We start from the raw sequence: 56,657 nt of genomic DNA on the forward strand, positions 1-56,657 counted from the left end.
CCAATGTGGGCCTGCTGCAGAGCATCGCCAACGAGCGCACGCCGGTCTACCTGGACATGCTGGCCCATATGTCGCTGTGGGAAGGCGCCCACGCGGCGCGCGCCCGTGCCGTGCCGTTCATGCACAACGATGCGGAGCACGCCGAGCGCCAGATCCGTAAGGAGGGCCCCGGCATCATCGTGGTGGATTCCGTCTACAGCACCAATGGCAGCCTGTGCCCGCTGACCGATTTCGTGGAGGTTGCGGAGCGTACCGGCAGTGTGATTGTAGTTGATGAGTCACATTCTCTTGGTACGCATGGCCCCGGCGGCGCGGGCCTGGTGGCGCAGCTCGGACTGTCGAAGCGGGTCCACTTCCAGACAGCCAGCCTGGCCAAGGCATTTGGCGGCCGCGCGGGGCTGGTGACGTGCCCGTCGTCGTTCAAGGGGTATTTCGCTGCGGAATCGCGCCCGGCTATTTTCAGTTCGGGGCTGCTCAGCCATGAACTGGCCTGGTTCGACGCCGCAGCGGATTTCATCGTCGGGGCGAACGATCGCCGCAGGCAGTTGCACGCGGTGTCGGCTCAGGTACGCGAAGCGCTGTCCGGGCTGGGCTACAACGTCTCGGCAGGATCCGAGCAGATCATCGCGCTGGAGTCTGGCACCGAGGAGCAGACGCTGGTGCTGCGCAATGCCTTGCAGTCACGCGGGATCTTTGGCGCCGTGTTCTGCGCGCCGGCCACCGCGCGGGACCGCGCGCTGATGCGGCTGACCATGCATGCCCACCTCACCGCCGTGGAAATCGAGCGCCTGATCCAGGTCTGCGCGGAAATCCGCGATGAGGTGAACCTGGCCGGCTGGCGTTCCACGCAGCGCAAGCCGCGCACGCTGGTGGCGCGCCCGCCGATGGCCATGCAGGCCACGCTGCAAGCCAGCCTCGAAGCGCTGCACGGCGCGGCCTGATGCAGGCTCAGCTTGCCGCGCCGTCGCCCTCCGGGCGCGGCTTGGCAAGCGGGAACTCGAGGACGAACTCCGTGTACTCGTGTTCGACCGAGCTGCAATGGATGCGCCCGTCCCAGGCCTCGAGCGTCTCACGGCAAAAGGCCAGGCCGATGCCGGTGCCCTCATTGCGCGGGTAGGTGTGGAAACGCTTGAAGATGGACGGCAGCTCGCGCTCCGGCACGCCGGTGCCGGTATCCCGGAAGATCAGCCGGTTGCGCCGGGTGCCGCGCTCCAGCCGCAGCCGGATATCGCCGTGCCCTGCCCGCGCCAGCGCGTGCAGCGCGTTCTTGATCAGGTTGAACAACACCATGACCATCAGCTTCTGGTCCGCGTGAATCAGGAAATTCTCTTCCAGATCCACGCGCACCAGCTCCCGCTGGCTGGCTTCAAAGGGGTAGCGGGAGATCGCTTCCTCCACGGCCTGGCCGAGAAGGAAAACCTCGCTGGGCCCGTGCAGGGACTTGGCGCGCGCATTGACCAGCAGCACGTCGATGCCGTGGTTCATGCGGTCGACCTCCAGCTGGATCCGCGGCAACGCGTCCTTGAGCAGGCCAAAATGGGCCCGCGGCAGGTGCAGTGAGTTTTCCGGCGTCTCGTTTTCCTCATAGAAACGGATCAGCCCCGGCAGGTACCGGCCCATGCCGAGCGCCGTGGAGCCGATGCTGCGGATCGGCGTACGCAGCTCATGGGCCACCGTGCCCAGCGCAATCGCCATGCCGTCCAGCTTTTCCTGGATCAGGATGCGCTGGTCAATCTTCAGCACAGCGATGGTACAGATGGTGAAACCGATGATCGGCAGCTCCACCGGCCAGTTCACCGCCAGCATCGCGGCGGGTGGCGGCGTCACGTAGTTGTAGACCAGCCACGCCAGGGCGGTGCCCACCACCAGGGAGGTGGCGCCACCCAGCCAGCCGCTGAAGTTGAAGAGGATGATGACGGCGATCACGAGCGACTGGGACCACACCAGGTTGCCGTGATTCATCAAATACATGTAGACGAAGAAAAACGACAGGCTGTACGTCAGGGTCGCCAAAAAATGTGCAGGAAGCCATTTTTTGTCACGCAGGTCGCGCGAGACGATCAGCGGCAGGCACATGACCATGGCCACCAGCCGCAGGGCCAGGCTCTCGTAAGGCTGGGGAAACCAGAATTTCCAGATCAGGTAGAACGCCGGGTAGCCCGTAAAGGCGAGCCACCCCAGCAGGCGGATGCGCTTGACCTGGGCGGGCTGGCGGATATCGAGATGGACTTCCCTGGCAAGCACCCGGCGCAGGCGCATCGCGCTTTCACCGCAACTGCGTTGAATCTGGGCAAGCATGTTGAGAACCGGCTGAGGGCTGATGGTGGCAACGATGCGAAAGTGTAGCCGGATACACCGGTTCTTTTCTCGGTTTTGTGCGCTTTTCGTAGCTTGGGCCGGAATCCGCCGTTGGCTTGCCGCCCGGCGTCAATCCAGCAGGTGCCCCATGCGCTCGCGCTTGGTCTCCAGGTATTTTTCGTTCTCGGCGTTGGACGGCACGATATGACGCATCTGCTCGACCACCTTGATGCCTGCGGCTTCCAGCGCCTGCTTCTTCTTGGGATTGTTGCTCATCAGCCGGATCGACTTGACGCCCCATTGATGCAGCAGGTCGGCGGCAAAGGCGTAGTTGCGGCTATCGATTTCCTGGCCCAGCGCCAGGTTGGCGTCGACCGTGTCGAGCCCGCCGTCCTGCAGCGCATAGGCGCGGATCTTGTGGCCCAGGCCGATCCCGCGCCCTTCCTGGCCGCGCAGGTACAACAGGATGCCGCGGCCTTCCTCGGCGATCTTCTTCATGGCCAGGTCGAGCTGCTCGCCGCAGTCGCAACGGCACGAGCCAAACACGTCGCCGGTCAGGCATTCGGAATGCAGGCGGGTCAGCACTGCCTCGCCAGTGATGTCGCCAACGCTCAGCGCAAGGTGTTCGATGCCCGAAACGGCACCCTTGAAGGCGTGGGCGGTAAATTCGCCAAATCGGGTCGGCAAGCGGGCCGAGCCGATCAGCTGGATCTCTGTGTCGTTCATGTCAGTCGGAGTGTTGCGCCGGCCTTGGCGGCGCGGCATCGGGGCGCTTGATAGCGTCTAGTCCGCTACGGTAGCACGAGCGGGGCCGGATCGCTGGCGGGCAAGTGGCCGGGCGCCCGCCGGCGGCTCGTATTTGGCCTGAAAGTCGCGCTCAGACCGGCCGCCTTGGCGCCTCAGCCAAGCTCGATCGGCTGGCCGTGGGGCGTGCGCCGGGCCGCCGCGTCCCACGCGTCACGCCGGTCCAGCAGCGCGCTGGCGTCGACCAGGCCCTTGGCCGCGGCGAGCCGCTCCAGCGCGGTCAGCCAGAAGCGGTAGTAATGCTCGCCGTTGTCGGGATCCCCCCCGGCCTGGGCTTCGCGGATGACCTGCGACAGGGTGGCCGCCCATTCCGTCCAGGTAAAGGCGCCGCGCTCATGCAGGGCGAGCGCCAGCGCAAAGGCCTGTGCTTCCCACGGCTCACGGAACACCGGTCCGGTGCTGTCGCAAGGCAGTGCCGGCAGTGCTGCCCGCATGGCCAGCAGGCTTGCGGGCGAGGACGAAGTTGGCGCCGGATCAGCCATGGGCCACCTCCGCCGGGTCAAGGTAGGACTCCCAGCAATCCGCACAGACCGAGGCCGCGGTGGTGTCGGAGCCCCACAACTCGGTGGCGGCAAAGCGCACGGTGTAGAGCCACTGCGGCTGGTCGCCGGCCCCGGCGGCGCTGGCGTCCGGGAATACATGGGCGCCATGCACAGCCGCAATCTCGCCCTGCCGTCCACGGCAATAGCGTGGCAGCCGGGTGTGGCCGGCAGGATGCATCTGGCGGGTGCGTACCCGGTCGCCCACCTGGAAACGGGCTTCTCCCGGCGCGGGCCGGGCGCTGGGTGTGCCGCGCGCCAGGGCCGGGGCAACCTGATCCGCGCTCAGGATGCGCGCGAGGGGCAGCGGCGGCGCGGTGGATGCGCCGCTGGCGATCTCTTCCGCGTTGGCCATGCCGGTCTTGACCAGCATGGCCTTGAGGCCTTCGAACCAGATCTGGTAGTAGCTGCTGCCAAGGTACTGCGCCGGCGGCAGGCTTTCACGAGCCGCGCGCATGGTGTCGATATTCCACTTGCCGAGCGCACCCATGGCGAGCGTAAGCGCGAGCATGCGGCGCTCCCAGCCGGCGTGGAATACCGGCTCATCGGGTTCCGGGCGAACCGGGCCGAAACCCTGCATGCCGCCGAGGTCTTGGCCACCGTTCATTGCGGCTCCCCTGCCGTTGCCGGCGTGGTCACGTCCGGCAGCAGCCCCGTGCCGATCATCGCGTCACGGGTCACCAGCTCCGCCAGCGCTTGCTCGCTCCAGCTCTCGGTGCCGGCCGGGCGCATGGGTAGCACCAGGTAGCGCAGCTCGGCGGTGGAGTCCCACACCTGGATCTGCACCGCCTGCGGCAGCGTAAAGCCAAAATCGCGCAGCACGCCGCGTGGATCGATCACCGCCCGGGCACGGTACGGCGCGGACTTGTACCAGACCGGCGGCAGTCCCAGCACCGGCCAGGGATAGCAGGAGCACAGGGTGCAGACCACCATGTTGTGGGTGGCGGGCGTGTTCTCCAGCACGATCATGTGCTCGCCCTGGCGGCCGGTAAAGCCGAGCGAGGCGATGGCCGCGGTGGCGTCCGCCAGCAGCCACGCCTTGTAGGCGGGATCGGCCCAGGCCTTGGCGACCACGCGCGCCCCGTTGCGCGGGCCGATGTGTTGCTCGTAGGCTTCGATCAGGACATCCAGCGCGGCCGGGTCGACATAGCCCTTCTCCACCAGCAGCGATTCCAGCGCGCGCACGCGCAGGTCCATCTCGGAGAGCGTGCTGCCGCCGTGGCCGTGATCGTGATCGTGGTCATGGCCATGCGGGGGACTGGCTGGCGAATCGGGAGAGTCTTGGCGCATCGATGTCTGGGGAGATCGTTTCGGGATCGTTCTGGCACGGACACTGCTGAGCGCTCAGTATGGCCGCGCGCGCGGCGCCTGGCAATCCGGGCCGCCCGGCGCCTTCCTGTGGCAGGGTCCTGCACGTGGGCACGGCTTTTGCGCCATTTCCTCCATCCGGGCCACCAGGCGGCACGAGCCAGGCCCGCCGGCTCCTGGGCATCGCCCGCAAACCGTTGCCGGCCAAGGGGAAACGCAGCCTTCGGCATATCAAGGGGGAGAATCGTGGCGCAAACGCTACATGCAGAAAATACCGATCAGGGCCCTGACGCCCTAGTCGTTCTTACAAGCGTTCTTACAAACGAACCCGAGGCGCTATTGAATGACTGGGTAGCGCAGCAGCTTGCCCTGCCGGGCGGGCAGCGCCTGGCGCAAGCGGAGCTGCGCGACCAGTCCCAGCGCTTCCTGCACGGCCTGCGCGAAGCGCTGCGCGCCGGCGCCACTGCGGACCTGAGCAAGCCGGAATGGGAGCGCGTACGCGGCGTGCTGGCGGATATCTCGCGCCGCCGCGCCCGCGAAGGCTTCTCTCCGGCTGATACGGCCATGTTCGTGTTCTCGCTCAAGCAGCTGGCTTTCGTGCGCTTGCGCAAGCTGCTGGCCCAGGACCCGGTCCGGCTGGCGGACGAAACCTGGGCGACCAGCGCCCTGCTGGATCAGCTCGGCCTTTACACCACGACGCTATACCAGGCCAGCCGCGAAGAGGTCATCGCGCGGCAGCAAAGCGAACTGATGGAACTGTCGACGCCCGTGGTGCAGCTCTGGGACGACATCCTGGCGCTGCCGCTGATCGGCACGCTGGATAGCGCGCGGACCCAGACCGTGATGGAGAATCTGCTGCAGAAGATCGTCGATACCGGCGCCTCGATCGCCATCATCGACATCACCGGCGTGCCCACCGTGGACACGCTGGTCGCGCAGCACTTGCTGAAGACCGTGGCGGCGGCCCGGTTGATGGGCGCGGATTGCATCATCAGCGGCATTCGCCCGCAGATTGCGCAGACCATTGTCCACCTCGGCGTGGACCTGGCCGATGTCACCACCAAGGCCACCCTGGCGGATGCGTTCCGCGTCGCGCTCAAGCGTACCGGGGGCGCCGTTACCAGTGCCGCCCGGCGCTAGCCGCGCGCAACGGACGAACGGATATGGAGCGCATTCCAATTCTTCGCATGGGCAGCCTGCTGCTGGTGACGATCCAGGTCGACATGCACGACCGGCTGGCACTGACGCTGCAGGAGGACCTTTCCGAGCGCATTGTCAAGGACCGCGCCAAGGGCGTGCTGATCGACATCTCAGCACTGGACCTGGTGGATTCGTTCATCGGCCGCATGATTGGCAATACCGCCTCCATTGCGCGCGTGCTTGACGCCCAGACCGTGGTCGTCGGCATGCAGCCCGCCGTGGCGATCACCCTGGTGGAACTCGGGGTCCCGCTGGATGGGGTGCGCACCGCGCTGAACGTGGAGCGCGGCATGGCCCTGCTGCAGGCCGGCGCATGAACCCGCACGACGGCGTTTTCGCGGCCCAGAGGCCCTCGCTTCAGCAGGCTATGCCCGAGAGCCATGCGGCGGCGCAGAACATGCCGTTGCGCACGGGCGAGGACGTGGTGCGGCTGCGCAAGCTGGTGCGCGAAGCGGCGGTGGCACAGGGCATGTCCCTGGTCGACCAGACCAAGCTGGTCACCGCGGCGAGCGAGCTGGCGCGCAACATGGTGCTCTACGGCGGCGGCGGCACCGCGCAGGTCCTGCCGGTGACGGCGGGCGCGCGGCGCGGCGTGCAGTTGCGGTTCATCGATCAGGGGCCCGGTATTGCCGATGTGCAGGCGGCCCTGCAGGACGGTTTCACCACCGGCGGCGGCTTGGGCATTGGCCTAGGTGGCGCACGGCGGCTATCCGACGCTTTCGAGATCGATAGCGCGCCGGGCCGGGGAACGACGGTGACCATCGCCCGCTACGGCGTGTTCTGAATGCGGGAGAACATCATGCAGATTAGAGCCTCGATCCAGGAAGCCAGCCATGTCGCGCAGGCGCGCCGCACGGTCACCGAGCTGGCCATCCGCTGTGGCTTTGGCGAGGTGGCCACGGGCCGCCTGGCCATCGCCGTCTCCGAGGCAGCAACCAACATCCTGAAGCACGGCGGGGATGGCGAACTGCTGATCCGTGCCTTGCAGGAAGAAGTTGCCGGGCCGGCCGCGCCGCAGGTGGAGGTGATCGCCATCGACCGCGGCCCTGGCATGGCCGACCTCAGCGCCAGCCTGCGCGACGGCTTTTCCACGACCGGCACCGCCGGCAACGGGCTGGGGGCAATAAGCCGGCTCGCCACCGCCTTCGATATCTACAGCGCGCCCGGCAAAGGCACGGTCCTGCGCATGGCGCTCTCCCCCTCCGACCGGCCAGCGCCACCAGCCCTGCCGGCGATCTCGGTGGGATCAGTGTGCGTGCCCATTGCCGGCGAGACCGAGTGCGGCGATGGCTGGCACGTGAGTTCGGCGCACGAGCTATCCAGCCTCACGGTGGCCGATGGGCTCGGCCACGGCCCCGATGCCGCGCGCGCCGCCGAGGCCGCCAAGCGGGTTGCCGCCGCCCATGCCTTCGTGGCCCCCGCGGTGCTGATCGGGCACGCCCATGCGGCACTGCGGGCCACGCGCGGCGCGGCCATGGCGGTAGCCCGCATCGAGACGGCGCCGGGGCGGATCCGCTTTGCAGGCATCGGCAACATCGCCGCTTGCGTGGTCACGCCCGGGACGCTGGGCAGCACGGGGACACGGCGCCAGTTGATTTCGCACAACGGCATCGTCGGCTACGCCATGCGCAAGGTGACTGAAGTGGAGGCGCCGTGGCCGCCCGACACGCTGTTGATCCTGCACAGCGATGGCCTGGGCACGCACTGGGACCTGGACGACTATCCGGGTCTGAACGCGCGGCACCCGGCCATCATCGCGGCGGTGCTGTACCGGGATTTCGCGCGCGGGCGCGATGACGTCACCGTGATCGTGTGCCGCCGCAACAGCGAATGCCACGCGTGGACGGGCCCGTTGAGCGCCCCGGGCTCGGCTGCCGCTGCTGGCCAGGGAGCCTTGCCATGAAGCTCCCGCTGTTCCAGATCACCCTGCGCGCGGACACCGACGTGGTGGTGGCGCGCCAGGCCGCCCGCAACGCCGCGGCCGAGCTTGGCTTCTCCGCGATCGAGCAAACGGCCATCGCCACCACGGTGTCGGAACTTGCGCGCCTGCTGCTGGCGATGGACGAGCCCCGCACGCTGCGCGCGGAACTGGATCGCGGCGATTGCCGCAACGAGGCGGCGCGCGAGCTCGCCATCGTCGTCGATGCGGCGCCCTCCGCCATTTCAACGCTGGCACGCATGCTGCGGGGCGAGGCCCTGGCGGGCGACCCGCCGGGCCAGGCGCTGCTGCATGCCGTGGCGCTGGCCGACACCTGGTCGCTTGACCCCGAGGCAAGCCAGCAACCCCGTCTCGCCATTCGCCGGCATCTGCCGCCAGCCGCGGCGGAGCCTGCGCCAGCCGCGCTGGCCGCCATCTCCGGGCGCTGCCTGGAGCGCTCGCCTGATCTGCTTGCGAGCGAGCTGCGCGAGCAGAACCGCGAGCTGGCTGGCACGCTGCACGAACTGGCCGCCCGCCAGCGCGAGCTCGAGCTGCTGGCCAACGAGCTGGCGGACACCAACCGTGGTGTGGTGGCCCTGTACGCGGAGCTGGATGATCGGGCCGACCGCCTGCGCGTGGCGGACGAAACCAAGAGCCGCTTCCTCTCCAACGTGAGCCACGAACTGCGCACGCCGCTCAGCTCGATCCGCGCCTTGTCCACGTTGCTGCTCGACCAGACCGATGGCCCGCTCAATGCCGAGCAGGTGCATCAGGTGACGATGGTGCGCCATTCCGCCGAGGCGCTGAGCCAGCTGGTCGACGACCTGCTCGACCTGGCGAAGATCGCCTCGGGCAAGACCGAAGTGCACGTCACCGAATTCACGCTGGACAGTACCTTCAGCGCGCTGCGCGGCATGATGCGCCCGCTGCAGCACAGCGCCGAGGTGGAACTGGTGATCGGCGCCGTCGACCACGTCCCGTCACTGCGTACCGACGAGGGCAAGGTGGCGCAGATCCTGCGCAACTTTGTCTCCAACGCGCTCAAGTACACCGAGCGCGGCGAGGTGCGTGTGAGCGCCCTCTACCTCCCGGCCACCGACCAGCTGGTGCTCACGGTTGCGGACACCGGCATCGGCATTGCTCCCGAACACCTGCCGGTGATCTTCGAGGAGTTCGCGCAGATCGCGAACCCGCTGCAGCACCGGGCCAAGGGAACGGGCCTGGGCCTCCCGCTGTGCCGCCAGCTTGCCGAATTGCTGAACGGCGACATCCACGTCCAAAGCGAGGCTGGCAAGGGATCCACCTTCACGCTGACGATCCCCGCTCACTGCCCCGCATGCACACGCCACACAGCACCTTTCGATACGCCACTTCGCTGAGTTCGCCATGAACATCCTGCCCTCTCCCATCAACGCCAGGCGCCCGCTGATCCTCAACGTGGACGATAGCGACGGGGCTCGCTACGTCAAGGGCCGCATCCTGCAGCGCGCGGGCTTCTCCGTGCTGGAGGCCGCGAGCGGACAGGCCGCGCTGTCGCTGGTGCGCCAGCATGCCCCGGACCTGGTGCTGCTGGATGTGAAGCTGCCCGACATCAGTGGACTGGAAGTGTGCCGGCTGATCAAGAGCGATCCCGAGACCGCCAGCACGCTGGTGCTGCAGACTTCGGCCGCGCTGACCGAATCGCGCCACCGGGTTCAGGCCCTGGATGGCGGCGCCGACAGCTACCTGATCGAGCCCGTGGACGCGGAAGAACTGGTGTCGAGCATCAATGCCCTGCTGCGCATGCGCAAGGCCGAGGAGGCCTCCCGCAAGTCGTCGCAAGCGCTGCGCGAGAACGAGGAACTGTTCCGCCAGCTGGCCGAGAATCTCTCCGATGCGCTGTGGATCCTGGACCCCGCCGAGCGCCAGTTCCTGTTCATGAGCCCGTCGTTCGCCCAGCTCTGGGGGCGCCCGGTGGAAGACCTCAAGCACAACCCGCGCAACTGGCTCGCCAGCGTGCACGCCGAGGACCGCGAGCGCATGGAGGCTGCATTCGATGCCATGCTGCGCGACGGCCATATGGATGCGGAATTCCGGCTCGAGCGAGGCGACGGCGAAGTCAGCGAGGTCCGCGCGCGCGCATTCCCGGTCTCCAACACGGCCGGCGTGTTCTATCGCGTGGCCGGCATCTGCCAGGACATCACTCCGCAAAAGCGCGCCGAGCGCATGCTGCTGGACGAGGATCGCCGCAAGGACGATTTCCTCGCCATGCTGGCCCACGAACTGCGCAACCCGCTCGCACCGATGCGCAGCGCCGCCGACTTGCTGATGCGCTGCGCGCCAAGCCGCGAGGACACCTTCAAGGCGCGCGACATCATCGCCCGGCAGCTGCATCACCTGACCCGCCTGGTGGATGACTTGCTCGATATTTCGCGCTTCACCCAGGGCCGGATCGTGCTGCGCGACGACCTGGTCGAGCTGCGCACCGCGCTGAGCACCGCCGTGGAAGCCGTGCGTCCGTTGATCGATTCGCGCGGCCACTCGCTGCGGTTGAGCGTGCCCGAGGGGCCAATGCCAGTACGCGGCGACCTGGTGCGGCTGACGCAGATCTTCAGCAACCTGCTGCACAACGCGGCGCGCTATACCCAGCCGGACGGCCAGCTCGCGCTGGAAGTCACCAGCGACGGTACGCTGCTCACGGTCCGGGTGCGGGACAACGGCCCCGGCTTGTCGCCGCAGGCGCTGCAAGCCATCTTCGACCCAACCACCGCGCATTACGGCGACAAGCCCCGCGGCACCACCGGGCAGGAGGGCATGGGCATCGGGCTGTCGCTGGTGCAAAAGCTGGTCAAGCTGCATGGCGGCACTGTCCACGCGCAGAGCGCGGGCGCGGGCCTGGGCTGCACCTTTGTGGTGGAGCTGCCCGCGCAGCCGTGGCAGAGCTGGCAGCCCGAAGTGGGCAAGCTACGCTCCCCGCTCGGCACGCCGCGCACGGTGATGGTGGTAGACGACAACATCGATGCGCTGGAGGCCATGGCGCTCACGCTGGAGGCCATGGGACACACGGTGGTGACCGCCATCGACGGGCCGGCCGCGATCGTGCGCGCGGTCAAGGCGCAGCCCGATGTGATCTTGCTGGATATCGGGATGCCGGCAATGGATGGCTTCGAGATTGCGCAACGGCTGCGTGCCATCCCCGAGTTGCAGCATGTGCGCCTGGTGGCATTGACGGGTTATAGCCAGCCAGCCGACCGGCAGCGGACCAACGAAGCCGGTTTTGACCAACATCTGGTGAAGCCGGTGGACCTGGAGGTGTTGTCGCGGATGCTGGAAGAACTTGGGGAGCCGGCTGCCCCCCGATCTTGATTTTTCGGAGATGGAGCATGCAGATGCACTTTCATATCACGCCCGAGCCTGATCAAAACCCGCCACCGCCGGAGGTTCCTCCCCCGGAAGTGCCTGATCCCGATCCGCCCGTGCCCGTGAGCGATCCGCCGCCAGGCGACAGGCCCCCGCCGCCGCAGCGGGCGTGAGGCTTCGAAGCTAAACTGAAAACGGCATTTCGCGGGCGCCATGCACTTTATGCTGCAACCGGTAAAAACTACGTGCTCAATGGGTTTCGTACGGCGTGGCATGCAGCGGAAAACTCACTGTAATGCACACCGATCCGCTATCGGTCGAACACCCCTGCCCTTCGGCCTCGATGTGCGCCCCATGCGTTTCCACCAGCCGCCTGGCGAGCAGCAGCGCAGTGCCTTGGCGTGGCGCCGAGTTGCCGCCCTGGGCCTTGCGCCGGCGGAAGAAATCGGAGAGCACGGCAATGCGCTCTTCCCTGCGTGCGCCGGTGGGCGCCCGGCTCTCGGTAATGCGCAGCCGGATCCGCCCCGCCTCGAACTTGAGGTGCGTCTCCACGGTATCGGCACTGCGCGCATGGTGAATGCAGTGCACCAGCAAGTTGCGCAGCAGCGGATCCAGGCGGCGCGTGTCTGCATCGATCAGCAGGCCGTCGCCAGGCTGATCCGCAGCGCTGTCCACGCCCGCTGCGGCCAGTATGACGCCGCGCGCTTCGGCCACCGGGCGTACCTCGTCCGTCGCCTTCTGCAATGCGGCCAGCAGGTCTACGCGCTCCCACTGCGGCGAGCTGTCGTCGGCCAGCAGCGCCACCGCCTCCTCCATGTGTTCGATCAGCGCCAGTTGCTGCTGCATGCCGGTGCGGATGCCGCTAAGCGCCCGCTGCGCGGAGGCGGGAGGCGTGTCGAGCGTGTGGTCCAGCACGTAGGCCCAGCTCTGCACCCCGTTAAGCGCGGAGCGCAGGTCATGCGCCACCTGGCTGATCAACGTGGCGACCTCGGCGCCGCTCTGGATCGGCTCGCTGGGTTCAACGGTCGCGGGACGATCCGATGCATCGGGCCCTTCTGAAGGATGGTGTTGCTGCGACATGGATACCTTTTGGGGCTGCATGCTCGCCCGGTTGTCATGCAATAACCATACCGCGCACGCCAATGGATGGCATCCGTGTAGCGCGAAACCGTAATCCGGGCACGCACCCGGCCAACTTTTGGTATCCGATCCAGCGGCGACGTGCCAGGAACGCTGGCGGCACGCGGCACAAGCTAGTTCGGCGCCGTGGTGCTGCCCGGCGGCGTGCTCGTGCCGTTGGCGCGCAGCGACTCGGGCAATTCACCCCTTGAGGCGTATTCTTCCAGGCGGTTATACAAGGTCTTGAGGCTGATGCCGAGTATCTCGGCGGCGTGCTTCTTCACACCGGAGCACTGCTCCAGCGTGGCGAAGATCAACTGGCGGTCGGCCTCGGCCAGCGACATCCCCACTGGCACCGAGACCATGGCGGTGGCGGCCGTATTGGTCGCTGCCACCTGCAGCGGCACGTGCGCATCGGCAATGAGATCCTGGTCGGCCATGATATAGGCGCGCTGCACAAAGTTGCGCAGCTCGCGCACATTACCGGGCCATGCATGCAGCAGCAGGCTATCGAGCAGCGCCGGGGCAAAGCGGCGTTGCGTGCCATGCTCGCCGTTCATCTGCTCCAGCAGCGTGTTAGCGATCTGCACCACGTCGTCGGCGCGCGCGCGCAGCGGCGGCAGCTCGATCGGGAACACGTTGAGCCGGTGATAGAGGTCGGCACGCAGCTTGCCCTCGGCTACCGCCTCTTCCGGATTGCGGTTGGTGGCGGCCACCACACGCACATCGGCATGCAGCTCGCGGTTGGTGCCAACGCGCATGAAGGCGCCGGACTCCAGCACGCGCAGCAGCTTGACCTGCAACTCGACCGGCATCTCGGTGATTTCGTCGAGAAAGAGCGTGCCGCCGTCAGCGCGCTCGAAGTAGCCTTTGTGCTGGCGCTCCGCACCCGTAAAGCTGCCGCGCTCGTGGCCGAACATCTCGGACTCGATCAGCGTGGAGGAAATCGCGCCGCAGTTCACGGCCAGGAAGGGCTGACGCCGGCGCGCCGAGAGTTCGTGCAAGGTCTGCGCGGCCAGCTCCTTGCCGGTGCCGCTCTCGCCCACCAGCAGCACCGTGGCCTCGGTGGGCGCGACCTTACTGAGCTGGTCATAGACCACCTGCATCGCTTCGGAGCTGCCAAGCAGGCGGCCAAAGCGGCCATAGCGGCGCAGTTCGTCGCGCAGGGAATGGATTTCCGCCTTGAGGTCGCCGGTGGTGGCAATGCGCTTCAGGACGGTGCGCAGGCGTGTCACGTTGATCGGCTTGACCAGGTAATCGGTGGCGCCCCGGCGCAGGGCGTCCACGGCGGATTCCACGCTGGCGTAGCCAGTCATCAGGATCACTTCGACGCCGGCGGTGCCGACCTCGTTGAACAGGTCCATGCCGCTGCCGTCGGGCAGCTTCAGGTCGGCCAGCACAACGTCCGGCACCTGCCAGCCGATCTGCAGGCAGGCTTCGCGCAAGTCGCCTGCGGTGGCGGACGTGAAGCCCTCGGCCGCCACGATCTCGGACAGTGCGGCACAAGTATTTTCATCGTCGTCGACGATCAGGATGTGGGGCATCGTTCTCCGTATCGGCACCGTATCACCCGGCTGCCACGGCAAGCACGGTCCTGGCCTTATGTCAGAACATAGGGCGGTAGTGCGTCCTGGCGCCAAGGTTAATCCGGGGATACAACCAATTTTATGCGGGCGCCAGCCGCAGCGGTACCAGTGTCTGTCTGACAACGCCACGCGCCGGCACGCATTGGCGCAGGAACCGTTCAAAACAGTGGCCTCAAGCCAAAGCACGCGCTAGGATTAGCTCAACTGCCCCCAGATTGCCCCACCGCCGACGCACCTCCCGCCGACCCGGCCATAGGCGATCACGCCCCCATGCCGCACTCGATGACAAGCCTCAACCCGCCCGCCGCCTCCCTTCCCGCCTCGCCGGCATGCGGCGCGCCGCGGCGCGCCGTACAGGGTCCCTCGGCCTTGCTATGGCAAAGCGCTTCGCCCGTCATGCAGCAGTTGCTCGCGCAGATCGACCGCGTGGCCGCCACGGAAGTCACGATGCTGGCGGTGGGAGAAAGCGGCACCGGCAAGGAGCTGGTAGCCCGCGCCGTGCACGACCGCGGCGCGCGCCGGGCCGGCCCGTTCGTCGCGGTCAATTGCGGGGCGATATCCCCCACGCTGATCGAGTCGGAGTTGTTCGGCCACGAGAAAGGCGGTTTCACGGGCGCCGTGCAGCAGAAGGCCGGGTATTTCGAGCAAGCCCGGGGCGGCACGCTGTTTCTGGATGAAGTCACGGAAATGGCGCCCGACATGCAGATCAAGCTGCTGCGCGTGCTGGAGACGCGCACCTTCCACCGCGTGGGCGGCGACACGCAGATCGTGTGCGACGTGCGCATCCTCGCCGCGACCAACCGCGACCCTGTCGACGCGGTGCGCACTGGCCAGTTGCGCGAGGACCTGCTTTACCGCCTTGCGGTCTTCCCGTTGCACATTCCGCCGCTGCGCGAGCGTGGCGAGGATATCGCGCAGCTGGCCAGGCACTTCCTGGCGGAATTCAACGCCATGGAGGGCGCCGACAAGGTGTTCTCCGGCACGGCGCTGGAACGGCTGCGGCACTACGGCTGGCCCGGCAATGTGCGCGAACTGAAGAACACCATCTATCGCGCCTTTATCTTGGCCGACCGCGTCATCGACATCGTCAACCCCAATATCGCCACCCAACCGCCACGGCCGGCCACGCTGGACGGCTTCGTCAACGTGCGCATCGGCACCTCGCTGGCCGACGCCCAGCGCGAGATCATCCTGGCCACGCTGGCGCGCTTTGGCGGCGACAAGCGGCAGGCTGCGCACTCGCTTGGCATCAGCCTGAAGACGCTCTACAACCGGCTGGATGCCTATCGCACGAGCTGAGCCGCGCCATTCGCCCACTGGAGGCGCGCTCACCGCGTCCCAGTGCGCCCCTCGGACAATCGATCCCCTCTAAAGAGGGGCAGCACCACGATCGCGAACTGCGCAGACTTGTATGCAAAGTCTGTCAGCACGTTGACCGCCTGGCGTCGTGGCTGGCCATGTTTCAATTTGACTTTGCGTTGCTACCAGCGAGGCAGCATGGTGCCTGGACCGATTTTCCCGCCCCTGCCCCCCTCCCCTTTAAGACCATTGACGGCGATGAAGGAAAAACAAGAATACTGCCCGCTTTGCGGCACCCAGGCCGCAGCCCGTGCCCGTCGAGGCAGCTACGGGCAATGGGTGCGGTACGACTGCGACAACCCTCAGTGTGGCCCGGTGGAGATCAGCACCAAGGCCCGCCGCAGCCTGCGCGAGCCCGCCCGGCAGGCCGAGCTCCGCGCCCTGGCCCGCTCCAGCCGCGAACACGGCAAGGTGCCACGCGTCGGCTTTGACGGGCCGCGCGGCGAATTCTACGTCGAGTTCGACTAGGCCCGCCTCCCCGGGCCGGGCGCTGCCGGCGCGCATCCAATCCCCGCTGCGCACCGTACATGTAGGCATCAGGACCCCAGCGCGCGGCTTGCCCGCGCCCGCCTACAAGTGACTACGCATCCCTTCAAAGCTGACCTTGAGCATGTGCTCGACGATCGCGTCGGTGCCCAGCTTGCTGTACAGCTGCAGGTACTCCACGGCCGGATCGCAAGTGCGCGCGTAATAGCTGAACAGGATCACCTCGTCGGGCAGCGACGGGTCGAGCTCGCCCGCCGCCTTGGCCTCGGCCACGAGCTGTTCCAGTTGCCGGTTGAGCTTGAGCACGCGCGTGACGTAGCGCAGGTTGCGCGTGAGCATTTCGCGCACATGCGGGCTGGTGGATGGCAGGAACGGCAGCCCGCCGGTCAGGCGTACCCGCAGCGCCCACTCGAGCAAGGCGCGCAGGCGCGCCAGCCCCGTGAGATCGCCCGGGAGCTGCTCCAGGTACTCGAGCGCGCCGTCGATCAGCCGGATCAGCGCTTCGCCGACCAGGTCCTCCTTGGATTTGAAGTGCTTGTAGAGGCTGGGCTTGGAGATGCCAACCTCCAGCGCCACGTCGTCCATGGTCATCAGGTCGAAGCCCTTGCCAGCCAGGATGCGGGTCGCCGCATCGAGGATCGCGTCCTCACGCAGCTTGAAAGCCTGGTCCTTGAAACTCAGCCTGCCGAAAATACTCATTAGTAAATCTCGCTACTATGTAGTAATCTTTTTTCCAACACGGTACGAAACCATCTTAGCACCCATCCAGGCAAAGCGATGTCGAATTCAGGAAATCCCCAGCACTGCCGCCCTGCAACCGCTGCCAGTCAAGCTGCCACAAGGGCTGGCGCTATTGGCGAGCGCGCGCTCGCCAACCAGGAACCGGCATGAGCGGCGCGCCCGGAACCTATCCGCGCGGCCAGCGCATCGCCGTGGTCGGCGCAGGCATCTCCGGCCTGGCGAGCGCCTATCTGCTGTCGCGTCGGCACAACATCACATTGTTTGAAGCCGGTGACTACCTGGGGGGGCATACCAACACGGTCGAGGTCGAGCTGGAGGGCGCGCGCCATCCCGTGGACACCGGCTTCCTTGTGTTCAACGACCGCACCTATCCCAACCTGATCGCGCTGTTCGCCGAGCTTGGGGTCACGGCCTACCCCACCGATATGTCGTTCTCGGTATCGCTGGACCAGGGCCGGCTGGAATGGGCCGGCAGCAACCTCAACACCGTGTTCGCGCAGCGCCGCAACCTCTTTTCGCCCAGCTTCCTGTCGATGCTGCGCGATATCGTGCGCTTCAACGGTGCCGCCGAGCGCAACCTGGCGCTGGCCATCCGGAGCGGCTGCTCGGTGGACCAATTGCTGCTCGACGGCGGCTATGGCCAGCCGTTTCGCCACAACTACCTGCTGCCGATGGCGGCGGCGATCTGGTCCAGCGCGACCGCCGATATCCTGCGTTTCCCTGCCGCCACCTTCCTGCGCTTCTGCCTCAACCACGCCTTGCTGCAGGTCAACAACCGGCCGCAGTGGAAAACGGTGCAGGGCGGCGGGCGCGATTATGTACAGCGGATCGCCGCGCAACTGGCGCAGCGCGATGCCGCCATCCGGATATCGACGCCCGTGCGCAGCATCCGCAGGCATGAGCGCGGCGTTGACCTGCTGACCGAAGATGGCCCCGAGCACTTCGACGCGGTGGTGCTGGCCACCCATGCGCCCACCACGCTGCGCATGCTGGCGGACGCGGATCCCGGCGAGCGCCATACGCTTGGCGCGGTGCAGTACCAGCCGAACCTGGCGATCCTGCATACCGATCCGGCCCTGCTGCCGCGCCGGCGCAAGGTGTGGTCAGCCTGGAACTACCTGGGCGGTGCCGTTGGCACCCACGATGCGGGCCCGGGCACGCACGATCATGCCGGCCACACCCGCCCGGTCTGCGTGAGCTACCTGTGCAACCAGCTCCAGCCATTGCCCTTCAAGACCCCGGTGGTGGTGACGCTCAACCCCGTCACCGCGCCAGCGCCCGGCACGGAACTGGGCCGCTACCACTACCAGCATCCGGTCTTTGACCTGGCCGCCGTGGCGGCGCAGTCCGCGCTGCCCGCGTTGCAGGGCCGGCGCCGCACCTGGTTTGCCGGGGCCTGGACGGGCTACGGCTTCCATGAGGACGGGCTCAAGTCCGCGCTGCGCGTGGCCGCCGATTTCGATGTGCTCCCAGACTGGGCCAGGCTATGAGCGGCATGGAAGACCACCTCGCCAGCAGCCCCGCCGACGCGCCGCCCGCGTGGTTGCTACTTGGCCGCGTGATGCATGAACGCCTGCGCCCCGCACGCCACCGCTTTGTGTATCCGGTGTTCTACCTGCGCTGCAATCTCGACCGCCTGCCTGCCTTGCGCCACTGGTGGTTCGGCATCGACCGCTGGGCGCCGCTGTCGCTTGCCACGCGCGACTACGGCCCGCGCGATGGCAGCGACCTGGCCGCGTGGATGCGCAAGCTGCTGGCCGAGGCCAACCTGCCGGCTGACGGCGAGATCTGGCTGCAGACGTTCCCGCGCGTGTTCGGCTATGCCTTCAACCCGGTGAGCTTCTGGCATTGCCATGACCGCGCCGGCCAGTTGCGCGCGGTGCTGGCCGAGGTCAACAACACCTTCGGCGCCAGCCACCGTTACTTGCTGTGCGCGCCCGACCGCTGCGCAATCGGCCCCGACACCGTGCTGAGCTGCCACAAGGCGCTGCATGTGTCGCCGTTCTGCGTGGTCGAGGGCAGCTATGCGTTTCGCCTGCGCGATACCGGCGGCACCAGCTTTGCCGGCATTGACTACTACGACGCCACGGGCCTCGTGATCCGTACCGCGATCGGCGGGCGCCGCCTGCCGTTTTCGCGCGCCAATGTGCTGGGTGCGCTGGCGAGGCAGCCCTGGCTCACGGTGTCGGTGATGGCGCGCATCCACTGGCAGGCACTGCGCCTGTGGCTGAAGAAAGTGCCGTTCCGCGGCAAAGACCCAGGCCCCGGTGCGGATCCCCCCGGCCCGACCAGTTTCCCCAACCCCTCCGCCAACCTGTCGCAGTTCGAGGAAAACAAGCCATGACGCCATCTCGCGCGCTAACCCTGCCGCCCGACGGTGCCCCTGCGTCAGCCCGTCTTTTCTTAACCCTGCTCGCGCGCATCCGCGTTGGCCACCTGTTGCTGGTCGCGCCCTCGGGTGAGCAGTGCCTGTTTGGCGATCCGCATGCCGGACCCGGCGCGCGCCTGGAACTGCGCGACTGGCGTGCCTGTGCCGAGATCCTGCGCGCCGGGGACATCGGCTTTGCCGAAGCCTACCGCGCAGGCTGGCTGGATACGCCGGACCTCACCGCGCTGCTGCGCCTGGCCATCCGCAATGAGTCCGCGCTGCCGCAGACCGTGGTCGGCAGCTGGCTTGCGCGGCTGTGGTATGGCCTGCGCCACCGGCTGCGCCCCAACAGCCGTACCGGCAGCCGCCGCAATATCCACGCGCACTACGACCTGGGCAACGCCTTCTACCAGCGCTGGCTGGACCCGACCTGGACTTATTCGGCCGCGCTGTTCCAGGGCGAGCGGGCCCGGCCGCTGGAAGCGGCGCAGGACGCCAAGTACCAGCATATCGTCGACACGCTCGGCCTCAAGCCCGGCATGCGCGTGCTGGAGGTGGGCTGCGGCTGGGGCGGCTTTGCCATGCATGCGGCAAGGCAAGGGATCCACGTGCACGGCATCACCATCTCCGCCGCACAGCTTGAGGTAGCGCAGCAACGCGTGACCCAGGCCGGTCTGCAAGGGCTCGCCCGGCTGGAGCTGCGCGACTACCGGGATCTCGATGGCGAGTACGACGCCATTGTCTCCATCGAGATGTTCGAGGCCGTGGGCGAGCGCTATTGGCCCGGCTACTTCCAGATGCTGCACCAGCGCATGCGGCCCGGCGCGCGCGCGCTGGTGCAGTCGATCACCATCGAAGAGCCGCGCTTCAAGGCCTATCGCGCGAGCAGCGACTTTATCCGCGAGTACGTGTTCCCGGGCGGCATGCTGCCCAGCCCCGAGCGATTCCTGAGGGCTGGGTTGCGGGCCGGGCTGGAAAGCCGCGTCACGCTGGCGTTTGGCCCGGATTACGCCGAGACGCTGCGGCGCTGGCGCGCGGCCTTCGAGCAGGGGCTTGATGATGTCGCCGCGCAGGGCTTCGATGCGGTCTTCATCCGTACCTGGCGCCTGTACTTGTGCTACTGCGAAGCCGGATTCGACGAAGGCCGCACCGACGTCATGCAGTTCGTGCTTCAGCGGAATGCCTGAGATGCGCCGCGCTGCCGCCGCCCTCGCCATGGCCATCCTCTGTATCCCAGCGCTTGCCGCGACGGGCTGGCACGCAGACGTGCAGCCCGCCCGGCTATCGGGCGAAGGCGAATTTCGCGTGTTTGGATTTCGCCTCTATACCGCCCAGCTCTGGAGCGCACAGCTGCCGATCGCGCCGGATGCGCCCTTTGCGCTGCAACTCACCTACGACCGCAGCATCAAGCGCGAGCGCCTGGTCGAAACCAGCCTGGACGAGATGAAGCGCATCGGCAGCGCCGGCAACACGCCGCCCAGCCCGCAGATGCTCGATAGCTGGCGCGCCAGCATGGCACAGGCGTTTGTCGACGTGCGCCCGGGTGACACGCTCACTGGCGTGTTCATGCCAGGCAAGGGCGTGCGCTTCTACGCAGGTGATCGGCTGACCACCGAGATCGACGACCACGCCTTCGCGCAGGCGTTTTTCTCGATCTGGCTCGACCCCGCCACGCGCGCGCCGGCGTTGCGCCAGCGCCTGCTTGGGCTCGCACGATGACCGCGCCGCACCTCGGCAGCGCGACTGCCGCGACGCCCACCGCGCCCAATCCCGATCCGGCCCTCCCAGCGCCCGCCCCGGCATCCGCCATGGCTGCCTATGGCCTGCTCGGCATGCCGCTGGCCATGGCCGCCCTGCCGGTCTACGTGCAGGTGCCCGCCTACTACGCGAGCGAGCTCGGGCTGGCCTTGTCCGCGACCGGCACGGTGTTGTTCGCCGCGCGGCTGCTCGACACCGTGCAGGACCCATTCCTCGGCCGCTGGATCGACCACCTGGCGCAGCGCGGCAAGCTGGCGCCGGCGTTGTGGCTGGCGTGCCTGGTGCTCTCGGCCTCCTTTGCCATGCTGTGGCTGCCGCCCGTGCGCGGCGGGGCGCTGGCCGCCTGGCTGGCGCTCTCGCTGGTACTGGTCTACAGCGCGCACAGCGTGGTCAACATTGCTTACCTGGCCTGGGGCGCGCGCCTGTCTGGCGAGCCGGCCACGCTGACCCGCGCTGCGGCCTGGCGAGAGGCAGCGGGCCTGGCCGGGGTGATGCTGGCCAGCGTCCTGCCTACCTGGCTTCCGGGCGCATCGGGCTGGCCCGCCGCGCCGGCCATGGCGTGCTATGCCTTGGTGTTCGCCGCCTTGCTGCTGGGCGCGCTGGCGTTGCTGCTGCGGCACGCGCCGGCCTGGCGCCACCACAGCGCTGGCGTGCACGGTTGGCGCGCCACGCTCGCCAACCGTGCATTCCGGCGCCTGCTGCTGCCGTATTTCCTCAATGCGGTGTCGGTCTCGATACCGGCTACGCTGGCTCTGTTCTTCATCCAGGATCGGCTGGGCGCGCCACAGTGGTCCGGCGCGTTCCTCGCCACCTATTTCGCGGCGGGCGCTGCCGGCCTGCCGCTCTGGACCCGGCTTTCCGCGCGCATCGGCCTCGCGCGGGCGTGGCGGCTTGGCATGGCGCTGGCGGTGGCCGCCTTTGTCTGGGCGGCCGGCCTGGGCACAGGCGACACCGGCGCCTACCTGGCCGTGTGCGTGCTGGCGGGGCTTGCGCTTGGCGCCGACCTGGCGCTGCCGCCGGTGCTGCTGGCCTGCCTGATTCCCCCCGGCGAGCAACCCGCCGGCTACTACGGCATCTGGAGCCTGCTGGGCAAGCTGGCGCTCGCGTTGTCGGGCCTGGCGCTGCCATTGCTGGCCTGGTGCGGCTACCAGCCTGGCGCGGGCGGCACGGCGGCCGGCAGCCATGCCCTGGCGCTGGTCTACGGCGGCCTGCCCTGCCTGTTCAAGCTCGGCGCCATGCTGTGCCTGCGCACGGCCCAGACACCACAGATGGAGGACCCGACATGATTCGCCTTGCCCCGTCGCGCTGCGGCAAACACCTGCTGCTGTACGCCGCGCTATGGCTGGCTGCCTGCGCTGGCCCGGACGTTTCGCAGTACGCGCAGCAGCAGCCCGTGCTCGATGTGCCGGCTTTCTTTGGCGGCAAGACCGAGGCCTGGGGCATGTTCCAGAAACGCAGCGGCGAGGTGGTCAAGCGCTTCACGGTAGCCATCGAGGGCCGCCGGCAAGGCAGCGATTTCGTACTGGACGAGCACTTCACCTACAGCGACGGCAGCACCGAGCAGCGCACCTGGACGCTGACGCGCCAGCCCGACGGCACCTGGCGCGGCCGCGCCGGCGACGTGGTGGGCGACGCGATCGGGCACAGCGCTGGCAACACGCTGAACTGGCGCTACACGCTGCGGCTGCCAGTGGGAGACGCTACGTATGACGTGCAGTTCGACGACTGGATGTACCTGGTCGACGCGCACACCATGATCAATCGCGCCAGCGTCTCGAAATTCGGTTTCGAGGTTGGCCAGGTCACGGTGTTCTTCCGGCGCCCGCAATAGCCGCAATAGCCGCAATGACCGCAATGACCGCAATGACCGCAATGACCGAATCGCGGCTGCGGCGCAAATCAGAGAGGCAACCATGGCCTGGACGGCACTCAACCCCCGCTGGACGGATTGGCGCGAAAAGCGGGTCTGGCTGGTCGGCGCATCGAGCGGTATCGGCGCGGCGCTGGCGCGAGCCCTGCTTGCGCGCGGCGCCTGGGTAGCCCTGTCGGCGCGCCGGGCTGAAGCCCTCAAGGCGGTTGCCGGCGAGCATGCGACGGCGCTGCTGCTGCCGATGGATGCCACCGACCCCAACGCCTGGCGCCAGGCGCATGACGCGTTGCGCGAGGCCTGGGAAGGCGTGGACCTGGTGGTGTTTTGCGCGGCCGATTATCGTGCGTTGCGCCCCTGGGAGCTGGAAGCCGAGAGCGTGCGCCACACCATCGAGACCAACCTGAACAGCGTCTACTACGGGCTGCAGGCCACGCTCACCGACATGCTCGCGCGCGGTAGCGGCAGCCTGGCGCTGGTCGCCAGCGTGGCCGGCTACATGGGCCTGCCCAACGCCACCGTCTACGGGCCGACCAAGGCCGCGCTGATCAACCTGGCCGAACTGCTCTACGCCGAGCTGCATCCGCGCGGGCTGGGCGTCTACCTGGTCAACCCGGGATTCGTCAAGACACGCCTGACGGCCAACAACGCGTTCCCGATGCCTGCCCTGCTCACCCCCGAGGCCGCCGCCGAGGCCATCCTGCAGGGGCTGGCGCGCGGCCGCTTCGAGATCGATTTCCCGCGCCGCTTCACCCGCCTGCTCAAGCTCGCCAGCCTGTTACCCTACCGGCTGCGCCTTGCGGCTCTGCAAAAAGTGATGGACGCGCCGTGATGCCCCTGACCCGCCCGAACGCATTGACGGAGTTGACCGAATTGGCCGAGTTGACCGAATTGACAGAGTTGACAGAGTTGACAGAGTTGACAGAGTTGACCGCCCTGCTGCGATGGTACGAAACGCTCTCGCCCGCCTCGCTGGGCGACATCGCGCGCTTCTATGCCGACGATGCCCGCTTCAAGGATCCCTTCAACGATGTGCGCGGACGCGAGGCGATCCGCCGGATCTTTGCGCACATGTTCGTCGCCACGGACAACCCGCGCTTTGTGATCGGTGAGCAATTCCGGCAGCCGGGCCAGGCGTTTGTGCTGTGGGACTTCCACTTCACCCTGAAGGGCAAGCCCTACCAGGTGCACGGTAGTTCGCATTTTCGCTTTGACGACGATGGACGCGTGACACTCCATCGCGACTACTGGGACGCCGCGCAGGAGCTCTGGCAGCAACTGCCCTGGCTCGGGCCGCTGGTAGGCTGGCTGCGCCGCCGCTTCGCCACGCCGCTTCCCTAGCCGCGCCAGTGCGCTTCGGGCTGGCATTGCGCGTGATCCCCCGTTACATTCCAAGCAGTTTGTGACCGTGTGCGGCCATGCCCCGGGGAACATCCCGGCGGCAAGGGCGGTCATTACCCGCGTGCCGCGCCCAACCGAGGCGATCCCGGCCCGACAAGGAATGCCCAATGAACCTCACCGTCCACGACCTCCTGGCCTTGGCCTGCGCCAGTATCCTCACCGTGACCGTGGTCGCCATCCACTACGAAGCCCTGCGCCTGCTGTCCGGCATGAATCCGCGCCGCTGGACCGGCCGCGTCAACGTTGGCGTGCTGATCGTCTGCATCATCCTGGCCCATAGCCTTGAAGCCATGGTGTTTGCCGTCGGCTACTGGGTGGCGGGCCATGTGCTGGGCCTGGGCGGCCTTGCCAGCGCCCATCCCATCACGCCCATCGTCTACCTCTACTTCTCGCTTGAAACGTTCACCACGCAAAGCCTGGGCGACATCGCGCCGGTCGGCGCCACGCGCCTGCTCGCCAGCATCGAGCCGCTGGTGGGCCTGATCCTGATCGGCTGGTCGACATCCTTCACCTACATCATCATGCGCCGCGACTGGCCAACCGGCACCTCGAGGCAATCGGCGCAAGCGGATCTGTAGGCACGGCGCACGGCGCGCAGGGCCTGGCGCACGGCACATGGCTATAGGATCGGCGCAAATAGCGTGGCCACGTGCATCGCCACGCGGCGCAGCGTCGGCGCGGCGGTGTATTCGCTGCGCTCGATCTGGCAGGCCTGCGCGAAGTCCGCCTCCAGCATGTGCGTCACGCTGGCGGCAAAATCGCGGTCCGCGGTCATCACCATCAGCTCGAAATTGAGCCGGAACGAACGGTTATCGAGATTCGCGCTGCCAACCGCCGCGGCCTCATCGTCGATCAGGATGACCTTCTGGTGCAGGAAGCCCGGCTGGTAGCGATAGAGCTTCACGCCCGCGCAGACCGCCTGGTAGGCATACAGCGTGGAGGCGGCGAACACCACGAGATGGTCGGGGCGCGCCGGTAGCAGGATGCGTACGTCGACCCCGCGCAGCACCGCCAGCCGGAGTACGGCGAACACGGCCTCGTCCGGCACGAAGTACGGGCTGGTGATCCACACCCGCCAGCGCGCCGCCTGGATCGCCTCGACGAAGAACAGCGAGCAGGTCTCCTGCGCGTCGGCGGGGCCGGACGGCACCACCTGGCAGGTCATGCCCCCGGCAGGTGCTGCCGGCGGGGGCAGCAGCATCGGCACCTCCCGCGCGGCCCAGAACCAGTCTTCGGCAAACACCATCTGCAAGTCCAGCACGGCGCTGCCGCGGATCTCGATATGCGTGTCGCGCCAGGGCGCCAGCGGCGGCTTTTGCCCGAGGTACTCGTTGCCGACGTTGTGACCGCCCGTAAACGCGCATTCCCCATCCACCACCACCAGCTTGCGATGGTTGCGGAAATTGAGCTGAAAGCGGTTGACAAAGCCGCGCCGCGTGGCGAAGGCGCGCGCCTCCACCCCGGCAGCCAGCAGCACCTTGACGTATTGGCCGGGCAACGCATGCGAGCCGATGCTGTCGTAGAGGAAATACACCTTCACGCCCGCGGCGGCGCGTTCGCACAGCAGGCTCTGCAGGCGCCGCCCGAGCGCGTCGTCGTGGACGATGAAGAACTGCACGATCACCACCTGCCGCGCGGCGGCGATCGCCGCAAAGATGGCTTCGAACGTCGCCTCGCCGTTGACCAGCAGCCGCACCGCGTTATTGGCCAGGCAGGGCATGCCGGTCAGCCGGGGCAAGGCGCGCAGGTAAGGCTGGGCGGGCGAGTGCACCACGCTGGCGTCGCGCGCCTCGCGCTCGTGCGGCTCCATCTCATGCGTGACCTCGCGCAGCCGGTCGTTGTTGAAGCGCCGGGCATTCACGTAGCCGGCAAAACTGCTGCTGCCGAGGATCAGGTACGGGATCAGCGTGAAATACGGCATCATCACCAGCGAGCCGGCCCACGCAATGGCGCCGGGCGCGGTGCGCACTGTCATGACCGCATGCAAGGCCGCGACGACGCCAAGCAGATGGAACACCAGCACGATCGCCGCGACGAGGGAGGGGCTGAGCATGATCGTTAGATTTCGCCTTGGCGGAGCCGGACCACAATGGCTAGCATTCTGGCATAGCCGCGCCCCGGGGCAGGCAGAATTTCCTCGCAGGCGTTAAGCTTTCACGCCTTACCGCGTTACTGCCTGACCGCCAGCCACATCAAGGAAGACCGCAATGTCAGAGTTCAAGATGGAATACCGGCGCCTGGGCGCCAGCAACCTCAAGGTATCGGCCCTGTGCCTCGGCACCATGATGTTCGCCGACCAGACCGACGAAGCCGAGGCCGGCCGCATCGTCGACAGCGCTCGCGCGCACGGCGTCAACTTCATCGACACCGCGGACGTGTATAGCAAGGGCGGCTCCGAGCGCATGGTGGGCAAGCTGCTCGCCGCCGACCGCCATGACTGGATCTTGGCCAGCAAGCTCGGCAATCCGATGCAGGCTGCGCCCAACCATTCGCACTACTCGCGCGCCTGGATCCTGCGCGAAGTCGAGCAAAGCCTGGGCCGCCTTGGCACCGACTACCTCGACATCCTCTACCTGCACCGCGACTACCCCGGCGAAAACCTGGAAGAACCCGTGCGTGCCATGGGCGACCTGGTCCGTGCCGGCAAGATCCGCTACTGGGCCTTGTCCAATTTCCGCGGCTGGCGCATCGCCGAGGTCGCACGCTTGTGCGACCAGCTGGGTGTGCCGCGCCCGGTGGTTTGCCAGCCTTACTACAACCTGCTCAACCGCATGCCCGAGGTGGAAATCCTGCCGGCCTGCCAGCACTTCGGCCTTGGGGTGGTGCCCTACAGCCCGATCGCGCGCGGCGTGCTCACCGGCAAGTACCTGCCCGGCCAGCAGCCCCCGCAAGACTCACGCGCAGGCCGCGCCGACCGCCGCATGATGGAAACGGAATTCCGCGAGGAATCGCTGGTGATTGCCCAGACGCTGAAGGCGCATGCCGATGCGCGCGGCCTCAAGCTGGGCCAGTTCGCTACCGCCTGGGTATTGGCCAACCCGATCGTCAGCTCGGTGATTGCCGGGCCGCGCACGCTGGCACAGTTCGAGGATTACTTTGGCGCCGTCGGCGTGCCCATCTCCGCCGAAGAGGAGGCCCTGGTCGACCAGCTGGTGCGCCCCGGACATGCCTCCACGCATGGCTACAACGATCCGAACTATCCGCTGACCGGGCGTCCGGTTCCGGCAGCCTGATCGCGTTGCCCGCCAGGGTGGCCCGCCCGCAGGCGACCCTGCCCACAACCGGTTCGCCTGGCAACCTGCACGCACGGTTGCCGGGCCGCCGGCCCTGGCCAACGGCTCGCGCTCGGGCCGGTCCGCGTTTCGCGGACAGATCGCGGGTTTTGCCTCGCGATTATCATCATGTTGGCTTACAAAGCATGATCTGCATCCCGGGCTTCCCGGAATGTTCTTCAATGGGTTGCCTGGAGAGATAGTCATGCCGCAAGCCCCTGCGCTGATCGATACGCCCGCTAAAACCCGTTCCGGCCTCGCCGTCATGGGGCTGTCCGCACTGGGCGTGGTATTTGGCGACATCGGCACCAGCCCGCTCTACACCCTGAAAACCGTGCTCGCGCTCTCGGGGGGCAAACCGTCGGCACCGGTTATCCTGGGCCTCTTGAGCCTGCTGATCTGGACATTGATCATCATCACGACGGTAAAGTACGTGTCCTTCGCCATGCGCATCGATAACAACGGCGAAGGCGGCATTCTCGCCTTGATGTCGCTGTTGGGAATCAAGCAGAAGAAACGCCCGCTGGTGGTGGCCGCCGGGCTGTTCGGGGCGGCATTGATCTATGGCGACGGCGCGATCACACCCGCCATCTCCGTGCTCTCCGCGCTGGAGGGGCTGGAGATTGTCTTTCCCGAGGCCAAATCCATTATCCTGCCGGCCACGGTGGCCATACTGGTGGCGCTCTTTGCCATCCAGCCGATGGGAACGTCCCGCATCGGCAGGGCCTTCGGGCCGGTGATGGCATTATGGTTCTTTTGCATAGCCGTGCTCGGCATTCGCGGCATCCTGTTGCACCCGTCGATCCTGATTGCGCTCAATCCGATCTATGGCCTGGAATTCCTGTTCTCCAATGGCTATACCAGTTTCCTGGTGCTGGGCGGCATTTTCCTCTGCGTGACCGGCGCCGAGGCGCTGTATGCCGACATGGGCCATTTCGGCCCGCGCCCGATCCGCCTGGCATGGTCCGCCATCGTGTTCCCCAGCCTGCTGCTTAACTATGCCGGACAGGCCGCGCTGGTGTTGTCCGGGGCCGATTCAACGCACAACATCTTTTACCTGCTCTGCCCGCCGCCGCTGCTGGTGCCCTTGGTTATCCTGGCCGCCGTGGCGACGGTGATCGCCAGCCAGTCCATTATTACTGGCGCGTTTTCCATGACGCGCCAGGCGATCCTGCTGGGATGGCTGCCGCATCTGCAGATCAGGCAGACCTCCGAGGAGGGCTACGGGCAGATCTACGTTGGCACGGTCAACTGGCTGCTGATGGTGGTGACGGTCAGCCTTGCACTGTTCTTCAAGTCATCGGATCAACTGGCCTCCGCGTATGGCATCGCCGTTTCCCTCACCATGCTGATGACGTCCGTGCTGCTGTTTATCGCCATGCGCGATATCTGGGGCTGGAGCCTGTGGGCCAGCGCGGCCGTGTCCGGCGTCTTCCTGATCATCGACGGCGGGTTCTTCGTGGCCAATCTCGCCAAGGTACTGGATGGCGGGTATATCCCGTTGATGCTGGCGGCGGTTGTCTACAGCGTCATGTTGATCTGGCATCGGGGCACGGCCGCGATTTCGGCAGCCATCAACGAAGACATCCTGCCGATCGACGCGTTCCTGGGCGAGGTGCAGGCAAAGCACATTCCGCGCGTGCCCGGGACCGGGGTGTTCCTGACGCGAACGCTGGATGGCACGCCGCCGGTGATGCTGTGGCATGTCAAGCGCAACCACGCCTTGCAGCAGAAGATCCTTGCCGTGAGCATCGTGACGGAGACGGTGCCATGGATCAAGGATGCCGAGCGCCTGACGCTAACGCAACCGATGCCGGGTTTCTGGCGCGCCAACGCCCGCTACGGCTTTATGGAGCGGCCCGATATTCCCAAGCTGCTGCTACAGCCCCAGATGCTGCCCTGCGGGCTGGACCTGGGCACCATCACCTACTACATGGGCCTGGAGACCATCGTGCTGCGCGAGGGCGACAGCCGGATGCCGCGCTGGCAAGGCAAACTGTTCGCCTTGATGGTCAGGAACGGCATGCACGTTACCGATCTTTTCCGGCTGCCCAGCGATCAGGTGGTGGAGATTGGCCGCCGCGTCTCGATCTGACGATCAAGCGATCGTCAGATCAAGCTCCCCTGCCGGCCAACTCATTACAATACGCACCTTCCTTCGTGACCAACCTCTCTGCTTCTCAAGGATCGATTCGCTCCCGCCGCTCTGTTCACCCCGGCGGGAGACCCAACCAACGACATGCTGCCATTAAGAATCCTGGCCACAGGCAAAGCACTACCTGCCCGGCAGGTCACCTCCGCCGAGCTTGACAAGGTGCTCGGCAAAGCGGCCGGCTACGTCAGGAAAACCGCCGGCATCGACCACCGCTACCATGCTGACCCTGGCGAGACGCAATCCGCTCTGGCCGCCGCCGCGCTGCGCGATGCCATGGCGCGCGGCGGCATCGCCCCGGGTTCGGTCGGCCTGGTCATTTCTGCCGCCGGCGTGCAGGAGCAAGCCCTGCCCTGCACTGGCGCGCGGCTGCTAGAAGCCGCCGGCATCCCAGCCGGCACGCCGGCCTTCGACGTCAACGCCAGTTGCCTGAGCTTCCTGGCCGCCTTGCAGGTGGCGGCCAGCCTGTTGCACAGCGGCACCTACCGCCGCATCGCGGTGGTCGCATCCGACCTCGCCTCTCGCGGGCTGGACTGGAGCCAGCCAGAGGCCTCGCTCATCTTTGGCGACGGCGCGGCGGCGGCGGTGGTGGAGCGCGGCGATGGCAGCACCGGCATCGAGGCCTATCGCATGGAGACCTATCCCGCGGGCAAGGCCTTCTGCGAGATCCGCGCAGGCGGTACCCGCACCAGCCCGCGCATGGGCGCGCGCGAGTCCGACTTCCTGTTCCATATGGAAGGCAAGCGCGTATTCAAGCTGGCCTCCACGGTGATGGACGCCTTCCTGGCCGGCTTGCTCGACGCGGGCAAGCTGCGGCTCGATGAGATCGACGTGGTAGTGCCGCACCAGGCCAGCCACCTTGCCATGAAGCACATCGGGCGCCGCCTCGGCGTGCCGGCGGCGTCGGTGGTGGATATCTACCGTACGCACGGCAATCAGGTGGCCGCGTCCCTGCCCACGGCCTTGCACGAAGCGATGCACAGCGGCAGGGCCAGCGCCGGCTCGCGCGCGCTGCTGCTGGGCACGGCTGCCGGCCTTACCGTGGGTGCCATGGTGCTGCGATTGTGATCACGCTGGTAACCGGTGCAACCGGCGGCCTCGGCCGCAATGCCGTCGAGTACTTGTTGCAGCGTGGCCTGCCCGTGCGCGCCACCGGCCGCAACCCCGCGCAGGGCGAGGCGCTGCGCGCGCTTGGCGTGGACTTCGTGCCGGCGGACCTGGCCACGCTCGATGCTGCACAGGCACGCGCATTGCTGCGCGGCGTGAGCACCGTCTGGCACTGCGCCGCGCTGTCATCGCCGTGGGGCGCATCCGCCGATTTCCAAGCGGCCAACGTGGCCGCTACCGAGCGGCTCGCCGACGCGGCGATCGCAGCCGGCGTTGAGCGCTTCGTGCACGTCTCCACGCCGTCGCTGTACTTCGACTATCGGCACCATCTCGACATTCCCGAGAGCTACCGGCCAGCGCGCTACGCCAACCACTATGCCCGCACCAAGGCGCTGGCTGAGGCGGCGATACGGCTGCGCGCAGGCAACCAGGCCGCCACCGCCTTCGTCATGCTGCGCCCACGCGCCTTGTTCGGCCCGCACGACCGCGTGCTGATGCCGCGCGTGCTGGCGCTGATGGCGCAACGACGCGGCAAGCTGCCGTTGCCGCGCGCCGGCAAGGTGCTGATGGACCTGACCTTTACCCCCAACGTGGTTCACGCCATGCAGCTCGCCAGCACGAGCGCGCAGGTGGCGTCCGGCCATGCCTACAACATCACCAACCACGAACCGCGCCGCTTGTGCCAGGTGCTCGGCCAACTGCTCGGCGACGAACTGGGCCAGCCGCCGCGCCTGCGCCGCCTGCCCTATGCGCTGGCCGACGCCGTGGCGCGTGGCATGGAGGCCTGGTCGGCCCTGAGCCGGCGCGAGCCGGCCTTCACGCGCTACGGCATGGGCGTGCTGCACTACGATATGACGCTCGACAACACGCAGGCCATCGCGGCGCTGGGCTATCGGCCCGCCTATACGATGGATGAGGGAATTCGCCTGACGGCGCAATGGATGCGAGACCATGGCCAGCATCACCACCTTTGAGGCGGGCTTCTGCACGCACCGCGCCTGCATGGCGCTCAAGGGCGCGGGCCTGTCGGTCTGCCGCTTCCCGGCGCGGGCGTACCTGATCGAGGCAGGCGGCAGGCACTGGCTGTGGGATACGGGCTATGCCACGCACTTCCTCGATCACACACGCAGCGGGCTGTTCGCGCTGTACCGCATGGTCACGCCGGTGCATTTCGACAGCAGCGAGGCGGCGGCAAGCCAGCTGCGCGCGGCGGGCATCGGCGCGCGCGACCTCGCCGGCGTGATCCTGTCGCACTTCCACGGGGACCATATCGCGGGACTGCGGGATTTTCCCGGCATGCGCTTCTACTGCTCGGGCGCCGGGTGGCAAGCCACGCGGCTGCTGCGCGGCGTCGGCGCGCTGCGCCGGGGCTTCGTGCCAGGGCTGATGCCCGAGGATTTCGAGCAGCGCGTGGGCTTTATCGAAGCCTTTGCGCGCCAGCCGCTGCCCGTCGCGCTCACGCCGTTCCAGGAGGGCTATGCCTTGCCGGACAGTGACGGGGAAGTCTTCCTGGTAGCGCTGCCGGGCCACGCCGCCGGCCACCTGGGCGCCTTCGTGCAAACGAACGGCGGGTGGGTGCTGCTGGCGTCCGACGCGGCATGGTCGCCCACCAGCTACCGTGAGCTGATCGGCCCGTCGTCCATCGCCAACCTGATCATGGAAGACCCGCGCACCTACCAGGCCACGCTCAGGCAGTTGCACGCCTTGCATCGCAATGGCCAGGTGCAGATCCGCCTGACCCACGAAGGAGCCCTCTGATGCAGTTGCCGCGCATGCTCGGGGCCTACTGGCGCGCGCGCAGGCTGCGTTTTGCCAGCCGCGCCGAACTGGAGGCGCACCAGGCCCGCCAAATGGCGCGCTTCCGCCAGCGCGTGCTGGCGCGCAGCCCGTACTTCGCACCCCTGCTGTCCCTGCCGATGCAAGACTGGCCGCGCATGGACAAGGCGGTGATGATGGCCAATTTCGACCGCATCAACACGGCCGGGCTCCGCCTTGATGACGTCCTTGCTTGTGCCCGGCAGGCCGAGGCCTCGCGCGATTTCAGCCCGACGCTGCAAGGATTTAGCGTGGGGCTGTCCTCGGGCACCTCGGGCGGGCGTGGCGCGTTTGTGGTGAGCCGGCAGGAGCAGGCGCAATGGGCCGGCACGCTGCTGGCCAGGTTGCTGCCGCGCGGGCTGCTGGCGGGCGAGCGCGTGGCGCTGTTCCTCCGTGCCAACAGCAACCTGTACACGGTGGTGCGCAACCCCTGGCTCTCGTTCGCGTTCTTCGACCTGTTCACCCCGTTCGAGGATCATCTTGCGCGGCTGGAGCACTATGCGCCCACCATTGTCGTGGCGCCCGCGCAGGTGCTGCGCAGCCTTGCGCTGGCGCGCCAGGCCGGGCGCACGGCACTGCGCCCGGCGCGGGTCGTCTCGGTTGCCGAAGTACTGGAAGCACAGGACCGCGCCTTGCTGGCCAACGTGTTCGGCGAACCCGGCGAGGTCTACCAGGCCACCGAAGGCTTTCTCGGCGTCACCTGCGCGCATGGCACGCTGCACCTGAACGAGGAATTCGTCCACATCGAGCCGGAATGGCTGGACGAGAGCCAGGAGCGCTTCGTGCCCATCGTGACCGACTTCACCCGCACCACCCAGCCCATCGTGCGCTACCGGCTGGACGACGTGCTGGTGCGGCGCGCGGATGCGTGCCCGTGCGGCAGCCCTGCGCTGGCGCTGGCCCGCATCGAAGGCCGCTGCGACGACATGCTGGTGCTGCCGGGCCGCCTCGGCGAGCCGGTGCAGGTCTTTGCCGACGTGCTATCGCGCGCCTTGGCGCAGGCCCTGCCGCTCGCCGCCGACTACCGCCTGCGCCAGACAGGCGGGCGCACGCTCAGCCTGTATGCCGAAGGCGGCGACGCGGTGCACACGGCTTGCCGCGCGCGGCTGGAAACGGTGCTGGACGGGCTGGGCGTGGCTGTTGCGGATATCGCGTGGCACAACGATGCCGCGCCCCCGGCGGATTTCACCACCAAGCGCCGCCGCATTGTCCGGCTGCGCGAAGCCACGCAAGGCCCGTGACGCACCGCATGCAAAGCGCCGGGGCATGGTGGCGGTGCCGGCAGATGTTGCTGGGCTGGGGCAGCGTCGGCCTGGTCTACGGTAGCACCAGCCTGCTGCGAGGCGCACCGGCGCAGTTGCCCGAAAGCGCGCTGGACCGCCTGATCCCCTTCGATCCTGCCGGCATCTGGCTCTACCTGTCGTTCTTCGCCTTGATACCGGTCAGCTTTGCGCTGGCCCCGCCGCAACGGTTGCGCTGGCTGCGCACGGCGATGCAGTGCGCAGCGCTTGCCTGTGGCGCCGTCTTCCTGGCATGGCCTACCACGCTGGCCTATCCGAGCCTGCCGGGCGACGGGCTGAGCAGCACGGTGCTGGGCTGGCTGATCGCCGGCGACTCGCGGCAGAACTGCCTGCCCTCTTTGCATGGCGCGCTGACGCTGCTAAGCGTCTGGGCGTTGCTCGACCCGCGCCGCAAGCTGCGCAGCGCCTGCGCGATCGGCTGGGGGCTGGCGATCTGCTACTCGGTGGTGCAGACACGCCAGCATGTCTTGCTGGACCTGGCCGCCGGCCTGCTGGTGGGCCTGGCCGCGGGCACGGTGGCCACCTGGCTGGCGCGCCCCAAGGTGTCCGCGGTGACCGTTATCCAAGGACATTCGCAATGAACGCATTCGCGCTCCCCCTGATCGCCATGCTGCTATGCGTGGTGGCTGAGTTGCTGATCCGCAAGCATCGCCGGGGAGAGCCCATTCCCTGGCGTGAGGTGGTGTTCAACCTGGGGTCCGGGCACATCCTGATGTGGTTTTTCCGCGGTCTGGAGATCGCGGCCTTCGGGCTGGTGCTGCGGGTCGCCAACCTGCATTGGATAGACGCATGGCCGCTCGCCTGGCAATGGGTGTTCGGCTTTGTCGCGTGGGACTTCTGCTTCTACTGGATGCACCGGCTGCATCACAAGATACCCCTGCTGTGGGCGGTGCATGTGGTCCATCACCAGGGCGAGCACTTCAACCTGTCGCTAGGCATCCGCAACTCCTGGTACTCGTCGCTCACCAACCTGCCGTTCGTGATCGGACTGGCTGTGGCGGGCTTGCCGCTGGAGATCTTCGTGGTGGTCTCGTCGATCCACTACGCGGTGCAGTTCTACAATCACAACGGCCTGGTGGGCAGCTCCGGCATCCTGGATCGCTTCCTGGTCACGCCGGCGCATCACCGCGTGCACCATGGCACCGCGCCGTGCTACCTCGACCGGAATTTCGGCGGCACCTTCCTCTGGTGGGACAAGCTGTTCGGCACCTTCCAGCCAAGGCTGGCCGACGTGCCGCTGGATTATGGCGTGCCCGGGACACCGCGCTGCGACAACCCCTTGCTGGCAAGCAACCTGCCGTTGCTGCGCCTCATCGGCGGCACCAGCAAGCATCGTGCGCCGCGCGCTGGGTTCCATGTGCCGGACCTGCTCATCGGCCTCGGCGGGCTGCTGCTGTTCGGCATCGTGATCCACTACATTCACCACGATGGGCAGTGGCAAGGGCAGCGGCAAGCGCTGCTGTTCGGCCTGATCTTTGCCGCCACCATCGCCCTGGGCGCCATGAGCGACGGCCGGCGCCGGGGGGCGGCCGCCTGGGTCTTGCTGACGGGCTCGCTGGCGCTGGCCGGGCCGCTGCTGCAGCCCGCTCCCGACTGGCCGGGCGCGTGCCTGTACCTCGGGCTGCTGCTGCACGGTGCCGCCACCCTGCCGCGCTTGCTGCCGCGCACGCTGTCGCGCTGAATTTGTCTGCGTCCACCTTCGCTGGCGAGGCGTCACCCGCCATCCTGTTCAAAATTTAGGCAGTCCGATACATAACCGCCACCATTGGCCAAGCGCGGCACGTCAAGCTCGGTTATCCACACAAGCTGTGGATAACACGATCCGGCAATCGTGGACAAATTGTGTACGTGCGCCGCAACAATCGACTGTGGCCTGGTGCGATACCGGTCGCCTTGTGGATTGGCTCCCCGCCTGCTTTGGGAATCTTCTGCCCGTCCTTGCAGATTGTTCCGAATGATATCCCTCGCTCCGCGGACTATCCTGCCTGGGTCGCCTCGCGGGCAGGCCGGTGGCCGCCCGGCCCTGGCACATTGACAGCCTGACTGGCCCGGCAGCCGATGCGCGCGCCGGCCCGCGAACCGTACTAAATCCAGTTTGTTTGACAATGCCTATGAAGATCGCACTGCTAGCGGATCTGTCGCTTCAGGCCAAAGCCATTGCAGACGCCCTCGCTCGCGCCGGCGTGCATTGCCACACCTATCCCGCAAGCGGGGAGCTCTTCCGTGGCATGGACCAAGCCGGCTACGACGTCCTGCTGATCGACCACGAACTTGCCGACATGCCTGCCATGGAAGCCGTGCGCGCGGTGCGCGGCGCCTGGCGCAGCGAGGTACCGGTGATGGTGGTTTCCCACCAGCGCGACGAAGACTCGGTCGTCAATACCCTGCAGGCGGGCGCCGACGACTACATGATCCGCCCGCTGCGCGCGCGCGAGCTGGTGGCCCGGCTGCACGCGCTGCAGCGCCGCGCCGCCTCGCGCCGGCAAACGCCAAGCCCGGACCTGACCGTCGGGCCCTATTCACTGGACTGCCTGGCGCACGAGGCCGTGTTCCAGGGGCGCAGGCTCGCGCTGCCCCCCAAGGAGTTCGAGCTCGCAGCGTTGCTGTTTGGCAGCGTCGGCCGCGTCTTGTCCCATGCCCATATCGAACGCGCAATCTGGGGCTATTCGCTGCCACCGTTGTCCCGCGCCCTGGCGAGCCTGGTATCGCGCCTGCGCAGGGCGCTGGAGCTCCACCCTCGCAATGGGCTGGTAATCACGGTGGTCTATGGCAAAGGGTATCGCCTGGATGAGACCGGCGCGCGGCCGCCTCGGCCCGGCCCGTTCAGCACTGGCTGAGCACCGGGTGCGGCGCCGGCCTGCCGAGGTAGTAGCCCTGCCCGAAGGGCACGCCGAGATCGCGCAGCACCGCCAGCTCATCGGCGTCCTCGATCCCTTCGGCGATCACCTCGCCGTCCAGCGCCTTGACCAGGGCCAGCACCGTGCGCACGACTTCAAGCCGGCGCGAGCACGTGCCGATGCCACGCACCAGCGACTTGTCCAGCTTGGTGTAGTGTGGCGCGAGGTGGACCAGCCGGTCGAGATTGGCGTGGCCGGTGCCGAAATCGTCCAGCGCATACTGCATGCCCAGTTCGCGGAGCACAGCCATGGCCTGCCCGAAGCGTTCCGCGTCCTCGATGGGGGTCTGCTCGGTCACCTCGATCACGACCCGATCCGGCGCGATGCTGTTCGCCACCAGGGCCCGCATGGCACTCCCGCCGTCGGCTAGCAGGTAGCGCAGCGCCATCGCGCTGAAGTTGAGGAACAGCTTGCCGTGCAAGCCATTCGCCAGGCAAGTGGACAGCCCGGTGCGCGCCGCCCGCAGCTCCAGCTCGATGGTCTCGGCCTCGTCACGCGCCAGGCGGAACAAGGCATCCGGCATGGCCAGCGGCGAGCTGGCAGGCCCCCGGACCAGCGCCTCGTGGCCCAGCACCTCGCCGGTGCCAAACACCACGATCGGCTGGAAGACGGCGTGGAGCTGCGGCAAGCGTAGCCGCGGCACGGGTGCGCCAGCCAGGGGGGAGGCAATCTGCATGGACGGAGTGAACGTGACGTGGGAAGGCGCGGCGCCAGGCGCAAGAGGCTGGTGAGCCAATGTGACTCGCCCTCTATTTCATGTCAGCAATGTGTCACCCGGATGACAAAGCCGATTACCCCTGCGCAATGGCGGGATGTCATTCATGCGTCACAGGTTGCGGCGAGCATGCAAGCCATAACAAAGTCATGCCGTCACCCGCGGCAAGCTGGCGCTGCAAGCCGGCGCGCGAGATGGCGGTACCCCAGGGTCAGCATATGGGCCGCGTGGCCCATCGGAGTCTCAACCGTGTTGCAAGCCATCAACCTTCGCCTTCCACGCCGCGCCGGCCGGCGCATGCCCGCCTGGCTGGGCCGGCTTCCCCTCAGCGCGCGCATGTGCGTGGCATTTGCGCTGGTCTATGTGTTCGGCGCCGTGGTGGGGCTGACGGGCATTTTCAGCCTCGTCTCGGTCAAGCAGATGACAGATACGCTCTATCAACGCGATATGCAGGGCGCCATCGCGGCGGAGCGCGCGCAATCGGCGCTGGCCCGGCTGGGCCGCGCCCAGCTTGCCCTGACCATGGCGACCAGCAGCACCGAGCGCGATGGTGCAACCGCCGACATCGATAGCGCCCTCGCCCGCCTCGACCAGGCACTTGGCACCGTGCGCACTGCCGCACCCGCGCAGGCCACCGCGCTGCAAGCGGAACGCGACAGCGCCGCAGCCATGCTGCGTGACTATGTCACGTTGCTGCGCAAGCAGCCGCTCGATGCCCTGCAGTTCGACAGCGCCGTTTCGGTCGACGGCCATTTTCTTGGCGAGCAATTACAGAAGCTGGCCGATCTGGTAGAGGTCACGCGCAAGCAGCAGGAGCGGCAGGCCGCCGATACGGTCGCCACCGTGACGGCCAGCCAGTTGCGCGCCCAGGCCGTGATGATCGGCATGCTGGTGGCGAGCCTTGCAGCGGCGGCCGCGCTGGCCTGGTTTGCCTCGCGCCTGCTGCACTCGGAGCTGGGCGGCGAGCCGGCGGACGCGGCCAAGGTGGCCAGCCGCATCGCCTCGGGCGACCTGCAACAACCCGTGCGCGTGCGCCCTGGCGACGACCACAGCCTGATGAGCCTGTTGGCGCGCATGCGCGACCAGCTCGCCGGCGTGCTGGAAGGGATCCAGCTCTCCGCCGCCGAGATCGCCGCGGCCAGCGAAGGCATCGCCAGCGGCAACCACGATCTGTCGCGCCGCACCGCGCTGCAGGCGGCAGCGCTGGCCGCAGCCGCCGACAGCGTCGCCCGCCTCACCGCGCTGGTCGGCCAAGCCCACGCCCAGGCCACCGAATCCAGCGCCATGGCGCGCCAGGCACGCGAAGCCACCGACGCCGGCATGGCGGTGGTGAACGAGATGAGCGGCGCCATGGACACGGTGAACCAGCACTCGCGCAATATCGCGGAAATGGTCGAAGTGATCGAAAGTATTGCCTTCCAGACCAATATCCTCGCGCTCAACGCCGCCGTGGAAGCGGCCCGCGCCGGCGAGGCCGGGCGCGGCTTCGCCGTAGTGGCGCAGGAGGTGCGCGGGCTGGCGCAGCGCAGCGCCAACTCCGCGCGCGAGATTCGCACCACCATTGGCCAGGCCAGCTCTGAGATCGCCCGTGGGGCACGGCTTAGCGGGCAAGTGGTCAGCGCCATGAGCGGCATCGAGCAGGCGGTAGGCCAGAGCCACCAGTTGGCCGAGCGGCTGTGCGGGGTGGCCGATGAACAGGCGCGCGGCATCCGCTCGGTGGGCGAGGCGGTGGCCCAGCTCGACCAGACCAGCCGGCAGAACGCCGAGCTGGTCGAAGCCGTTACGGCGCAGGCGGCTAGCCTGGATGAGCAAGCGGCAGGGCTGTCGGCTGGGGTCGCGCGCTTCCGGTTCTGATGCTGAATGACCCATGTTCTGCAATGCAGAACATGGGTTCCACGGTGCAGTTGACGTGTAAGGCGATCGGTGGGAGTATTCCGCCATCGAAAAATCCGGCGGCCCACGCCGGACGCCTTATCTGGAGACTGTGATGAGTAGCACCCCCACGCCCGCCGCGCACGCGCCGGCTGCCGCCCCGTCCGCTTCGCCTGCCACTGCATTTTCCCGCCTGCACCAGACCATCGGCCCCTGGGTCCAGAGCCACCCCGAGCGCGTGGCCCTGATGGACGCCGAGCGGTCCCTGCGCTACGGCGAGCTGGACGGCGCCATTGCCGAAACCGCCCGCGCACTGGCTGGCGCCGGCGTGCGCGGCGGCGATCGCGTGGTGCTGGTGACCGAGAACAGCGTGGGCTGCGCGGTGCTGATCCTGGCGCTTAGCGCGCTGGACGCATGGGCCGTGCCGGTCAATGCCCGCCTGTCCGCCCGCGAGATCGACAACATCATCGAACACTCGGGCGCGCGCATCGCGCTCTACCTCGACAACGCCCATCCCGAAGCACGCGAGCACGGCCTGGCGCGCGGCGCGCAACCGGCCGAATGGCCGCATGCGGGCAAGCTGCTGCTGGGCGCGCTCAATGCAGCCGCCGTGGCTGAGCCGGTGGACGCAGCGGCACGCGACCAGGTAGCCGCGCTGATCTACACCACTGGCACCACCGGCGCCGCCAAGGCCGTGATGCTGACGCACGCCAACCTGATGTTCATCGGGCGCTCCAACCGCCTGCAGGCGCGCGTGCAGCCGGGCGACCGGGTCTACGGTGTGCTGCCGATCTCGCACGTCTACGGTCTCTCCGTGCTGTTGGTGGGTCCGCTCTCCAACGGCGCCACGGTGTTCTACGAACCGCGATTCCGCCCCGAGAAGCTGGCGCACGCGCTGGTCGCGGAGCGGCTCACCGTGCTGCATGGCGTGCCCGCCATGTATGCCAAGCTGATCGAATGGAGCCGCGCCCAGGCAACGCCGCTGCAAGCGCCCGCGCTGCGCATGGCGCAATCTGGCGGCGCGCCGCTCACCGCCACGCTCAAGGCGGCGTTTGAAGCGAGCTTCGGCATCATCCTGCACAACGGCTATGGCATGACCGAGACCTCGCCCACGGTCTGCCAGACCCGGGTGGAATCGCCGCGCACGGATTGCTCGGTGGGCCCGGTGGTGCCTGACGTGGAGATCCGCCTGGGCGAGCCCCTGCCCGATGGCAGCGGCGAGCTGCTGGTACGCGGCCCCAACGTGATGAAGGGCTACTACCGCCGAGCCGACCTGACCGCGCAGGTGATCGACGCCGACGGCTGGCTGCACACCGGCGACCTGGCGCGCATCGATGCCGACGGCGCCGTCTCCATCGTGGGGCGCTCCAAGGAAATCATCATCCATTCCGGTTTCAACGTGTACCCGGAGGAGGTCGAGCAATCGATCAACGCCTACCCGGCCGTGCTGCAGTCGGCGGTGGTGGGACGCGCGGTGGAAGGCAACGAGGAAGTGATCGCCTTTGTCGAAGTGCGCGAGGGCATGACGCTGGACCAGGCCGCGCTGCGCGCCTTCCTGCGTGAGCAGCTGTCGCCCTACAAGATGCCGGCGGAGGTCAGGATCGTGGCCCACCTGCCGGCCGCACCGTCCGGCAAGATACTCAAGGCCAAGCTGCGTGAGCTGCTGGCCAGTGCAGGCTGAGACGCAAGCTCAGCCCCAAGCCAGCCGAGGCCACCCATGTCCGAACCGCAGACCGAAGATCCGCCGCACGAAACGCAAGTGCCGCAGCACATGCAGCAGCACAAGGAAGACCGGCATTTCGTGACCGCGCTGGCGCGGGGCCTCGATGTGCTGGCGAGTTTCCGCAGCTTTGAGACGCGGCTGGGCAATGCCGAGCTGGCGCAGCGCTGCGGCCTGCCCAAATCCACGGTGTCGCGCCTCACCCATACGCTGACGGAGCTGGGCTACCTGCGGCTGGACCCGGAGCAGGCCAAGTACCAGCTCGGCAGCTCGGCGCTGGCCCTCGCGCCCGCGGCGCAGCATGGCGTGGATGTGCTGGCGGTGGTGCGGCCGTTCATGCAGGAGCTGGCCGACCTGTCCCAGGGCGTGACGTCGCTGATCGTGCGCGATCGGGCGCAGATGCTGATCTTTGAAAACTGCCAGTCGGAGTCATACCTGACGCTGCGGGTGGCGGTCGGCACGCGCATTTCCGGGCTGACCTCGGCCGCGGGGCGTGCCTACCTGCAAGCGTTGCCGGCCGTGGAACAACGGCAAGCACTGGCTGCCTTCCGGCAACAGGAAGGGGTGGACGCCCCCAATGCGCAGGCCATTGTGGAGCGCAGCCGCGCGGAGGTGGAGCGCCAGGGCTGCACCACGTCGTTTGGCGAATGGCTGCCGGACATCAACTCGATCGCCGCCGCGTTCCGGCCCGGCCCGGCGCTGCCGCCGATGACATTGTCGTGCAGCGGGCCTACCGCCATCGTGCCGGCCGCGCTACTGCTTGAGACGGTGCGCCCGCGCCTGCTCGAGAGCATTCGCGGCATCGAAGCGGCGCTGCGCGCGCAGGATCGCTAGGAGCGGTTGGCCGGGATTTGTAAAAAAAGAGTTGGGAAAGCAATCGGATATAAAAAAAGACCGCCTGCCCCAAGGTCGAGAGAGCACGGAGGTAACATGGGCAGGCGGGTGCAAAAGTTTGCCGCTGCTTACGCAGCGCCCAACATCGGAAGCAACGTGTTCAGGTCAACCTGTTACTTGGCGACTCGCTGTCGGTCGATGGCATGTCGAAGCCAGTACCGAACGTGTCGAGCACCTTGAACTTCGCGGTGTCCACATGTGGATCGGGCGTGCCAGTTCGCGTGCCGTCGCTGAACGGATCGAAGGGTCCCCACTTCGCCGCATTGCCTTTGGCGTCGAACTTGACGTGGAGCGCAGCGTCCACCCAAGAGCGTCTCTTTTCGCCCTTGCTTCGCGCGGGCGCAACCGTTGTGAAGCTCGAGGCCACCAGCACCGCGACGGCGAACCCACCAAAAATTACCGACTTGGTAATCATTTTTCGCTCCTTGAGGAAAATACCATCTGAATATTCTTGTAAGGCATCTCATAACGCCGCTCAAAACGTGTGGCGAAGTCCAAGCCCTACCCCAAGCATGGACGTCTCGCCTGCACCGAGGGCGTAGCTATTCCCTGTCCCCAGACTGTTGGCATAATTTACGGCGCTATTATCAAGATTGAGTCCCGCGTTCTTTGCGAAAGAAGTTACGACGTAGGCACTTGTACGCTTGGAGAATGAATAATTGGCGATTGCCGTTACTTGCCATGGATTTCCCATTTGCGATTCACCTACTCTTCGGTGAATCTTGTCGTACGCGTACTCCAAAGTGAAATCCACACTCGGTGTCAACTTGTAGTTTGCGCCGATCCAATAGAAATCGTCTCTCAGGATTTCACTTCCGGCCCCATCTTTATTCTTTCCCCAGCGGTACCCGGTCATTATCTTTGCGGGCCCCGCAGCATAGCTTCCGGCAATCGCGAGTTTTTTGAATCCTCCCGTCCCGTTCACCATGCTCGGATTGAATTCGTCAAAGGCGAGCGCTGCTCCAAAACTTCCGCCAAAATAATTCACTCCAACGCCATACGCGGAGTCTCTGCGAAATTGCCCCGGAACCTCGCCGGTTCCTGTGAGCGGGATTGTGCTTGGCGCGGTGGCGGGTAACGCGAGACCTGTTCCAAAGGACCAATGGGCACCGATAGTGAAGGGACCGAAAGCACCGCTATATTTCGCCGTGTTGTCTTCTCGATAGGCAGGCCCAAGAAGAAGTACGGTTGGCGAGTACTGCGTTGCGTAGATTGTTGGTGAGAAATTCGCAATGGAATCAAACAGCGATGTGTATTGACGCCCGAATGTGAATTTTCCAAGGGAGCTACTTTGCAATCCAACGAACGCCTGTCGACCAAAAAGTCGACCCTGCATCTGAGTACCGTTATCGAGACTCACGCCGCTTTCCAGGACAAAAATGGACTGCAGGCCTCCACCAATATCCTCTGTGCCGCGAATCCCCCAGCGCGATCCAGACAGACCACCAGAATCCATTCGATAGACGTTTTTTCCGGCCCCACTATTGAACCCATTGCTTACCAATGGCACCGTACCGACGTGATTTGCGTATTCCATGCTCATATCTGCAACGCCATACAGAATAACGTTAGACTGAGCCCAGGTCATGCCAGAAAATAGGCTCAAGGAGCCCAGAAGAATTGGATTTACCTTCATATTTTGTCTCCTCACCACGATTTTTATGACCTCTCGCACAGCAGCACACCTTGGGTGGAGGTCATGCACCCAATGTCTCGTCTAGAAGACGCTTTAATGCAAGTGGATTGGAATCAAGGGAAATGTGGCAGGAACATGCCCTTGCAATTCAATATGACTCGGGCACCAGTTTTCCGGCGGGCTGCGCGGTGGTCTCGTGCCGATCGCGCTGTGCATCGGCCGCGTTGCCTGGCCGAATCCTGAACCAGATCGAGTACATGGCCGGCAGGAACACCAGGGTCAAAATCGTCCCAGCAAATGTCCCGCCGATGAGCGTGTAAGCGAGTGCGCCCCAGAACACTGAATGGGTCAGCGGAATGAAGGCCAGGATGGCGGCCAACGCGGTGAGAATCACTGGCCGCGCACGCTGGACGGTGGCTTCTACAACGGCCCTGAACGGGTCCAACCCTTCGGCTTTGTTGTGCTGAATCTGCCCGATCAGGATCAGCGTGTTGCGCATCAAGATGCCCGACAACGCGATCAGGCCGACCAGCGCGTTGATGCCGAACGGCTGCCCGAACAGAATCAGCGTTGGCACCACACCAATCAAGCCGAGGGGGCTGGTCAGGAACACCATGACCATCGCCGGAATGGACCGCACCTGGAAGATGAGGATCAACAGTGTGACGGCCAGCATGATCGGGAACAGCGGCAGCATGGCCTTCGTCGCCTTGCCCGATTCTTCGATGGAGCCCGCTTGTTCAATGCGGTATCCGCTGGGCAGCTTCTCGATGATCGGCTGAAGCTGCTTGCTGATGGCTGTCGACACGTCGGGCGGCTGCAGGCCATCGGCAATATCGCCGCGCACCGTGATGGTCGGCACGCGGTCGCGCCGGCGGATGATGGGTTCCTCCATGCGCACATCGATCTCGCCCACTTGCGAGAGCGGAATGCGTTGCCCGTTGGCGCCGGCTAGCGTGAAGTCGCCAATCTTGGCCGGATCCAGTCGGATGTCGCCGGCCGAGCGCGCGGTCACCTGCACGGTGCGGATGTCCTCGCGCACCGCCGTCACCGGAATGCCATTGAGCAGGAACTGCAATTGTTGCGCGACGGCGCTGGAGGTCAGCCCAACGGCCTGCAAGCGGTCCTGCTGCAAGGTGAAGTGCAGCGTGGGTACGCGCATCCCCCAGTCAGTGTTGACCGTGCGCATCATCGGGCTGGCGTCCATCACCTGCCGAACATCGGCCGCGATGCGGCGCAACGTCTGCGCATCCGGGCCGGTCACGCGGTAAGCGACCGGAAACGGCGAATACGGACCGAACACGAGCTGCGTGACACGCACGCGCGCCTCGGGGGCGAGGCCGTCGGCAATCGCCTGGCGCAGGCGCCGCTTCAACGCGTCGCGCTCTTCCTGGCTATCGGTGCGGATCACGATCTTGGCGAACGACGGATCCGGTAGTTCCGGCCCCATCGCCAGATAAAAGCGCGGCGCACCCTGGCCAACGTAAGCCGTCACAATCCTGGCCTCCTTCTGTTTGGCGAGCCAAGCTTCCAGCTTTGCGGTGGCCGCGCTGGTCTGGTTGATCGATGTTCCATAGGGCATCTGCACCTCGACCAGCACTTCAGGCCGATCCGAAATTGGGAAGAACTGCTTCTTGACCACCGCCATACCGAGGATGGCCAAGGCAAAGAGCCCGACGACCGAACCCGCGACCAGCCATTTGCGCGCAATCACACGCCTGAGCAGCGCACGGAAGCGGTTGTAACGCAGGGTGTCGTAAATCGCATCGTGGCCGCCTTCGACCTTCTTGAAGTCGGGCAGCATCTTTACGCCTAGGTAAGGCGTGAACACCACTGCGACCACCCAGGACGTGATCAGCGCAATGCCCACGATCCAGAACATGTTGCTGGTGTATTCACCGGCGGTGGATCGCGCAAAGCCATTGGGCATGAAACCGACGGCGGTCACCAGCGTGCCCGATAGCATGGGCGCCGCAGTATGGCTCCACGCATAGGCCGAAGCGGCGATGCGGCTGTAGCCCTCCTCCATCTTCACTACCATCATTTCGATGGCGATGATGGCGTCATCCACCAGCAGGCCCAGCGCCAGAATCAAGGATCCGAGAGTGATGCGGTCGAAGTTCTTGCCAGTGGCGACCATCACCACGAAGACCACCGCCAGTGTCAACGGCACGGCCGCGGCCACCACCAGGCCCGCGCGCCAGCCCATGCTGACGAAGCTCACCAGCATGACCACCAGCAGCGCGGCGAAGAACTTGAGCATGAACTCATCGACGGCAGCGGCGATGTTGACTGCCTGGTCGGTCACCTTGGTCAAGCTCATGCCCAGCGGCATGTCAGCATTGATGGCGCCCACCTCCTTGTCGAGCGCCTTGCCCAGGTCCAGCCCGTTCCAGCCTTCGCGCATGACGATGCCCAGCAGCAAGGCAGGCTGGCCACCATTGCGCACCATGAACGTGGCAGGGTCCTCGTAGCCGCGCTTGACCGCGGCAATGTCCGACAGCTTCAACGTTCGGCCCTGCGATACAACCGGCGTATCCCGAATCTTCTGCAGCTCGTCGAACGCGCCGTCCAGACGGATGAATACCTGCGGCCCTTTCGTCTCTACCGAGCCGGCTGCCGTCAGGGCATTCTGGCTGTTGAGCGCGGCAAACACTTCTTGCGGACTCACGCCCAGCGTCGCCAGCCGGTCATGGGAGAACTCGACATAGATGCGCTCCGACTGCTCGCCGATGATGTTGACCTTCTTCACGCCGGGCACGTGCAGCAAGCGCTGACGCAGCGTCTCCGCATCTCGCGCGAGCACACGTTGCGGTTCGCCCTGCGCCTTGAGCGCAAACAACGCAAAGGTCACGTCCGCATACTCGTCGTTGACCATCGGCCCGATCACGCCGGGCGGGAGGTTGGCCACCTCGTCGCTGACCTTCTTGCGCGCTTGGTAAAACTCCTCCTGCACTTCCGACGGTGGCGTGCTGTCGAGCAGGGTCAACGTAGTGAACGCCAGGCCCGGCCGCGTGTACGTTTCCGTGCGGTCATACCAGCGCAGCTCCTGCATGCGCTTTTCGAGCTTCTCGGCCACCTGATCCTGCATTTCCTGCGCGGTGGCGCCGGGCCACGCGGTGATGATGGTCATCACCTTGACCGTAAACGCCGGGTCTTCCGCGCGGCCCAGCTTGAAGAAGGAAATGAGACCCGCCAGAGAGATCAGGCAGATAAGGAACAACGTGATGGCGCGCTCGCGCACGGCGAGCGCCGATAGATTGAAACGACCTTGGCTCACAGGCGCACCCCCGCGATGGCAGTGCTGGCACCTTGCCCTGCCACACGGACTTGCTGTCCTTCACGCAGCAGTTGTACACCAAGCGCGACGATCCGGTCCCCTTGCTTGACTTGGCCAGCAACCCGAGCGCTTTCGTCACCGAGGCGCACGATGGTGACGGATCGCCACGACACCTTCGCCGGATCACCCTGGATGACCCACACGCCCGGGCCCTTGCCGGCATCGAACACGGCACCAAGCGGCACCTGCAGATCGCCTTGCACGGTGGTAAGCCGATCGGGAATCTGGATCGTCACGGTAGCGCCCAGCGGCGCATTGGCCAGTTCCCCATCCAGCACATAGCGCGCTTCGAACGTGCGGGTAAGCCGATCGGCAGCATCCGACAGTTGCCGCAGCTTGGCAGGTACACCGGCGCTTTCCTTACCGAAAAGCGTGGCTTGTGCGACAGAGTCGATCGCCGGCCGCAACGTTTCCGGCAACTGGACCACCGCTTCACGGCGGCCAGCGTGGGCCAGCCGTACGACGGCTTGCCCTGCGTTGACGACCTGGCCGGGCTCGGCCAGCGTCTCCATGACCACGCCTTCACCATCGGCAACAAGCTCTGCGTAACGGCTGGCGTTACGCGCAACATCGGCCTGCGCTTGCGCTGCGCTCAGCTGGGCTTTGGCTGCGTCCGCCGCAGCCTTGGCTTGGTCATAGGCTGAGGCGGAAATGGCGCCAGTTCCGCGCAGATCGCGGTAGCGGGCTTCGTCTTCCGCCGTCTGGTGCGCGCGCGCTCGCGCGGCGCCCACGGCTTCTTGCTGTGCGTGCGCGGCGAGCTTCAGATCGACAGGGTCGATGCGCATGAGCGGTTGCCCGCGCTTGACGGTCTGCCCGGCATCCACAAGCCGCTCCAACACCTTGCCGGGCACGCGGAACCCGAGATCACTCTGCACCCGGGCAGCGACGACCCCCGTGAATGAACGCGACGCGGAAGCGACGGGCTGAACGAACGCGGCACGCACCAACGGTGCCTCGGTGCGCGGATCGGCAGGGGCCTTTTCGCCGCAAGCGCTCAAAGCGAGCGGCAACGCACCAATAACGATAGAGGTAACAAAGCAACGAGAAAGCATGAAAGCCCCATCGACAAGATGATCTGGGCTTTCATTCTGGTTCTTGTGACTATTTTAGTCAATGGTCACAATCAAAAAAATCTGCACGTCAGGGGGAAAGACTCCGAAGCACGAGGCTGGAGAGCAGCCCGGGCGCACTATCCGTGTAGTCAAAGCTGTACTGCAAAAGCAACGGATTCATGTACGGGCGCATAACCAGGTAGATGGCCGTCGTGGCCTCGTCCAACGGCGTCTTGCGCTCGAAGTCTCCGGTCTCCCGGCCCTCCTGCAGCACATCGCGCAACAACCTCTGGATGCGGTCCTCATAGGCGATTACCGCTTGCCAGCGTTCAGTCGCTGCCGAGGCCGCGATCTCGTACAGCTTGCGGTCGTGGGAAAACAACCGAAGGCTGGCCTCAGTCAAGGCTTTGAACATGCTCCGGAGCTTCTCCGGCGGGGAGTCGGCGTCGGCCAGGGCGGCATTCACGTCGGCCTCGATGTCGCGCAGGCAGTTGGCGCAGATCATCTCGCCAATGGCCTGCTTGGACTCGAAGAACTTGTAGATGTAGGCCTTGGAAAAACCGATGGCCTTGGCCAGATCGGAAACGGCGGTTTTCTCGTAGCCGTAGCGGCTGAAATGCTCGGTGGCGGCGGCAACGATCTGGTCTCGCACGTCATGGTCCGCCGGGCCACGGGCGGAAACGGGGTACGGGGTGGTCTTCATAGGCTCCAGCTTACGCGAGTCGCGATAGTTGAACAACTTGTGACCATTTTGTACTATAGTCACAAAAACACGATGGAAGACATCCATGCTGCCAAAACACTCCTTTATGGCCCTCTTCGCTGCCAGCCTGGCGACCGGTTGTGCCGTCGGCCCCGATTATGTGAAGCCAGATGTGCCGGTTCCCAGACAATTCCAGGGCCAGACAGCAGTGGAGCAGCGGACAGCCAACGCCGAAGCCGATCTGCCTGCGTGGTGGGCTGGCTTTGGCGATCCGCAACTTACGCGGTACGTGCAGCTCGCGCTGGAACAAAACCTGGACCTTGCACAGGCCTTCGCCCGCGTCACGCAAGCCCGTGCGGGGCTTGGCGCTGCCAATGCTGCGTTGCTGCCCTCCGGCAATGTCACGGGCCAGGCCGCGCGTGCGTACCAGTCCGTCGAAACCCCTTTGGGCCGCGTCTTGAATTCGCGGCCCGGCTTCGATCGCTACGGCAACGCTTTTGAGGCCGATGTCAGCGCAAGCTGGGAGTTGGACGTATTCGGCGGCCTGCGCCGTGGCCGCGAAGGGGCTCTTGCCGACTACCAGGCCTCCCAGGCGGGCGCAGTCGCCACACGGCTGGCCGTGGCCGCACAGACTGCCGATATCTACATCACCATCCGCGGCTTACAGACGCGCTTGAAAGTGGCCCGCCACCAGGTACAGACGCAAGAAGAATTGCTCTCCACCATCAACCTGCTGTACGGCAAGGGACTGGCGGCCGAGCTTCAAGTCCGGCAGGCCGAAGGCGCACTCGCTCAGGTTCGCGCTTCCATCCCACAGCTTGAGGCTGGCCTCGATGCGGCGATGAACGCGCTGGATGTGATGCTCGGCTCGCTGCCGGGCACGCACCGGGCGGAGCTTGCGCAAGGCGGCGACATCCCGGCCGCTCCGCAAATTGCGATCAGCGGATCGCCGGGCGAATTACTGAGGCGCCGCCCTGACCTCATCGTTGCCGAGCGCCGCCTGGCGGCTTCCAACGCGCGCATCGGTGTCGCCATTGCGGAGTACTACCCGAAGTTCTCGCTCAGCGGCCTGCTGGGCAGCGCCACATCGGTGGGCGCCGGCAGTCTGTTCAGCAGCGGTGCCAGTCAATTCGCCGGCGTGCTTGGCCTGCGCTGGCGCCTGTTCGACTTCGGCCGTATCAACGCACAGATCGATCAGGCCAAGGGGCAAGAGGCGGAGATGCTGGCCGCGTACCGGCTCGCCGTGCTGCGCGCCACGGAGGATGTGGAAGACGCCTTCTCTGCCCTCGTCAAGCGCGAAGAGCAAGCGGCTGTGCTCACACAAGGCGTGGATTCGCTTGGCCGCGCGCGAAATGCATCGTTTGCTGCGTATCAAAAAGGCGTCGTCAGCCTGATTGAAGTCCTGCAAGCCGACGAAAGCCTGTTACGTACATCAGACGCGCGCGCGCAGGCGCAAACCGAATCAGCGCGCGCTGCCGTCGCGGCTTTCAAGGCCCTGGGCGGTGGGTGGCAGCCCAACGAATCGATCGCCGTTGCTAGCAAACAGTCACTGTGCGGATGAGGCTGCGCATTCAGCACGGCTCATCGCTCGAACCTTTACCGCAGCACCGAACCACACATACCGAAAGAAACTGCCATGTCTAGTTCCAAAGTTGTCGTCATTACAGGCGTGTCCTCGGGCATCGGCCGTGCCACCGCCGCGAAGTTTGCGCTGCGGGGCTGCCGGGTATTCGGCACCGTGCGCAACGTCGCAAAAGCGCAGCCGCTACCGGGCGTTGAGCTGGTCGAGATAGATATCCGCGATGAAGCCTCTGTTCAACGGGGTATCCAGGCCATCATCGCGCAGGCCGAGCGCATCGACGTGCTGGTCAACAGTGCCGGCGTGACGCTGCTCGGAGCGACCGAAGAAACCTCGATCGCCGAAGGGCAGGCGCTGTTCGACACCAACGTGTTTGGCATCTTGCGCACCACACGAGCCGTATTGCCACACATGCGTGCGCAACGTTCGGGAAGAATCATCAACATCAGCTCCGTGCTCGGCTTTCTGCCAGCGCCATACATGGGCCTATATTCGGCATCCAAACACGCTGTGGAAGGGATGTCCGAGACGTTGGACCACGAGGTACGCAAGTTCGGCATCCGTGTGGTGCTTGTCGAGCCCTCATTTACCAAGACTAGTCTGGACATCAATGCCCCTCATGCGGTTTCCAAGGTAACTGCCTACGACGACGAGCGCAGCGTCGTTTCGCAGGCGATTCAAGAAAGTGTACAAAAAGCACCGGATCCCGATGGCGTCGCGAGCACGGTCGTCGATGCCGCCTTTGGTACGTGGAAAATGCGCCGCACACCCAAAGGCGAGGCCTCCCTCCTGAGCAAGCTGCGCCGTTTCATGCCGGCAGGCCAGGTCGATGCAAATCTGCGGAAAACGTTCGGGCTTTCCTGAGGCGCTTTATCCCAATCAGATCCGACGCACACATCATCTGAAGAGCCTCATGACAAATCCAGATAGCTCAGCAACCGCCGCCTTCAGTGCCTTACGTGCAGGGTTTCCTCAAGCCACTGCGGCAAATCTCTCCTGGGTGCTCAATGCCTACACCGTTGCCTACGCTGCAACGCTCATTCCGTCTGGCGGGTTGGCAGATAAGCATGGGCACAAGAAGGTGTTTCTGGCCGGCGTAGGGCTATTTCTGGCGGCGTCGGTTGCATGTGGTTTGGCTGTCAACGTAGGGTGGCTCGTTGCAGCACGCGTGCTTCAAGCCATCGGCGCTGCGTTGCTGACGCCCGCATCGCTCTCGATCGATTTCCTATTTAAATCCACCGCTTTGCGGAGGTTCTGCGGATTCTTTGCGAATCCCGGCCGACCGTCGCTAGGCACCCGCGTCTTGCCGCCATGATGGCGGCGGCCGTGGTCAGGCCCTGCGGCTTGCATGTCATGATTCGCACCAGACCACCACGCCGTCGCGCCGCCACGCGCTTCACGAACCCACCGGGACCAGACCATGACTACATTGATTGCCGCCGACACTACCGCTGCTGCCACGGGGCTGAGCCAACAGGACCTGCGCCTGCTGCGCGAGGCCATCCGCCTGTCGGAGGCGTCCCGCGCCCGCGGGCGCCATCCCTTTGCGGCGCTGGTGGCGGACGCCGACGGCAATATCATCGCCAGCGCCGGCAACAACTCGATGCCGCCCGAGGGCGACCCCACCCAGCATGCCGAACTGGTCGCCGCGGCCGAAGCCGCCCGCAAGCTGTCGCCGCAGGCACTCGCCAGCGCCACGCTCTACACCAGCGCGGAGCCCTGCTGCATGTGTGCCGGCGCCATCTACTGGTGCAACATCGGGCGGGTCGTGTACGCGCTGTCCGAGCACCGGTTGCTGACGCTGACCGGCGCGCACCCCGAGAACCCCACCTTCTCGCTGCCCTGCCGGGAGGTGTTCGCGCGCGGGCAGCACAGCGTCGCCGTGCTGGGCCCCGCGCTGGAGGACGAGGCGGCGCAGGCGCACGCGGGCTTCTGGCAGGACTGATCGCGTTTCGGCGCCGGGCTGCGCCTCAAGCCAGCGGCGCCGGCGCCGCCATGCCGAACTTGTCCAGCCAGGGCTGGATCTGCGGCAGGATGGCGGGATTCAGCGCCACGCCATCGCGCAGCTGGCGCGCCTTGCGTTCCAGCGCACCCTGCCCCGGCAGGCGCACGCGATCCACGCCAGGGCGCGGCGGATTATCCGTGCAGGCCCGCGCGATCCATCCCATTTGCCCGGCAAAGGCTTCTTCACCGGCAAAGGCGGACGGATCCAGTATCTGCAGGAACACGGTATTGCCCCAGCGCTTGCCCGGATCGTCGCGGCCATGGCCGGACAGGCCGGCGGTCAGCGCTTCCACCATCAGCGACAGCGCATAGCCCTTATGGCCGGCATCGAGCCCGCCCAGCGGCAGGATCGAGCCCGCGTGCGGCGCAAACATGACGGCGGGGTCGTCGCTGGCGTTGCCGTTCTCATCGATCAGCCACTGGTGCGGCAGGCGCTTGCCTTCCTTGTACAGCCGCGTGGTCAGGCCGACCGTGGTGACCGAGGTGGAGACATCGATCAGCACCGGGCCGTCGGGCGTGGGAAAGCCCGCCGCCACAGGACTGGGCGAGAACACGGGGCGGGTGCCGCCGAACGGCGCCACGGTCATGGCGGCCGGCGCCGAGGAGTACAGCAGCATGACGAAGCCTTCCCGCGTGGCGCGCTCCAGGTAGGCGGCCAGGCACGCAATATGGTGCGCGCGGCGGATGGTGACCGTGCCGGTGCCGTAGTCGCGCGCCCGCGCCATCGCGCTTTGCATGGCGCGCAGCGTCAGCCACGGCCCCGGCAGGCGCTTGCCGTCCCAGGTGGCCACGGCGGCGCGGTTGGCCAGCACCTCGTAGTCCTCCTTGACGGCCATGCTGCCGCTTTCGATCTCGGCCAGGTAGGTGGGCAGCAATTGCAGGCCGTGTGTATCGTGGCCCATCAGGTCGCCTTCGACCAGGATGTCCGCCACGTCGGCGGCCCGGTCGGCGGGCATGCCCGCGCGCTCGAACATGGCCTGCGCCATGCTGCGCAGCGCGGCGGCGTCATGGCGCACGGTGGCTGGGGGTTGGCTTTGCATAGGGGCTCCGTCAGGTCGGGCGCGACCGGCGCGCCCAGGGTTTTACTCGTTGACCGATACGCCGGCCGCCTTGACCACCTTTTCCCAGCGCGCCTTCTCGGCCAGCGCGAAGACCTGGAATTCTGCGGCGGGCTTGGGGTCCGGCTCGGCGCCGGCATGGACCAGCTGCTCGCGGAACTCGGGCCTGCGCATGGCCGCCATCACCGCATCGCTCACCTTCGACACGATCTCGCGCGGCGTGCCAGCCGGGGCAAACAGGCCGAACCACGAGCCGGTCACAAAGCCTGGCAGGCCGGCTTCTTCCATCGTCGGCACATCAGGCAGCGCGCTCATGCGCTGGGTGCCGGTCACGGCAAGCGCCTTGAGCTTGCCGGACTTGACGAAGGGCAGCGAGGTCGGCGCGTTGTCGAACATGATCTGCACCTGCCCGCCCATCAGGTCGGTCACCGCCAGCGCGCTGCCCTTGTACGGCACATGCACCATCTGGATTCCGGTCATGACCTTGTACAGCTCGCCCGACAGGTGGATCGAGCTGCCCGCACCCGACGAGGCAAAGGTGGCCTTGCCGTTTTCGCTCTTCACGAACTGCGTGAGTTCCTTGACGTTCTTTGCCGGCACGGCGGGATTGACCACCAGGATATTCGGCACCGAGGCGACCATGGCCACGGCAGTGAAATCCTTGGCCGTATCGTAGGGCATCTTGCGATAGAAGCTGGCATTGATCGCATTGGTGCCAACCGTGCCCATCAGGAAGGTGTAGCCGTCCGGCGCCGACTTGGCAACGATGTCGGCGCCGATGTTGCCCGAGGCGCCGGGGCGGTTTTCCACCACCACCGGCTGGCCCAGCGCCTTTTGCAGGTCGCGCCCGATCAGCCGGGCCACGATATCCGTATTGCCGCCAGCGGCAAACGGCACCACCACGCGGATCGGCCTGGACGGATAGGTGTCCGCCTGCACGGGCAACGCCACGCACGCGGCGGTGGCGGCCAGGGCGGCCAGCAGCGTGCGGCGCAACGGCTTGTAGCTTTGATGCATGGGTGTCTCCTCTCAGGTTCTTGTTGTGATGCTTGGCGCGTGGCGTGCAGTGCGCTCAGTGCGATGCGCCCGGCAGCAGCCGGCCCGGGTTCATCAGCCCGTGCGGGTCCAGCGCGTGCTTGATCTTTTGCATCAGCTTCATTTCCACGGCGGATTTGTAGTGCGCGTTCTTGTCGACCTTGAGCTGGCCGATGCCATGTTCGGCCGAGATCGAGCCACGCACACGGTGCACGGCCTCGTACACCAGCGCGCTGATGGCCGCGCCGTTGGCCCGCACAAAGTCCGCTTGCGACACGCCGTACGGCGCGCTGACGTTGTAATGCAGGTTGCCGTCGCCCAGATGGCCAAAAGCCAGTACGCGAGCGCCGGGATTGGCGGCCACGATGGCGGCGCTGGTGTGCGCAATGAACGCGCCGATCGCGGAGATCGGCACCGAGATGTCGTGCTTGAGGTTGTCGCCCTCCAGCGACTGGGCCTGCGGCAGGTGATGGCGGATCCGCCACAGCCCATCGGACTGCGCCAGCGAGGCCGCGATGGCAGCGTCCGCCACGATGCCAGCCTCGAAGGCCTCTTCCATCAGCTCCCCGAAGGCCTGCGTGGCGTGCGCCTCGCTATGCGGGTCGCTGCTCTCCATCAGCACATACCAGGGATGCTCCTGCCCGAAGGGCGCGCGGCAGTCCGGGAAATGTCGCGCCACCAGTGCCACGCACACGCCGCTCATCAACTCGAACGCCGTCAGCGTGGCGGCTAGCCGGCGCTGGGCCAGTTCCAGCAGGCGCAGTGCCGCATGCGGATCGCTCACCGCGGCCAGCGCCGTCATGCGCGCCGCCGGACGCGGGAACAACTTGAGGGTGGCGGCAGTGATCACGCCCAACGTGCCCTCCGCGCCGATAAAGAGCTGCTTGAGGTCGTAGCCGGTGTTGTCCTTGCGCAGGCCGCGCAGGCCGTCCCAGATCTCGCCGTCGGGCGTTACCACTTCCAGCCCCAGGCACAGCTCGCGTGTATTGCCGTAGCGCAGCACCTGCACCCCGCCCGCGTTGCTGGCGAGATTGCCGCCGATGGTGCAACTGCCCTCCGCGCCGAGCGACAGCGGGTACAAGCGCCCCGCTTCCTGCGCCGCCTGCTGCACGGCGGCCAGGATGCAGCCCGCCTCCGCGGTGAGCGTGTTGTTGATCGGATCGATCTCGCGGATGCGGTTCAACCGCGCCGTGGACAGCACCAGCGCGCGGCCGCGGTCGTCCGGGATGGCGCCACCCACCATGCCCGTATTGCCGCCTTGCGGCACCAGCGGCACTTGGCGCGCCGCGCACCAGCGCACGATGGCCGCCACGTCGGCCGTGCTATCGGGCTGCGCCACGGCCAGGGCGCGGCCGGTCCAGCTGCGGCGCCAGTCGGTGAGAAACGGCGCAGTGTCATCGGCGGCGCTCAGCAAGCGGCCGGCAAACTGGCTGCGCAAGTCGGCCAGCGTGGCATCGGTCATGGGATGTCTCCTGTCTTGTATTTTGTTTTTTGCTTTCTTCTTCTTTCAGTCCGCGATCCGCATCGCCGGGGTGATCTGGCGCGGGTCCGTGACCAGCTCCAGCACGGCGGGCTTGCCCGCGGCCTGCGCGCGCGCAAAGGCCGCGGCGAAATCTTCCGTCTGCGTCACGCGCTCCGCCCAGGCCCCGCACGACTGCGCCATCGCCACAAAATCCGGGCTCGGGATGTCCGTGCCGCTGACGCGCCCGGGATAGCGCTTCTCCTGGTGCATGCGAATGGTGCCGTACATGCCGTTGTTGACCACCACCACGATCAGGTTGGCGCCGTACTGCGCGGCCGTGGCCACTTCCTGCGGGTACATCAGGAAGCAGCCGTCGCCGGCGAAGCACACCACGGTGCGCTGCGGGTCGCGCAGCTTGGCGGCGATCGCCGCGGGCAGGCCGTAGCCCATGGCACCGCAGGTGGGGGCCAGCTCGGTGCGCGGCTGGCGATAGGCGTAGTAGCGATGCAGCCAGACCGTGTAGTTGCCGGCGCCGTTGGTCAGCACAGCGTCGTCGGGCAAGACCCGGTCCAGGTGCGCGACCACCGCGCCCATGTCCACGCCGGTGAGCTGCGGGTGCGGCTTGGCCGGGGCCACGAAGACGCCATGCGCGGCGCGCGCGGCGCTGGTCCAGTCGCCCCAGCGCACCGCCGCCGGCGGCGTGAGCGCGGCCAGCATGGCGGCGCCGGGCTCGATGCCCGCATGGATGGCCAGCTCGGGCTGGTAGACGCGGCCCAGCTCGGCACTGTCGGCGTGCAGGTGGAACAGGCGCTGGCGCGGCTGCGGGGCCTCCAGCAAGGTGTAGCCGTCGGTCGCGATATCGCCCAGCCGCGTGCCGAAGGCCAGGATCACGTCGGCCGTGCGCACGCGCTCGGCCAACGCCGGGTTGACGCCCAGACTGAGGTGCCCAACG

The 56,657-nt window shown here is 66.5% G+C and carries 52 protein-coding genes and 1 pseudogene (2 of these 53 running past the window's edge); 34 read left to right on the forward strand and 19 right to left on the reverse strand.

The annotated features are described in order from the left end of the window. Positions 1-941: the 3' portion of an alpha-hydroxyketone-type quorum-sensing autoinducer synthase gene (gene cqsA / locus AC07XB_RS05525; RefSeq protein ID WP_492375267.1), read on the forward strand. Its footprint begins 388 nt before the window's first position; 941 of the gene's 1,329 nt are visible here — the last part of the coding sequence; its start codon lies beyond the left edge, outside the window; the stop codon is at positions 939-941. A 7-nt stretch (positions 942-948) separates the two neighbouring features. On the opposite strand, the gene AC07XB_RS05530 is transcribed toward cqsA, so the two are convergent. From AC07XB_RS05530 to nthA, 5 genes are all read right to left on the reverse strand, one after another. After that, a complete protein-coding gene (locus tag AC07XB_RS05530; protein WP_492375268.1) occupies positions 949-2,298 on the reverse strand; it encodes a sensor histidine kinase in 1,350 nt (449 codons plus the stop codon). 129 nt (positions 2,299-2,427) lie between these two features. Further along, positions 2,428-3,024: a GTP cyclohydrolase II gene (gene ribA, locus AC07XB_RS05535; RefSeq protein WP_043355124.1), complete on the reverse strand. Its 597-nt coding sequence runs from the start codon at positions 3,022-3,024 to the stop codon at positions 2,428-2,430. A gap of 173 nt (positions 3,025-3,197) precedes the next feature. Continuing rightward, positions 3,198-3,584 (reverse strand): nitrile hydratase accessory protein, encoded by a 387-nt coding sequence (locus AC07XB_RS05540; RefSeq protein ID WP_492826585.1) that lies wholly within the window; start codon positions 3,582-3,584, stop codon positions 3,198-3,200. Next, positions 3,577-4,248: a nitrile hydratase subunit beta gene (gene nthB / locus AC07XB_RS05545; protein ID WP_492375270.1), complete on the reverse strand. Its 672-nt coding sequence runs from the start codon at positions 4,246-4,248 to the stop codon at positions 3,577-3,579. The genes AC07XB_RS05540 and nthB overlap by 8 nt, the downstream gene beginning before the upstream one ends. Beyond that, positions 4,245-4,931 (reverse strand): nitrile hydratase subunit alpha, encoded by a 687-nt coding sequence (gene nthA / locus AC07XB_RS05550; RefSeq protein ID WP_492807409.1) that lies wholly within the window; start codon positions 4,929-4,931, stop codon positions 4,245-4,247. Before nthA ends, nthB begins: the two co-directional genes overlap by 4 nt. 357 nt (positions 4,932-5,288) lie before the next feature. Between nthA and AC07XB_RS05555 the strand changes: the two genes are divergently transcribed. From AC07XB_RS05555 to AC07XB_RS05580, 6 genes are read left to right on the forward strand one after another with little or no spacing between them, the layout of a single operon-like run. Then, entirely contained in the window at positions 5,289-6,089 is an 801-nt protein-coding gene (locus tag AC07XB_RS05555; RefSeq protein ID WP_492807407.1) for an STAS domain-containing protein, read from the forward strand. Between the two features lie 23 nt (positions 6,090-6,112). Next, positions 6,113-6,466, forward strand: a complete 354-nt coding sequence (locus AC07XB_RS05560) for an STAS domain-containing protein (protein WP_492807405.1) — start codon at positions 6,113-6,115, stop codon at positions 6,464-6,466. A gap of 50 nt (positions 6,467-6,516) precedes the next feature. Further along, the gene (locus AC07XB_RS05565; RefSeq protein WP_492375274.1) at positions 6,517-6,933 is read left to right on the forward strand and encodes an ATP-binding protein; all 417 of its coding nucleotides are present in this window, start codon (positions 6,517-6,519) and stop codon (positions 6,931-6,933) included. Positions 6,934-6,948: 15 nt separating this feature from the next. Continuing rightward, on the forward strand, positions 6,949-8,052 hold the full coding sequence (locus AC07XB_RS05570; protein ID WP_492826583.1) for an ATP-binding protein: 1,104 nt from the start codon (positions 6,949-6,951) through the stop codon (positions 8,050-8,052). Continuing rightward, positions 8,049-9,446 (forward strand): sensor histidine kinase, encoded by a 1,398-nt coding sequence (locus AC07XB_RS05575; RefSeq protein WP_492807401.1) that lies wholly within the window; start codon positions 8,049-8,051, stop codon positions 9,444-9,446. Before AC07XB_RS05570 ends, AC07XB_RS05575 begins: the two co-directional genes overlap by 4 nt. A 7-nt stretch (positions 9,447-9,453) precedes the next feature. Continuing rightward, positions 9,454-11,412, forward strand: coding sequence for a hybrid sensor histidine kinase/response regulator (locus AC07XB_RS05580; protein WP_492826581.1), 1,959 nt, complete (start codon positions 9,454-9,456; stop codon positions 11,410-11,412). A 243-nt stretch (positions 11,413-11,655) separates the two neighbouring features. Here the strand turns inward: AC07XB_RS05580 and AC07XB_RS05585 are convergent, their stop codons facing one another. Then, entirely contained in the window at positions 11,656-12,486 is an 831-nt protein-coding gene (locus AC07XB_RS05585; protein WP_492826579.1) for a sensor histidine kinase, read from the reverse strand. 173 nt (positions 12,487-12,659) lie between these two features. Further along, entirely contained in the window at positions 12,660-14,069 is a 1,410-nt protein-coding gene (locus AC07XB_RS05590) for a sigma-54-dependent transcriptional regulator (RefSeq protein ID WP_492826577.1), read from the reverse strand. Between the two features lie 324 nt (positions 14,070-14,393). Between AC07XB_RS05590 and AC07XB_RS05595 the strand changes: the two genes are divergently transcribed. Then, positions 14,394-15,410: a sigma-54 interaction domain-containing protein gene (locus AC07XB_RS05595; protein ID WP_492826575.1), complete on the forward strand. Its 1,017-nt coding sequence runs from the start codon at positions 14,394-14,396 to the stop codon at positions 15,408-15,410. A gap of 258 nt (positions 15,411-15,668) precedes the next feature. Then, positions 15,669-15,938 carry a hypothetical protein gene (locus AC07XB_RS05600; RefSeq protein WP_150984521.1) on the forward strand — a complete coding sequence of 90 codons (270 nt, stop codon included), beginning with the start codon at positions 15,669-15,671 and terminating at the stop codon, positions 15,936-15,938. A 102-nt stretch (positions 15,939-16,040) separates the two neighbouring features. On the opposite strand, the gene AC07XB_RS05605 is transcribed toward AC07XB_RS05600, so the two are convergent. Next, positions 16,041-16,655, reverse strand: a complete 615-nt coding sequence (locus AC07XB_RS05605; protein WP_492374221.1) for a TetR/AcrR family transcriptional regulator — start codon at positions 16,653-16,655, stop codon at positions 16,041-16,043. A gap of 188 nt (positions 16,656-16,843) precedes the next feature. Here AC07XB_RS05605 and AC07XB_RS05610 point away from each other — a divergent pair, with 188 nt between their 5' ends. From AC07XB_RS05610 to AC07XB_RS05650, 9 genes are all read left to right on the forward strand, one after another. Further along, complete coding sequence (locus AC07XB_RS05610) at positions 16,844-18,187, forward strand: NAD(P)/FAD-dependent oxidoreductase (protein ID WP_492807395.1); 1,344 nt, start codon at positions 16,844-16,846, stop codon at positions 18,185-18,187. A 5-nt stretch (positions 18,188-18,192) separates the two neighbouring features. Further along, complete coding sequence (locus AC07XB_RS05615) at positions 18,193-19,041, forward strand: DUF1365 domain-containing protein (protein ID WP_492374223.1); 849 nt, start codon at positions 18,193-18,195, stop codon at positions 19,039-19,041. Then, positions 19,038-20,252: a class I SAM-dependent methyltransferase gene (locus AC07XB_RS05620; protein WP_492826573.1), complete on the forward strand. Its 1,215-nt coding sequence runs from the start codon at positions 19,038-19,040 to the stop codon at positions 20,250-20,252. The genes AC07XB_RS05615 and AC07XB_RS05620 overlap by 4 nt, the downstream gene beginning before the upstream one ends. 1 nt (position 20,253) lies before the next feature. Continuing rightward, positions 20,254-20,784 (forward strand): chalcone isomerase family protein, encoded by a 531-nt coding sequence (locus AC07XB_RS05625; RefSeq protein ID WP_492826571.1) that lies wholly within the window; start codon positions 20,254-20,256, stop codon positions 20,782-20,784. Continuing rightward, entirely contained in the window at positions 20,781-22,109 is a 1,329-nt protein-coding gene (locus AC07XB_RS05630; RefSeq protein WP_492826569.1) for an MFS transporter, read from the forward strand. The genes AC07XB_RS05625 and AC07XB_RS05630 overlap by 4 nt, the downstream gene beginning before the upstream one ends. Beyond that, positions 22,106-22,654 carry a DUF3833 domain-containing protein gene (locus AC07XB_RS05635; RefSeq protein ID WP_492826567.1) on the forward strand — a complete coding sequence of 183 codons (549 nt, stop codon included), beginning with the start codon at positions 22,106-22,108 and terminating at the stop codon, positions 22,652-22,654. The genes AC07XB_RS05630 and AC07XB_RS05635 overlap by 4 nt, the downstream gene beginning before the upstream one ends. Before the next feature lie 82 nt (positions 22,655-22,736). Next, entirely contained in the window at positions 22,737-23,522 is a 786-nt protein-coding gene (locus tag AC07XB_RS05640; protein ID WP_492807384.1) for an SDR family NAD(P)-dependent oxidoreductase, read from the forward strand. Continuing rightward, positions 23,522-24,031: a nuclear transport factor 2 family protein gene (locus AC07XB_RS05645; protein WP_492826765.1), complete on the forward strand. Its 510-nt coding sequence runs from the start codon at positions 23,522-23,524 to the stop codon at positions 24,029-24,031. Before AC07XB_RS05640 ends, AC07XB_RS05645 begins: the two co-directional genes overlap by 1 nt. Positions 24,032-24,198: 167 nt before the next feature. Continuing rightward, on the forward strand, positions 24,199-24,669 hold the full coding sequence (locus AC07XB_RS05650; protein ID WP_492374229.1) for an ion channel: 471 nt from the start codon (positions 24,199-24,201) through the stop codon (positions 24,667-24,669). Positions 24,670-24,710: 41 nt separating this feature from the next. Here the strand turns inward: AC07XB_RS05650 and cls are convergent, their stop codons facing one another. Further along, entirely contained in the window at positions 24,711-26,144 is a 1,434-nt protein-coding gene (gene cls, locus AC07XB_RS05655) for a cardiolipin synthase (protein ID WP_492374230.1), read from the reverse strand. A 154-nt stretch (positions 26,145-26,298) separates the two neighbouring features. On the opposite strand from cls, the gene AC07XB_RS05660 reads away from it, so the two are divergent. From AC07XB_RS05660 to AC07XB_RS05700, 9 genes are all read left to right on the forward strand, one after another. Further along, a complete protein-coding gene (locus AC07XB_RS05660) occupies positions 26,299-27,324 on the forward strand; it encodes an aldo/keto reductase (RefSeq protein WP_492374231.1) in 1,026 nt (341 codons plus the stop codon). A 244-nt stretch (positions 27,325-27,568) separates the two neighbouring features. Then, positions 27,569-29,458 carry a potassium transporter Kup gene (locus AC07XB_RS05665; RefSeq protein WP_492374232.1) on the forward strand — a complete coding sequence of 630 codons (1,890 nt, stop codon included), beginning with the start codon at positions 27,569-27,571 and terminating at the stop codon, positions 29,456-29,458. A 144-nt stretch (positions 29,459-29,602) separates the two neighbouring features. After that, positions 29,603-30,583 (forward strand): 3-oxoacyl-[acyl-carrier-protein] synthase III C-terminal domain-containing protein, encoded by a 981-nt coding sequence (locus tag AC07XB_RS05670; RefSeq protein WP_492826564.1) that lies wholly within the window; start codon positions 29,603-29,605, stop codon positions 30,581-30,583. Further along, the gene (locus AC07XB_RS05675) at positions 30,580-31,596 is read left to right on the forward strand and encodes an NAD-dependent epimerase/dehydratase family protein (protein WP_492807377.1); all 1,017 of its coding nucleotides are present in this window, start codon (positions 30,580-30,582) and stop codon (positions 31,594-31,596) included. Before AC07XB_RS05670 ends, AC07XB_RS05675 begins: the two co-directional genes overlap by 4 nt. Next, positions 31,574-32,380 (forward strand): MBL fold metallo-hydrolase, encoded by an 807-nt coding sequence (locus AC07XB_RS05680; protein ID WP_492374235.1) that lies wholly within the window; start codon positions 31,574-31,576, stop codon positions 32,378-32,380. Before AC07XB_RS05675 ends, AC07XB_RS05680 begins: the two co-directional genes overlap by 23 nt. After that, entirely contained in the window at positions 32,380-33,678 is a 1,299-nt protein-coding gene (locus tag AC07XB_RS05685; protein ID WP_492826562.1) for a F390 synthetase-related protein, read from the forward strand. The genes AC07XB_RS05680 and AC07XB_RS05685 overlap by 1 nt, the downstream gene beginning before the upstream one ends. Beyond that, positions 33,675-34,319 carry a phosphatase PAP2 family protein gene (locus AC07XB_RS05690; protein ID WP_492807373.1) on the forward strand — a complete coding sequence of 215 codons (645 nt, stop codon included), beginning with the start codon at positions 33,675-33,677 and terminating at the stop codon, positions 34,317-34,319. The genes AC07XB_RS05685 and AC07XB_RS05690 overlap by 4 nt, the downstream gene beginning before the upstream one ends. Beyond that, the gene (locus AC07XB_RS05695) at positions 34,316-35,419 is read left to right on the forward strand and encodes a sterol desaturase family protein (protein WP_492807372.1); all 1,104 of its coding nucleotides are present in this window, start codon (positions 34,316-34,318) and stop codon (positions 35,417-35,419) included. The genes AC07XB_RS05690 and AC07XB_RS05695 overlap by 4 nt, the downstream gene beginning before the upstream one ends. A 430-nt stretch (positions 35,420-35,849) precedes the next feature. Further along, positions 35,850-36,575, forward strand: a complete 726-nt coding sequence (locus AC07XB_RS05700) for a response regulator transcription factor (RefSeq protein ID WP_492374239.1) — start codon at positions 35,850-35,852, stop codon at positions 36,573-36,575. Here the strand turns inward: AC07XB_RS05700 and AC07XB_RS05705 are convergent. Next, positions 36,562-37,311, reverse strand: coding sequence for an EAL domain-containing protein (locus AC07XB_RS05705; protein WP_492374240.1), 750 nt, complete (start codon positions 37,309-37,311; stop codon positions 36,562-36,564). The genes AC07XB_RS05700 and AC07XB_RS05705 overlap by 14 nt on opposite strands. 288 nt (positions 37,312-37,599) lie before the next feature. Here AC07XB_RS05705 and AC07XB_RS05710 point away from each other — a divergent pair, with 288 nt between their 5' ends. From AC07XB_RS05710 to AC07XB_RS05720, 3 genes are all read left to right on the forward strand, one after another. Next, entirely contained in the window at positions 37,600-39,204 is a 1,605-nt protein-coding gene (locus AC07XB_RS05710) for a methyl-accepting chemotaxis protein (protein WP_492374241.1), read from the forward strand. Between the two features lie 133 nt (positions 39,205-39,337). Next, entirely contained in the window at positions 39,338-40,903 is a 1,566-nt protein-coding gene (locus AC07XB_RS05715) for a class I adenylate-forming enzyme family protein (protein ID WP_492826560.1), read from the forward strand. Positions 40,904-40,939: 36 nt separating this feature from the next. Next, on the forward strand, positions 40,940-41,776 hold the full coding sequence (locus AC07XB_RS05720) for an IclR family transcriptional regulator (protein ID WP_492826558.1): 837 nt from the start codon (positions 40,940-40,942) through the stop codon (positions 41,774-41,776). Positions 41,777-41,936: 160 nt separating this feature from the next. Here the strand turns inward: AC07XB_RS05720 and AC07XB_RS05725 are convergent, their stop codons facing one another. The 5 genes from AC07XB_RS05725 to AC07XB_RS05745 all read right to left on the reverse strand — a co-directional run bounded on the left by AC07XB_RS05725 (position 41,937) and on the right by AC07XB_RS05745 (position 48,567). Then, positions 41,937-42,251 carry a hypothetical protein gene (locus tag AC07XB_RS05725; protein WP_492826556.1) on the reverse strand — a complete coding sequence of 105 codons (315 nt, stop codon included), beginning with the start codon at positions 42,249-42,251 and terminating at the stop codon, positions 41,937-41,939. A 60-nt stretch (positions 42,252-42,311) separates the two neighbouring features. Continuing rightward, positions 42,312-43,472, reverse strand: coding sequence for a porin (locus AC07XB_RS05730; RefSeq protein WP_492826554.1), 1,161 nt, complete (start codon positions 43,470-43,472; stop codon positions 42,312-42,314). Between the two features lie 148 nt (positions 43,473-43,620). Next, a complete protein-coding gene (locus tag AC07XB_RS05735; RefSeq protein ID WP_492826552.1) occupies positions 43,621-46,752 on the reverse strand; it encodes an efflux RND transporter permease subunit in 3,132 nt (1,043 codons plus the stop codon). Further along, entirely contained in the window at positions 46,749-47,864 is a 1,116-nt protein-coding gene (locus tag AC07XB_RS05740) for an efflux RND transporter periplasmic adaptor subunit (RefSeq protein WP_492374247.1), read from the reverse strand. Before AC07XB_RS05740 ends, AC07XB_RS05735 begins: the two co-directional genes overlap by 4 nt. A gap of 88 nt (positions 47,865-47,952) precedes the next feature. Next, entirely contained in the window at positions 47,953-48,567 is a 615-nt protein-coding gene (locus tag AC07XB_RS05745) for a TetR/AcrR family transcriptional regulator (protein ID WP_492807492.1), read from the reverse strand. 85 nt (positions 48,568-48,652) lie between these two features. Between AC07XB_RS05745 and AC07XB_RS05750 the strand changes: the two genes are divergently transcribed. The 4 genes and pseudogenes from AC07XB_RS05750 (at position 48,653) to AC07XB_RS05765 (ending at position 52,091) form a co-directional block, all read left to right on the forward strand. Further along, positions 48,653-50,128, forward strand: a complete 1,476-nt coding sequence (locus AC07XB_RS05750) for an efflux transporter outer membrane subunit (RefSeq protein ID WP_492826550.1) — start codon at positions 48,653-48,655, stop codon at positions 50,126-50,128. Positions 50,129-50,203: 75 nt separating this feature from the next. Continuing rightward, a complete protein-coding gene (locus tag AC07XB_RS05755; protein WP_492826548.1) occupies positions 50,204-51,010 on the forward strand; it encodes an oxidoreductase in 807 nt (268 codons plus the stop codon). After that, a pseudogene (locus AC07XB_RS05760) lies at positions 50,976-51,365 on the forward strand (MFS transporter); the annotation flags it as partial. The gene AC07XB_RS05755 and the pseudogene AC07XB_RS05760, both read left to right, overlap by 35 nt. Positions 51,366-51,566: 201 nt before the next feature. Continuing rightward, entirely contained in the window at positions 51,567-52,091 is a 525-nt protein-coding gene (locus AC07XB_RS05765; protein ID WP_492807355.1) for a nucleoside deaminase, read from the forward strand. 25 nt (positions 52,092-52,116) lie between these two features. Here AC07XB_RS05765 and AC07XB_RS05770 read toward each other — a convergent pair whose 3' ends face one another. The 4 genes in view from AC07XB_RS05770 to AC07XB_RS05785 are tightly spaced (at most 55 nt apart) and all read right to left on the reverse strand, a layout consistent with a single transcriptional unit that may run on beyond the window. Next, positions 52,117-53,190, reverse strand: a complete 1,074-nt coding sequence (locus tag AC07XB_RS05770) for an Ldh family oxidoreductase (RefSeq protein WP_492374251.1) — start codon at positions 53,188-53,190, stop codon at positions 52,117-52,119. 42 nt (positions 53,191-53,232) lie between these two features. Further along, positions 53,233-54,225 carry a Bug family tripartite tricarboxylate transporter substrate binding protein gene (locus AC07XB_RS05775; RefSeq protein WP_492374252.1) on the reverse strand — a complete coding sequence of 331 codons (993 nt, stop codon included), beginning with the start codon at positions 54,223-54,225 and terminating at the stop codon, positions 53,233-53,235. A 55-nt stretch (positions 54,226-54,280) separates the two neighbouring features. Beyond that, positions 54,281-55,705 carry an FAD-binding oxidoreductase gene (locus AC07XB_RS05780; protein ID WP_492826545.1) on the reverse strand — a complete coding sequence of 475 codons (1,425 nt, stop codon included), beginning with the start codon at positions 55,703-55,705 and terminating at the stop codon, positions 54,281-54,283. Between the two features lie 45 nt (positions 55,706-55,750). Continuing rightward, positions 55,751-56,657, reverse strand: the 3' portion of a protein-coding gene (locus tag AC07XB_RS05785) for a thiamine pyrophosphate-binding protein (RefSeq protein WP_492826543.1). The gene runs 797 nt beyond the window's last position; the window shows 907 of its 1,704 coding nt (coding positions 798-1,704); its start codon lies beyond the right edge, outside the window; it ends in the stop codon at positions 55,751-55,753.

The organism is Cupriavidus sp. GW821-FHT02F09 (assembly GCF_059421605.1).

Coding starts and splice junctions, on each gene's coding strand:
- AC07XB_RS05530 (WP_492375268.1), bottom strand. CDS start 2,298: ATGCTTGCCCAGATTCAACGCAGTTGCGGTGAAAGCGCGATGCGCCTG.
- ribA (WP_043355124.1), bottom strand. CDS start 3,024: ATGAACGACACAGAGATCCAGCTGATCGGCTCGGCCCGCTTGCCGACC.
- AC07XB_RS05540 (WP_492826585.1), bottom strand. CDS start 3,584: ATGGCTGATCCGGCGCCAACTTCGTCCTCGCCCGCAAGCCTGCTGGCC.
- nthB (WP_492375270.1), bottom strand. CDS start 4,248: ATGAACGGTGGCCAAGACCTCGGCGGCATGCAGGGTTTCGGCCCGGTT.
- nthA (WP_492807409.1), bottom strand. CDS start 4,931: ATGCGCCAAGACTCTCCCGATTCGCCAGCCAGTCCCCCGCATGGCCAT.
- AC07XB_RS05560 (WP_492807405.1), top strand. CDS start 6,113: ATGGAGCGCATTCCAATTCTTCGCATGGGCAGCCTGCTGCTGGTGACG.
- AC07XB_RS05565 (WP_492375274.1), top strand. CDS start 6,517: ATGCCCGAGAGCCATGCGGCGGCGCAGAACATGCCGTTGCGCACGGGC.
- AC07XB_RS05570 (WP_492826583.1), top strand. CDS start 6,949: ATGCAGATTAGAGCCTCGATCCAGGAAGCCAGCCATGTCGCGCAGGCG.
- AC07XB_RS05575 (WP_492807401.1), top strand. CDS start 8,049: ATGAAGCTCCCGCTGTTCCAGATCACCCTGCGCGCGGACACCGACGTG.
- AC07XB_RS05580 (WP_492826581.1), top strand. CDS start 9,454: ATGAACATCCTGCCCTCTCCCATCAACGCCAGGCGCCCGCTGATCCTC.
- AC07XB_RS05585 (WP_492826579.1), bottom strand. CDS start 12,486: ATGTCGCAGCAACACCATCCTTCAGAAGGGCCCGATGCATCGGATCGT.
- AC07XB_RS05590 (WP_492826577.1), bottom strand. CDS start 14,069: ATGCCCCACATCCTGATCGTCGACGACGATGAAAATACTTGTGCCGCA.
- AC07XB_RS05595 (WP_492826575.1), top strand. CDS start 14,394: ATGACAAGCCTCAACCCGCCCGCCGCCTCCCTTCCCGCCTCGCCGGCA.
- AC07XB_RS05600 (WP_150984521.1), top strand. CDS start 15,669: ATGAAGGAAAAACAAGAATACTGCCCGCTTTGCGGCACCCAGGCCGCA.
- AC07XB_RS05605 (WP_492374221.1), bottom strand. CDS start 16,655: ATGAGTATTTTCGGCAGGCTGAGTTTCAAGGACCAGGCTTTCAAGCTG.
- AC07XB_RS05610 (WP_492807395.1), top strand. CDS start 16,844: ATGAGCGGCGCGCCCGGAACCTATCCGCGCGGCCAGCGCATCGCCGTG.
- AC07XB_RS05615 (WP_492374223.1), top strand. CDS start 18,193: ATGGAAGACCACCTCGCCAGCAGCCCCGCCGACGCGCCGCCCGCGTGG.
- AC07XB_RS05620 (WP_492826573.1), top strand. CDS start 19,038: ATGACGCCATCTCGCGCGCTAACCCTGCCGCCCGACGGTGCCCCTGCG.
- AC07XB_RS05625 (WP_492826571.1), top strand. CDS start 20,254: ATGCGCCGCGCTGCCGCCGCCCTCGCCATGGCCATCCTCTGTATCCCA.
- AC07XB_RS05630 (WP_492826569.1), top strand. CDS start 20,781: ATGACCGCGCCGCACCTCGGCAGCGCGACTGCCGCGACGCCCACCGCG.
- AC07XB_RS05635 (WP_492826567.1), top strand. CDS start 22,106: ATGATTCGCCTTGCCCCGTCGCGCTGCGGCAAACACCTGCTGCTGTAC.
- AC07XB_RS05640 (WP_492807384.1), top strand. CDS start 22,737: ATGGCCTGGACGGCACTCAACCCCCGCTGGACGGATTGGCGCGAAAAG.
- AC07XB_RS05645 (WP_492826765.1), top strand. CDS start 23,522: ATGCCCCTGACCCGCCCGAACGCATTGACGGAGTTGACCGAATTGGCC.
- AC07XB_RS05650 (WP_492374229.1), top strand. CDS start 24,199: ATGAACCTCACCGTCCACGACCTCCTGGCCTTGGCCTGCGCCAGTATC.
- cls (WP_492374230.1), bottom strand. CDS start 26,144: ATGCTCAGCCCCTCCCTCGTCGCGGCGATCGTGCTGGTGTTCCATCTG.
- AC07XB_RS05660 (WP_492374231.1), top strand. CDS start 26,299: ATGTCAGAGTTCAAGATGGAATACCGGCGCCTGGGCGCCAGCAACCTC.
- AC07XB_RS05665 (WP_492374232.1), top strand. CDS start 27,569: ATGCCGCAAGCCCCTGCGCTGATCGATACGCCCGCTAAAACCCGTTCC.
- AC07XB_RS05670 (WP_492826564.1), top strand. CDS start 29,603: ATGCTGCCATTAAGAATCCTGGCCACAGGCAAAGCACTACCTGCCCGG.
- AC07XB_RS05680 (WP_492374235.1), top strand. CDS start 31,574: ATGGCCAGCATCACCACCTTTGAGGCGGGCTTCTGCACGCACCGCGCC.
- AC07XB_RS05685 (WP_492826562.1), top strand. CDS start 32,380: ATGCAGTTGCCGCGCATGCTCGGGGCCTACTGGCGCGCGCGCAGGCTG.
- AC07XB_RS05695 (WP_492807372.1), top strand. CDS start 34,316: ATGAACGCATTCGCGCTCCCCCTGATCGCCATGCTGCTATGCGTGGTG.
- AC07XB_RS05700 (WP_492374239.1), top strand. CDS start 35,850: ATGAAGATCGCACTGCTAGCGGATCTGTCGCTTCAGGCCAAAGCCATT.
- AC07XB_RS05705 (WP_492374240.1), bottom strand. CDS start 37,311: ATGCAGATTGCCTCCCCCCTGGCTGGCGCACCCGTGCCGCGGCTACGC.
- AC07XB_RS05715 (WP_492826560.1), top strand. CDS start 39,338: ATGAGTAGCACCCCCACGCCCGCCGCGCACGCGCCGGCTGCCGCCCCG.
- AC07XB_RS05720 (WP_492826558.1), top strand. CDS start 40,940: ATGTCCGAACCGCAGACCGAAGATCCGCCGCACGAAACGCAAGTGCCG.
- AC07XB_RS05725 (WP_492826556.1), bottom strand. CDS start 42,251: ATGATTACCAAGTCGGTAATTTTTGGTGGGTTCGCCGTCGCGGTGCTG.
- AC07XB_RS05730 (WP_492826554.1), bottom strand. CDS start 43,472: ATGAAGGTAAATCCAATTCTTCTGGGCTCCTTGAGCCTATTTTCTGGC.
- AC07XB_RS05740 (WP_492374247.1), bottom strand. CDS start 47,864: ATGCTTTCTCGTTGCTTTGTTACCTCTATCGTTATTGGTGCGTTGCCG.
- AC07XB_RS05745 (WP_492807492.1), bottom strand. CDS start 48,567: ATGAAGACCACCCCGTACCCCGTTTCCGCCCGTGGCCCGGCGGACCAT.
- AC07XB_RS05750 (WP_492826550.1), top strand. CDS start 48,653: ATGCTGCCAAAACACTCCTTTATGGCCCTCTTCGCTGCCAGCCTGGCG.
- AC07XB_RS05755 (WP_492826548.1), top strand. CDS start 50,204: ATGTCTAGTTCCAAAGTTGTCGTCATTACAGGCGTGTCCTCGGGCATC.
- AC07XB_RS05765 (WP_492807355.1), top strand. CDS start 51,567: ATGACTACATTGATTGCCGCCGACACTACCGCTGCTGCCACGGGGCTG.
- AC07XB_RS05770 (WP_492374251.1), bottom strand. CDS start 53,190: ATGCAAAGCCAACCCCCAGCCACCGTGCGCCATGACGCCGCCGCGCTG.
- AC07XB_RS05775 (WP_492374252.1), bottom strand. CDS start 54,225: ATGCATCAAAGCTACAAGCCGTTGCGCCGCACGCTGCTGGCCGCCCTG.
- AC07XB_RS05780 (WP_492826545.1), bottom strand. CDS start 55,705: ATGACCGATGCCACGCTGGCCGACTTGCGCAGCCAGTTTGCCGGCCGC.